This is a genomic window from Chromobacterium haemolyticum DSM 19808 (assembly GCF_000711885.1).
Lineage (GTDB): Bacteria > Pseudomonadota > Gammaproteobacteria > Burkholderiales > Chromobacteriaceae > Chromobacterium > Chromobacterium haemolyticum.
In genome coordinates, this window is record NZ_JONK01000004.1 from 1 (window position 1) to 56120 (window position 56120).

At 63.3% G+C, this 56120-nt stretch carries 56 protein-coding genes (1 of these 56 running past the window's edge); 29 read left to right on the top strand and 27 right to left on the bottom strand.

Going from position 1 to position 56120, the window contains the following annotated elements; all coding sequences use genetic code 11:
- On the bottom strand, positions 1-1955 hold a 1955-nt coding region (locus BR71_RS02045), incomplete at its 3' end, for an AMP-binding protein (RefSeq protein ID WP_043632081.1).
- 302 nt (positions 1956-2257) lie between these two features.
- On the opposite strand from BR71_RS02045, the gene BR71_RS02050 reads away from it, so the two are divergent.
- The 3 genes from BR71_RS02050 (at position 2258) to BR71_RS02060 (ending at position 7104) form a co-directional block, all read left to right on the top strand.
- Positions 2258-4012: a cholesterol oxidase substrate-binding domain-containing protein gene (locus tag BR71_RS02050; protein WP_052370271.1), complete on the top strand. Its 1755-nt coding sequence runs from the start codon at positions 2258-2260 to the stop codon at positions 4010-4012.
- Positions 4013-4287: 275 nt separating this feature from the next.
- Positions 4288-5562, top strand: a complete 1275-nt coding sequence (locus BR71_RS02055) for a Y-family DNA polymerase (protein WP_043632087.1) — start codon at positions 4288-4290, stop codon at positions 5560-5562.
- 129 nt (positions 5563-5691) lie between these two features.
- Positions 5692-7104 (top strand): 3'-5' exonuclease family protein, encoded by a 1413-nt coding sequence (locus tag BR71_RS02060; protein ID WP_231138241.1) that lies wholly within the window; start codon positions 5692-5694, stop codon positions 7102-7104.
- Between the two features lie 8 nt (positions 7105-7112).
- On the opposite strand, the gene ubiB is transcribed toward BR71_RS02060, so the two are convergent.
- From ubiB to queA, 5 genes are all read right to left on the bottom strand, one after another.
- Positions 7113-8639: a ubiquinone biosynthesis regulatory protein kinase UbiB gene (gene ubiB / locus BR71_RS02065; protein WP_043632092.1), complete on the bottom strand. Its 1527-nt coding sequence runs from the start codon at positions 8637-8639 to the stop codon at positions 7113-7115.
- A gap of 6 nt (positions 8640-8645) precedes the next feature.
- Positions 8646-9230, bottom strand: a complete 585-nt coding sequence (locus tag BR71_RS02070; protein WP_043632097.1) for a ubiquinone biosynthesis accessory factor UbiJ — start codon at positions 9228-9230, stop codon at positions 8646-8648.
- A gap of 226 nt (positions 9231-9456) precedes the next feature.
- The gene (gene ubiE, locus BR71_RS02075) at positions 9457-10191 is read right to left on the bottom strand and encodes a bifunctional demethylmenaquinone methyltransferase/2-methoxy-6-polyprenyl-1,4-benzoquinol methylase UbiE (protein WP_043592865.1); all 735 of its coding nucleotides are present in this window, start codon (positions 10189-10191) and stop codon (positions 9457-9459) included.
- Between the two features lie 2 nt (positions 10192-10193).
- Complete coding sequence (locus BR71_RS02080) at positions 10194-10565, bottom strand: gamma-butyrobetaine hydroxylase family protein (protein ID WP_043592862.1); 372 nt, start codon at positions 10563-10565, stop codon at positions 10194-10196.
- A 37-nt stretch (positions 10566-10602) separates the two neighbouring features.
- Positions 10603-11625 carry a tRNA preQ1(34) S-adenosylmethionine ribosyltransferase-isomerase QueA gene (gene queA, locus BR71_RS02085; protein ID WP_043632100.1) on the bottom strand — a complete coding sequence of 341 codons (1023 nt, stop codon included), beginning with the start codon at positions 11623-11625 and terminating at the stop codon, positions 10603-10605.
- Between the two features lie 279 nt (positions 11626-11904).
- Here queA and aroQ point away from each other — a divergent pair, with 279 nt between their 5' ends.
- From aroQ to BR71_RS02110, 5 genes are all read left to right on the top strand, one after another.
- Positions 11905-12354, top strand: a complete 450-nt coding sequence (aroQ, locus tag BR71_RS02090) for a type II 3-dehydroquinate dehydratase (protein WP_043592887.1) — start codon at positions 11905-11907, stop codon at positions 12352-12354.
- Positions 12355-12390: 36 nt separating this feature from the next.
- Positions 12391-12846: an acetyl-CoA carboxylase biotin carboxyl carrier protein gene (accB, locus tag BR71_RS02095; protein WP_043592859.1), complete on the top strand. Its 456-nt coding sequence runs from the start codon at positions 12391-12393 to the stop codon at positions 12844-12846.
- A gap of 121 nt (positions 12847-12967) precedes the next feature.
- Positions 12968-14326, top strand: coding sequence for an acetyl-CoA carboxylase biotin carboxylase subunit (gene accC, locus BR71_RS02100; RefSeq protein WP_043632103.1), 1359 nt, complete (start codon positions 12968-12970; stop codon positions 14324-14326).
- On the top strand, positions 14326-15222 hold the full coding sequence (gene prmA, locus BR71_RS02105; RefSeq protein ID WP_043592855.1) for a 50S ribosomal protein L11 methyltransferase: 897 nt from the start codon (positions 14326-14328) through the stop codon (positions 15220-15222). Before accC ends, prmA begins: the two co-directional genes overlap by 1 nt.
- Positions 15219-16328: a DUF3426 domain-containing protein gene (locus tag BR71_RS02110; protein WP_043632106.1), complete on the top strand. Its 1110-nt coding sequence runs from the start codon at positions 15219-15221 to the stop codon at positions 16326-16328. Before prmA ends, BR71_RS02110 begins: the two co-directional genes overlap by 4 nt.
- Positions 16329-16552: 224 nt before the next feature.
- Here the strand turns inward: BR71_RS02110 and queF are convergent, their stop codons facing one another.
- From queF to murJ, 3 genes are all read right to left on the bottom strand, one after another.
- Positions 16553-17392: an NADPH-dependent 7-cyano-7-deazaguanine reductase QueF gene (gene queF, locus BR71_RS02115; protein ID WP_043632109.1), complete on the bottom strand. Its 840-nt coding sequence runs from the start codon at positions 17390-17392 to the stop codon at positions 16553-16555.
- A 63-nt stretch (positions 17393-17455) separates the two neighbouring features.
- Positions 17456-18223: a CPBP family intramembrane glutamic endopeptidase gene (locus BR71_RS22665; RefSeq protein ID WP_052370272.1), complete on the bottom strand. Its 768-nt coding sequence runs from the start codon at positions 18221-18223 to the stop codon at positions 17456-17458.
- 2 nt (positions 18224-18225) lie between these two features.
- Positions 18226-19761 carry a murein biosynthesis integral membrane protein MurJ gene (gene murJ, locus BR71_RS02125; RefSeq protein WP_043632113.1) on the bottom strand — a complete coding sequence of 512 codons (1536 nt, stop codon included), beginning with the start codon at positions 19759-19761 and terminating at the stop codon, positions 18226-18228.
- 126 nt (positions 19762-19887) lie between these two features.
- Here murJ and rpsT point away from each other — a divergent pair, with 126 nt between their 5' ends.
- Both rpsT and BR71_RS02135 read left to right on the top strand, forming a co-directional pair.
- On the top strand, positions 19888-20151 hold the full coding sequence (gene rpsT, locus BR71_RS02130; RefSeq protein WP_039756090.1) for a 30S ribosomal protein S20: 264 nt from the start codon (positions 19888-19890) through the stop codon (positions 20149-20151).
- An 86-nt stretch (positions 20152-20237) separates the two neighbouring features.
- Positions 20238-21290 carry a phospholipase A gene (locus tag BR71_RS02135; protein ID WP_043632116.1) on the top strand — a complete coding sequence of 351 codons (1053 nt, stop codon included), beginning with the start codon at positions 20238-20240 and terminating at the stop codon, positions 21288-21290.
- Positions 21291-21374: 84 nt separating this feature from the next.
- Here BR71_RS02135 and BR71_RS02140 read toward each other — a convergent pair whose 3' ends face one another.
- The 3 genes from BR71_RS02140 to fabI are packed head-to-tail and all read right to left on the bottom strand — an operon-like array spanning position 21375 to position 24249.
- On the bottom strand, positions 21375-22529 hold the full coding sequence (locus BR71_RS02140) for an acetate/propionate family kinase (protein ID WP_043632121.1): 1155 nt from the start codon (positions 22527-22529) through the stop codon (positions 21375-21377).
- Complete coding sequence (locus BR71_RS02145) at positions 22526-23461, bottom strand: phosphate acetyltransferase (protein ID WP_043632128.1); 936 nt, start codon at positions 23459-23461, stop codon at positions 22526-22528. Before BR71_RS02145 ends, BR71_RS02140 begins: the two co-directional genes overlap by 4 nt.
- A gap of 11 nt (positions 23462-23472) precedes the next feature.
- Entirely contained in the window at positions 23473-24249 is a 777-nt protein-coding gene (gene fabI / locus BR71_RS02150) for an enoyl-ACP reductase FabI (RefSeq protein WP_043632752.1), read from the bottom strand.
- A gap of 265 nt (positions 24250-24514) precedes the next feature.
- Here fabI and BR71_RS02155 point away from each other — a divergent pair, with 265 nt between their 5' ends.
- From BR71_RS02155 to BR71_RS22675, 6 genes are all read left to right on the top strand, one after another.
- A complete protein-coding gene (locus BR71_RS02155) occupies positions 24515-24778 on the top strand; it encodes an FmdB family zinc ribbon protein (RefSeq protein ID WP_019103356.1) in 264 nt (87 codons plus the stop codon).
- 6 nt (positions 24779-24784) lie between these two features.
- The gene (locus BR71_RS02160) at positions 24785-25453 is read left to right on the top strand and encodes a DUF502 domain-containing protein (protein ID WP_043632133.1); all 669 of its coding nucleotides are present in this window, start codon (positions 24785-24787) and stop codon (positions 25451-25453) included.
- Between the two features lie 84 nt (positions 25454-25537).
- Positions 25538-27331: an aspartate--tRNA ligase gene (aspS, locus tag BR71_RS02165; RefSeq protein ID WP_043632136.1), complete on the top strand. Its 1794-nt coding sequence runs from the start codon at positions 25538-25540 to the stop codon at positions 27329-27331.
- A 290-nt stretch (positions 27332-27621) separates the two neighbouring features.
- Complete coding sequence (locus BR71_RS02170) at positions 27622-28236, top strand: peroxiredoxin (protein ID WP_019103359.1); 615 nt, start codon at positions 27622-27624, stop codon at positions 28234-28236.
- 139 nt (positions 28237-28375) lie between these two features.
- Positions 28376-29578: a GGDEF domain-containing protein gene (locus tag BR71_RS22670; protein ID WP_052370274.1), complete on the top strand. Its 1203-nt coding sequence runs from the start codon at positions 28376-28378 to the stop codon at positions 29576-29578.
- Positions 29575-30807, top strand: a complete 1233-nt coding sequence (locus BR71_RS22675; protein WP_141113294.1) for a GGDEF domain-containing protein — start codon at positions 29575-29577, stop codon at positions 30805-30807. Before BR71_RS22670 ends, BR71_RS22675 begins: the two co-directional genes overlap by 4 nt.
- Positions 30808-31149: 342 nt before the next feature.
- On the opposite strand, the gene BR71_RS02185 is transcribed toward BR71_RS22675, so the two are convergent.
- Positions 31150-31749 (bottom strand): arylesterase, encoded by a 600-nt coding sequence (locus BR71_RS02185; protein WP_043592837.1) that lies wholly within the window; start codon positions 31747-31749, stop codon positions 31150-31152.
- A gap of 2 nt (positions 31750-31751) precedes the next feature.
- Here BR71_RS02185 and BR71_RS02190 point away from each other — a divergent pair, with 2 nt between their 5' ends.
- Genes BR71_RS02190 through BR71_RS02200 form a run of 3 tightly spaced genes read left to right on the top strand, consistent with a single transcriptional unit; the run spans position 31752 to position 35513 of the window.
- On the top strand, positions 31752-32444 hold the full coding sequence (locus BR71_RS02190) for an ABC transporter ATP-binding protein (RefSeq protein ID WP_043632139.1): 693 nt from the start codon (positions 31752-31754) through the stop codon (positions 32442-32444).
- A complete protein-coding gene (locus BR71_RS02195; RefSeq protein ID WP_043632142.1) occupies positions 32441-34933 on the top strand; it encodes an ABC transporter permease in 2493 nt (830 codons plus the stop codon). Before BR71_RS02190 ends, BR71_RS02195 begins: the two co-directional genes overlap by 4 nt.
- A 55-nt stretch (positions 34934-34988) precedes the next feature.
- A complete protein-coding gene (locus BR71_RS02200) occupies positions 34989-35513 on the top strand; it encodes a DUF2946 family protein (RefSeq protein WP_043592832.1) in 525 nt (174 codons plus the stop codon).
- A 208-nt stretch (positions 35514-35721) separates the two neighbouring features.
- On the opposite strand, the gene BR71_RS02205 is transcribed toward BR71_RS02200, so the two are convergent.
- From BR71_RS02205 to BR71_RS02240, 8 genes are all read right to left on the bottom strand, one after another.
- Complete coding sequence (locus BR71_RS02205; protein ID WP_052370275.1) at positions 35722-36993, bottom strand: CynX/NimT family MFS transporter; 1272 nt, start codon at positions 36991-36993, stop codon at positions 35722-35724.
- Between the two features lie 71 nt (positions 36994-37064).
- A complete protein-coding gene (locus tag BR71_RS02210) occupies positions 37065-37763 on the bottom strand; it encodes a FadR/GntR family transcriptional regulator (RefSeq protein ID WP_043592880.1) in 699 nt (232 codons plus the stop codon).
- A 93-nt stretch (positions 37764-37856) separates the two neighbouring features.
- A complete protein-coding gene (fliD, locus tag BR71_RS02215; RefSeq protein ID WP_162179185.1) occupies positions 37857-39323 on the bottom strand; it encodes a flagellar filament capping protein FliD in 1467 nt (488 codons plus the stop codon).
- Positions 39324-39505: 182 nt separating this feature from the next.
- Positions 39506-39769, bottom strand: a complete 264-nt coding sequence (locus tag BR71_RS02220) for a hypothetical protein (RefSeq protein ID WP_019101887.1) — start codon at positions 39767-39769, stop codon at positions 39506-39508.
- A 169-nt stretch (positions 39770-39938) separates the two neighbouring features.
- Positions 39939-40613, bottom strand: a complete 675-nt coding sequence (gene modB / locus BR71_RS02225) for a molybdate ABC transporter permease subunit (protein ID WP_043632153.1) — start codon at positions 40611-40613, stop codon at positions 39939-39941.
- Entirely contained in the window at positions 40610-41338 is a 729-nt protein-coding gene (gene modA, locus BR71_RS02230) for a molybdate ABC transporter substrate-binding protein (RefSeq protein ID WP_043632156.1), read from the bottom strand. The genes modB and modA overlap by 4 nt, the downstream gene beginning before the upstream one ends.
- A 57-nt stretch (positions 41339-41395) precedes the next feature.
- Complete coding sequence (locus tag BR71_RS02235; RefSeq protein WP_043632158.1) at positions 41396-42076, bottom strand: DUF3313 family protein; 681 nt, start codon at positions 42074-42076, stop codon at positions 41396-41398.
- Positions 42077-42182: 106 nt separating this feature from the next.
- Positions 42183-42860, bottom strand: coding sequence for a DUF3313 family protein (locus BR71_RS02240; protein WP_043632163.1), 678 nt, complete (start codon positions 42858-42860; stop codon positions 42183-42185).
- Between the two features lie 198 nt (positions 42861-43058).
- Between BR71_RS02240 and mltG the strand changes: the two genes are divergently transcribed.
- From mltG to BR71_RS02275, 7 genes are read left to right on the top strand one after another with little or no spacing between them, the layout of a single operon-like run.
- Positions 43059-44051 carry an endolytic transglycosylase MltG gene (gene mltG, locus BR71_RS02245; RefSeq protein ID WP_039755172.1) on the top strand — a complete coding sequence of 331 codons (993 nt, stop codon included), beginning with the start codon at positions 43059-43061 and terminating at the stop codon, positions 44049-44051.
- A complete protein-coding gene (gene tmk / locus BR71_RS02250) occupies positions 44051-44686 on the top strand; it encodes a dTMP kinase (protein ID WP_043632167.1) in 636 nt (211 codons plus the stop codon). The genes mltG and tmk overlap by 1 nt, the downstream gene beginning before the upstream one ends.
- Positions 44686-45699 carry a DNA polymerase III subunit delta' gene (locus BR71_RS02255; RefSeq protein WP_043632171.1) on the top strand — a complete coding sequence of 338 codons (1014 nt, stop codon included), beginning with the start codon at positions 44686-44688 and terminating at the stop codon, positions 45697-45699. The genes tmk and BR71_RS02255 overlap by 1 nt, the downstream gene beginning before the upstream one ends.
- Positions 45700-45717: 18 nt before the next feature.
- A complete protein-coding gene (locus BR71_RS02260) occupies positions 45718-46092 on the top strand; it encodes a PilZ domain-containing protein (protein ID WP_043632172.1) in 375 nt (124 codons plus the stop codon).
- A gap of 48 nt (positions 46093-46140) precedes the next feature.
- Complete coding sequence (locus tag BR71_RS02265; protein WP_043632175.1) at positions 46141-46911, top strand: TatD family hydrolase; 771 nt, start codon at positions 46141-46143, stop codon at positions 46909-46911.
- Positions 46912-46925: 14 nt separating this feature from the next.
- Complete coding sequence (locus BR71_RS02270; RefSeq protein WP_043592816.1) at positions 46926-47318, top strand: hypothetical protein; 393 nt, start codon at positions 46926-46928, stop codon at positions 47316-47318.
- A gap of 24 nt (positions 47319-47342) precedes the next feature.
- A complete protein-coding gene (locus tag BR71_RS02275) occupies positions 47343-48119 on the top strand; it encodes an MBL fold metallo-hydrolase (protein ID WP_043632178.1) in 777 nt (258 codons plus the stop codon).
- A gap of 44 nt (positions 48120-48163) precedes the next feature.
- Here BR71_RS02275 and BR71_RS02280 read toward each other — a convergent pair whose 3' ends face one another.
- The 5 genes from BR71_RS02280 to ppsR all read right to left on the bottom strand — a co-directional run bounded on the left by BR71_RS02280 (position 48164) and on the right by ppsR (position 51976).
- Positions 48164-48628: a CreA family protein gene (locus tag BR71_RS02280; RefSeq protein ID WP_019101875.1), complete on the bottom strand. Its 465-nt coding sequence runs from the start codon at positions 48626-48628 to the stop codon at positions 48164-48166.
- Between the two features lie 92 nt (positions 48629-48720).
- Positions 48721-49026 carry a chorismate mutase gene (locus BR71_RS02285; RefSeq protein ID WP_043632184.1) on the bottom strand — a complete coding sequence of 102 codons (306 nt, stop codon included), beginning with the start codon at positions 49024-49026 and terminating at the stop codon, positions 48721-48723.
- Positions 49027-49163: 137 nt separating this feature from the next.
- On the bottom strand, positions 49164-50186 hold the full coding sequence (gene trpS, locus BR71_RS02290; RefSeq protein ID WP_043632187.1) for a tryptophan--tRNA ligase: 1023 nt from the start codon (positions 50184-50186) through the stop codon (positions 49164-49166).
- 219 nt (positions 50187-50405) lie between these two features.
- A complete protein-coding gene (locus BR71_RS02295; RefSeq protein ID WP_043632195.1) occupies positions 50406-50705 on the bottom strand; it encodes a hypothetical protein in 300 nt (99 codons plus the stop codon).
- A gap of 446 nt (positions 50706-51151) precedes the next feature.
- Positions 51152-51976, bottom strand: a complete 825-nt coding sequence (gene ppsR / locus BR71_RS02300) for a posphoenolpyruvate synthetase regulatory kinase/phosphorylase PpsR (RefSeq protein WP_043592814.1) — start codon at positions 51974-51976, stop codon at positions 51152-51154.
- 321 nt (positions 51977-52297) lie between these two features.
- Between ppsR and ppsA the strand changes: the two genes are divergently transcribed.
- The 3 genes from ppsA to BR71_RS02315 all read left to right on the top strand — a co-directional run bounded on the left by ppsA (position 52298) and on the right by BR71_RS02315 (position 55619).
- Positions 52298-54685: a phosphoenolpyruvate synthase gene (gene ppsA / locus BR71_RS02305; protein WP_043632200.1), complete on the top strand. Its 2388-nt coding sequence runs from the start codon at positions 52298-52300 to the stop codon at positions 54683-54685.
- Between the two features lie 141 nt (positions 54686-54826).
- Positions 54827-55210, top strand: coding sequence for a hypothetical protein (locus BR71_RS02310; protein ID WP_156038771.1), 384 nt, complete (start codon positions 54827-54829; stop codon positions 55208-55210).
- A 61-nt stretch (positions 55211-55271) separates the two neighbouring features.
- Positions 55272-55619 (top strand): NirD/YgiW/YdeI family stress tolerance protein, encoded by a 348-nt coding sequence (locus BR71_RS02315; protein ID WP_019100345.1) that lies wholly within the window; start codon positions 55272-55274, stop codon positions 55617-55619.
- 73 nt (positions 55620-55692) lie between these two features.
- Here the strand turns inward: BR71_RS02315 and BR71_RS02320 are convergent, their stop codons facing one another.
- Positions 55693-56120, bottom strand: the 3' portion of a protein-coding gene (locus BR71_RS02320) for a thiol peroxidase (protein ID WP_081554377.1). 163 nt of this gene lie beyond the right edge of the window; only the last 428 of its 591 coding nucleotides appear in the window; its start codon lies beyond the right edge, outside the window — the gene reads right to left on this strand; its stop codon occupies positions 55693-55695.

Below are 56120 nucleotides of genomic sequence, written 5' to 3' on the forward strand. Positions count from 1 at the left end.
CAGTAAGGCACCACCAGGCAAGTGCCGCCGAACAGCAGCGGTCCCCAGATCTCCCACACCGAGAAATCGAAGGCGTAGGAATGGAACAGCGACCAGACATCATCGGGACCGAAGGCGAAACGCTCGGCGGTGGCGGCGATCAATCGGACCACATTGTGGTGGCTGACCACGCAGCCCTTGGGGGTGCCGGTGGAGCCGGAGGTATAGATGACGTAAGCGGCCTGCTGCGGATGCAGACGACGCGGCGGCGGCGTGGCGTCGCCGGAGGAGACGGCCACATCCAGCCAGCGCAGGGCGAGGCCGGTAGGCAGGGCTTCGGCGGACTCGGCATCGCCGACGACGACATGGATGGCGCTGTCGTGGACGAGGAACTCGAGGCGCTCGGCGGGATAGCCGGGGTCCAGCGGGACATAGGCGGCGCCGGTCTTGAGGATGGCGAGCATGGCGACGAGGAGATCGGGCTGGCGTTGGCAGCAGAGTCCGACGCGCTGTTCCGGTAGCACGCCGAGCTGGAGCAATTGCCGGGCCAATTGATTGGCGCGGGCGTCGAGTTCTTGGTAGCGCAGGGCGGAGGCTTCACCCTGAACGGCGACGCGCTCGGGGAAGGCCTGGGCGGCGTGCTCGAACCAGCTGCACAGATCGGGATGGGGCGGGGCGATGGGCGCGGGCGGCTCGGCGAGGCGCGGGGCCTTGGCCAGCGTTTGCTCCGGATCGCGCAGCAGGCTGTGCAGCAAGGGCTCCACGCCGTCGATGAAGGCGGCGGCATCCAGTTCGGCGAAGCTGGCCAGGTTGTAGTCGAGGTCCACTTTCACCGGCTGGCGCGAGTCCGCCTCGCGCACGAAGACCTTCAGCGGATAGTGCTGCGACAAGGCGCGCATCGCGGTCATATTGCTGACGGTGCCGTCGAACATGGCGTCGTAATCGTGCTTCTCGTACGACAGGCTGATTTCGTAGGGCAGCCTGTCCCGGCCGAGGCCTTCGGTTTCGCCTATCGGATAGCGGTGATGGCGGAAATCGGCTCTTAGTTCGCGCTGGATCAGGCTGAGCAGTTCCGCGAAGCTCCAGTGCGGTTGGAGCTTCAAGCGCAGCGGGCACAGGCTGGCGAACAGTCCCGGGGTGTTCTTGGCCAAGGCATTGCGGCGGTTGAGGATGGGCAGGGCCAACAGCAGATCGTCGGCGCCGAACTCGCGCAGCGCATGGGTGTAGATCAGGCCGATGAAAAAGTGGAAGACGGTGGCCTGGTGCGCGGCGGCCAGTTCGCCGATGCGCCTGTAGGTTTCCGCCGACAGTTGGAAGCTGCGCTGCCCGCAGCTCAGTTGTCCGCCGGCGTCGGCGAACAGCCGGGTTTGGTAGCCGGCGAGTTTGTTTTGCCAGTATTCCCGGTCCTTCGCGTAATGGCGCGATTCGTAGTAGCCGTCTTCCTCCTCCACCAATTCGGCCGGCGTCATCATCGGCGTCGGCGCCGGCAGCAAGCCCTGGCGCAGGTGATTGTAGTAACGGCACTTCTCGCCGTAGAGCTGGGCGATGGCCCAGCCGTCGAAGGCGATGTGGTGGAAGCGGCCGTACAGGATGAAATCCTCTTCCCCGTGACGCAGCAAGGTGTAGGCGGCCAACGGGGTTTGGCCGTCGAACGCGAAGGCTTGGGCGAAGTCGCGCTCGGTCCATTCCCGGGCAGCGCGTTCCGGCTCCGGCTCGCCGCGGGTGTCGATTACCGTCAATGGGCGGGGATGACGCGAGCACAGCACCTGGCGCGGCTGGCCGTCGGCATCGTCAATGGCGATGCGTAACGCCGGCGTGTGCTCCATCAGGGCGGCGAGCGCGGCTTGCAGGGTTTCGATATCGAGTGCGCCCTGAATTTTGATGAAACCGCCGATATTGAATAGTTCGGGTGCGGAGAATAACGATTGATGAAAATAAATTTCCAGCTGCCGGCGTGTAAGCGGGAAGGTTTTCATTTGAGTTATTCCAATCTTATTTAGAAAGTATTATGCCGAAATATGCTTCTGTACGGCCTTGTGTGTGTCGCGTAAATCTACACTGGAGTGAATTAAATTAGTGAAGCAATTTAACTGGTAAATAAGTCAGGTTTTTAATGGTTGCGTTACATGATAGCGTCATTCTATTAAGATAATGGGATAGCTGAATCAGCGATCCGCATTATAAATTTTCAAATATTCCTGCTGAATACGGTTTAAATAATTCATGTTTAATCCGTATTGTTTTTATTTTTACTTTTGCATTTGCGAGGAGTTTTGGAATGAGTTCGAATGATGCGGAAAAACCTTTGGCGGCCAGCCGTCGGGACTTTTTGACCGGAGGCTTGAAACTGGCTTCCGCGGGGGCCTTGGCGGGGTGGTTGCCGGCCGAGCGGATCATGGCGGCGAGGCTGACTTGCAGCCAGCCCAATAATTTCCCTGCGGAAATTCCCTTATACAAGCAAAGCTTCAAAAACTGGGCCGGCGACATCAAGGTGGACGATGTCTGGACCTGCGCGCCGCGCTCCGCGGACGAGGTGGTGAAGGTGGCCAACTGGGCCAAGGACAACGGCTATAAGGTGCGGGCGCGCGGCATGATGCATAACTGGTCGCCGTTGACGCTGGCCGCCGGCGTGAGTTGCCCGGCGGTGGTGTTGTTGGACACCACGCGATATTTGACCGCGATGTCCATCGACGCCTCGGGGCCAGTGGCCAAGGTCACGGCCCAGGCCGGCATCACTATGGAAGCGTTGCTTACCGGCCTGGAAAAGGCCGGCCTGGGCGTGACCGCCGCGCCGGCGCCGGGGGACCTGACCCTGGGCGGCGTGCTGGCCATCAACGGCCACGGCACCGCGATTCCGGCCAAGGGCGAACGCCGTCTGGCCGGCGCCAGTTACGGCTCAATCAGCAATCTGGTGCTCAGCCTCACCGCCGTGGTGTACGACAAGGCCAGCGGGGCTTACGCGCTGCGCAAGTTTGTTCGCAATGATCCGCAAATCGCGCCTCTGCTGGCGCATGTGGGCCGCTCGCTGATTGTGGAGGCCACTTTGCAGGCGGCGCCCAACCAGCGTTTGCGTTGTCAAAGCTGGTTCAACATCCCCTATGGCGAAATGTTCGCCGCGGCGGGCAGCGGCGGACGCACCTTCGCCAGCTATCTGGACAGTGCGGGTCGGGTGGAAGCGATCTGGTTCCCGTTCACCAGCAATCCCTGGCTCAAGGTGTGGACGGTGACGCCGAACAAGCCGCTGTTCTCCCGCCAGACCGACAAGCCGTTCAACTACCCCTTCTCCGACAACCTGCCCGACGAAGTGACCGATCTGGCCAACAAGATTCTGTCGCTGGGAGATGGCAAGCTGACGCCGGCCTTCGGCAAGGCGCAGTTCGCCGCGGCCAGCGCCGGCCTGGTGGCCACGGCCAGCTGGGACTTGTGGGGCTGGTCCAAAAACCTGCTGCTCTACGTCAAGCCCACCACCTTGCGCGTCACCGCCAACGGTTACGCGGTATTGACCCGTCGCGAGAACGTGCAGCGCGTGCTCAATGAATTCGTCACCTTCTATCAGGCGCGGGTGCAGGCTTATCAGCAGCTGGGCCGCTACCCGATGAACGGGCCGGTGGAAATCCGCGTGACCGGGCTGGACGATCCGAGCGAGGCGGCGCTGAGCGGCGGCGTGGCGCCGGCGCTGTCCGCCATTCGCCCGCGCCCGGATCATCCTGAATGGAATGTCGCCGTGTGGCTGGACATTCTGACGCTGCCGGGCACGCCGTACGCCAACCAGTTCTATCGCGAGATAGAGCAGTGGATAGAGGCCAATTTCAACGGTTCTTACGCGGCGGTGCGTCCGGAGTGGTCCAAGGGCTGGGGCTATACCGATCAGGCGGCGTGGGCGGATTCCGCCATGCTGCAGACGACCATCCCCAACGCCTTCCGCGCCGGGCAGCCGGCGGCGGCCAACTGGGATGCGGCCAAGGCGGCGCTGGCCGCTTACGATCCGTACCGTCTGTTCTCCTCGCCCTTGCTGGACAGCCTGGGTCTCTGAGAACGTGTTTACGATCTCGCGAGCTAAGGCGAGACAAGGCGAATACGGCTGAGAAAGTGGAGTGTACGCGTGCTGCATGAGCGTTTCGAAGCGGTGCTCGCCGTGGGACGTATCACGACGCGCAGCAGATCGTAAACAAGTTCTGAAGCTTGAAGAGAGCGGAGACGGCGCGCCTTCCTGGCGCGTCGTTTTTTTGCGCGCTCGCTTACGCCGGGCGGCGAAGGCTACACTATAAGCGTTCCCACCGCGCCGGATTCGCGCCATTCCGCCCAGCCATGCCATCCTGTTACGCCCAAGTCGACTGCAATTCCTTTTACGCTTCCTGCGAGCGGGTGTTCAGCCCTGGTCTGGCCGGCTTGCCCATTGTCGTGTTGTCCAACAACGACGGCTGCATCGTGTCGCGCTCGGCCGAGGCCAAGGCTTTGGGCGTGCCCATGGGCGCGCCTTACTTCCTGCACAAGGCGCGGCTGGAGCAGTTGGGCGTGGCGGTGTTTTCCTCCAACTACGCCTTGTACGGCGATTTGTCCGGCCGCGCGATGCGGCTGCTGGCCGGCTTCGCGCGCGCGCAGGAGGTGTATTCGATAGATGAATGCTTTCTGGACATCGGCGGCGAGCCGGAGCCGGAACGGCTGGCGCAAGAGATGCGCTATGCCATGCTGCGTGGCCTGGGCCTGCCTGTGTGCGTCGGCATCGGCCCCAGCAAGACCTTGGCCAAGCTGGCCAACCACCTGGCCAAGCAAAACCCGGCCTGCGACGGGGTGATGAATCTGCAAGCGCTGGACGCGGCGGAGCTGCGGAGCTTGCTGGCCGCCGTGCCGGTGGAGGATATCTGGGGCGTGGGACGCAAGCTTTCGGTCAAGCTGCGGCTGGAGCGCATAAACCACGCCGCGGCGCTGGCGGCTGCGGACCGGGATTGGCTGATCCGCCGTTTCGGCGTCACTGTGGCGCGCATCGCCGACGAACTGGACGGCCTGTCCTGCCTGAGCCTGGAGGAGGCGCTGCCGCCGAGGCAGTCCTTGATGTCCACGCGCTCCTTCGGCCACAAGGTGACGCAGCTGGAGGAGGCGCGCGAGGCGGTGTCGATGCACGCGGCGCAAGTGGCGGAGCGTTTGCGGCGACAAGGCTCTCTGGCCTCCTTCCTGCAAGTGAGCCTGCAACGCGGCGTGTACCAGCAGGGCACGGTGCAGCGAGACGGCGAGGTGGTGCCCTTGCTGCCGGCCAGCGCCGACAGCCGGGTGTTGGTGGCCGCGGCCAGCCGAGCGCTTGAACGCTTGTGGCGGCCTGGAGCCAGCTACCAGAAGTGCGGGGTGATGGCCTGGCAATTGGTGGACGCGGAGCGGGCGCAGCCGGACCTGTTCGCCAGCGGGCCGGATCCTGAGAAAGGGAAACGCTTGATGGCGGCGCTGGACGCGATCAACCAGCGCATGGGCCGTGGGACGGTCAAGTTGTTGGCGGAAGGCTTGGAACAGCCTTGGAAGATGAAGCAGGACATGTTGTCGCCGGCCTATACCACGCGCTGGGAAGATATTCCGGTGGCGAAGGCGAAATAGCGGCGGCGGAAAGCGGATTGCGCCCCGGCTCTTGGAGTAAAATGCCGCTCTTGATTTGCAACTTCGCGGGGCCAGGGCGGTGGCTATAGTGCAATCAAGCCGCCGCGCGCCGCACTTGAAAGCGAGACATTGAACCCTCTGTTTGCCCAGCCTTGCGCCATTGTCGACTTGGAAACCACCGGCGGCCACATCAGCCGCGACCGCATTACCGAGGTGGGCGTCATCCTGATCGATGGAGACCGGGTGGAGCGCTTCAGCTCTCTGATCAACCCCGGCCAGCCCATCCCTCCCTTTATCGAGAACATGACCGGCATTTCCAACGCCATGGTGGCGGAGGCGCCGAAGTTCTCCGACTTGGCCGAGCGTTTGCTGTCGATGTTGTCCGGCCGTCTGTTTCTGGCGCATAACGCGCGTTTCGATTACAGCTTTTTGAAAAACGAGTTTCGCCGCGTCGGGCTGCGCTTCCAGAGCCAGTCGCTGTGCACGGTGAAGCTGTCGCGCCGCCTGTACCCGCAGTTTTTCAAGCATAGCCTGGACAGCCTGATAGAGCGCCACGACATTCGCCTGCCGGAACGCCACCGGGCGCTGGCGGACGCGGAAGCGGTGCGCCGTTTTCTGGACATCGCCCATCTTGAACTGGGCGCGGAGGCGATGGGCGCGGCGATGGCGGCGGTGCTGGCCGCGCCGCCGGAGCTGGCCGGCTTGCCGGCGGCCTTGCAGGATCAATTGGAACTGCTGCCGGACGTGCCGGGGGTGTACACGCTGTACGACGAGGACGACAAGCCTTTGTACGTGGGCCGCGGCGGCAATCTGCGCAACCGGGTGCTGGCGCATTTCGTTGCGGTCAAAGGCGGAGGCAAGAGCCGCGAGGTGCATATCGGCGAGCCGATAGGCAGGGTGGAATGGCAGGAGACCTTGGGCGATTTCGGCGGGCATTTGCTGGAGTTGCAGCGCATCCACGCTTTGGCGCCGAGGCATAACCATCGCGGCAAGCTCAGCCCTGAGCTGTGTTCCATCCAACTGGTGACGGAGGACGGCTTCATTCGTCCCAAGGTGGTGTACGCGCGCGAACTGGATTTCAGCCGCACCGCGGATTTGTACGGCTTGTTCCGCCATGCGCGCGAGGCGCGCAAGATCCTGGCGGAAATCGCGCTGGGCAATGCGCTGTGCCAGTCGGTGTTGGGAGTGGAAGCGGTGACCAGCCGCAAAGGCGCGCCGTGCGCGGCCTTGAAGCTGGGCCGTTGCCGCGGCGCCTGTGTCGGCCGCGAGCCGGCGGAGGTGCACGATATCCGGTTGCTGGGTGCCTTGGCCAAGCTGAAAGTGAAGGCCTGGCCGTTCGCCGGTGCCATCGCGGTGGTGGAAACCGACGAAGTGACCGGCGAGCGCGCCGAGCATGTGTTCGACCGCTGGTGCTATCTGGGGTCGCGTCAGGGCGAGGGCGGCCCGCTGGAGGGCGCGCCGTCTTTCGATCTGGACAGCTACAAGCTGCTGGAGGGCTGGCTGCGCAAGCCAGTGGAGGGGACGGCGCTGCGCGAGCTGTGAACAGGCTTTTAAAGCCAGTTCTTCAGCAGCAGCGCCCCCAGCAGGACGGCGATCAGCGCCAGCAGCCAGTTCTGGCGCTTTTGTTCCCGCATCAGCTGGATATAGCCGCTGATCAGCAGCTCGCTGTTGGCGGAGGACAGCGCGTCATTCAGCTTGCGCGGCAGCGTGGGCAGGGTGGTGGCCCATTGAGGCGCTTCGTGCTTCAGCGTGCGCAGCAGGCCGCGCCAGCCTATCTGCTCGTTCATCCACTTGGTCAGGAAGGGCTTGGCGGTGTCCCACAGGTCCAGATTGGGGTCCAACTGGCGGCCCAGGCCTTCGATATTGAGGAGGGTTTTTTGCAGCAGCACCAGTTGGGGCTGGATCTCCACATTGAAGCGGCGGCTGGTTTCGAACAGACGCAGCAGCACCATGCCGAAGGAGATTTCCGACAGCGGTTTTTCGAAGATGGGTTCGCACACGGTGCGCACCGCCGCTTCCAGTTCTTCGGCGCGGGTGTCTTTCGGCACCCAGCCGGATTCGATGTGAGCGGTGGCGACGCGGTGGTAGTCGCGGTTGAAGAAGGCGAGGAAGTTGACCGCCAGGTAGTGCTTGTCGGTGTCGGTCAGGGTGCCGACGATGCCGAAGTCCAGCGCGATGTAGCGGCCGTCGGCGGCGACGAAGATATTGCCCGGGTGCATGTCCGCGTGGAAAAAGCCGTGGCGGAACACCTGGGTGAAAAAGATTTCCACGCCGAAGCGGCTGAGCTTGGACAGGTCCACGCCGGCTTCGCGCAGCCGGTCCACCTGGCCCACCGGGATGCCGTGCATCCATTCCAGCGTCAGCACGTCGCGGCTGGTGTAGTCGTAGAACACCTCGGGCACGATCAGCATGTCCGAGTTCTTGAAGTTGCGGCGCAGCTGCGAGGCGTTGGCGGCCTCGTGCATCATGTCCAGTTCGTCGTGCAGGTATTTGTCGAACTCGGCCACCACTTCGCGCGGCTTCAAGCGCTTGCCGTCGGTGAACAGCTTCTCCACCCAGCCGGCCAGCGTGGCCATCAGCGCCAGGTCTTGCTCTATCACAGGCTGGATGCCGGGGCGCAGCACCTTGACCGCCACTTCGCGGCCGCGGCTGCCGTCGGGCTGGCGCAACCAGGCCTTGTGCACCTGGGCCACCGAGGCGCTGGCCACCGGGGTGTTGTCGAAGTCGACGTAGAGTTCGTCCACTTTGCGGCCCAGGCTGCGTTCTATCATCTCGCGCGCTTGCAAGCCGTCGTAAGGCGGCACCTGGTCTTGCAGCCGCGCCAGTTCGTCGGCGTAGTCCGGGGGCAGCAAATCACGGCGGGTGGACAGCACTTGGCCGAATTTGACGAAGATGGGCCCCAGGCTTTCCAGCGCCAGCCTCACCCGCTGCGGCAGCGGCGCGCTGGCGTCGCGGCGCCGCGGCAGCAGGGCGAACAGCTTGTGGATGAAGCCGAGTTTGGAATGGCCTTCCAGAAAGTCGTCCAGGCCAAAGCGATAGCAAGTGCCAACAATTTTGATGAAGCGCGAAATCCGCATGTGCCGTCAGGCCTTTGTCTGTTCTTGTTGCAGCGCGGCCTGCAGCCGCGCCAGGCGTTTTTCCAGGCGGCCGGCGTCGTCGCGCAAGGTGTCCACCGCGGCGACGAAGCCTTGCACCTGCCGGCGGCCGGCCAGGACCGGCGCTTCCTCGCGCAGATGCTCCACCCAGTTGGCGGCCAAACGCCAGGCCACCTGGCCCTTGAAGCCGAGCAGGCCGCGCGCCAGGGTTTCCGCGCGTTGCGCGGCGGCGTCGCCCACCAGCCGGGACAGGTCCTCGGCGGCGTTCCACTGCAAGCGGCCCAATAGGCGGCCAAGGGCGGCGGCCAGTTCGGCGTCGCCTTCCAGCTGGATGTCGTTCAGCGCCGGGTCCCGTCCGGCCACCGCCGCCAGCGCGACGGCGTGCTTGAGCCGCACCGTGGCTTCCGGCTCGCCCTCGCAGGCGGCCAGCCAGCCGTCGTCGGTGATCACGCCGGCCACATGAAAGGGCGGCAGCGCCACGGCGACGCGTCGGCCGGCGTGCGCGGCCAGTTCCGCTCGCACCGCCGGGTGCTGGTTCAACAAGTGGTTGAATGCCGCAATCTGGATGCCCATGCGTTGTCTCCGCCGTGATTGGAAGGTGAAGGAGTCTAGTCTGATCAAGGCCGCATTGCCGAAGCGCCGCCGATGATAAACCGGAAGATTCTGTTTACGATCTCGCGAGCTAGAGCGATACAAGGCGAAAACGGCTGAGAAAGCGGAATGTACATAAGGTACATGAGCATTTTGAAACCGTTTTCAACGCCGTATCGCCGACGCGCAGCAGACTATGAACAGCTTCTTAGAACTTGTAGCCCTTGTGCAGGGCTACCACGCCGCCGCTCATATTGTGGTAGTCCACCTTGCCGAAGCCGGCGTCCAGCATCATCTGCTTCAGCGTCTCCTGATCTGGATGCATGCGGATGGATTCCGCCAGGTACTGATAGCTGTCGGGATCGTTCGCCACCAGCTTGCCCATGACCGGCAGCGCCTTGAAGGAGTAGAAGTCGTAGAACGGCGACAGCGGTTTCCATACTTTGGAGAACTCCAGCACCATCAGTTTGCCGCCCGGCTTCAGCACCCGGCACATTTCCTTCAGCGCCGCATCCTTATGCGTCATATTGCGCAGGCCGAAAGCTACCGACACCGCGTCGAAGTAATTCTCGGGGAAGGGCAGTTTCTCCGCGTCGGCCAGCGAGACCGGCAGTATCAGACCTTCGTCCAGCAGCCGGTCGCGGCCCACGGTCAGCATGGAGCTGTTGATGTCGGTCAGCCACACTTCGCCGCTCTTGCCCACGCGCTTGGCCCAGCCTCGGGACAGGTCGCCGGTGCCGCCGGCGATGTCCAGCACCTTGTCGCCGGCCTTGACGCCGGAAGTGGTCAGGGTGAAGTGTTTCCACACCCGGTGCAGTCCGCCCGACATCAGGTCGTTCATCACATCGTATTTCTTGGCCACCGAGTGGAACACATCGGCCACCTTGGCGGCTTTTTCGCTTTCGGCTACGGTCTTGAAGCCGAAGTGGGTCGTCTTGTCCATGGTCACTCCCTGCTCGCGCCTGCGGCGGCGAGGCGATTGAGATAATCCTGCCAGTACTGGTCGCGCTTGGCGCCCAGCTCGTATAGATAGCTCCAGCTGTACAGCCCGCTGTCGTGGCCGTCGTCGAAGGTGATCTTCAGCGCGTAATGGCCCACCGGCTCCAGCGCGGTGACGGCGACATGGCGCTTGCCGGTTTGCAACACTTCCTGGCCGGCGCCGTGGCCGCGCACTTCCGCCGATGGCGAGTAGACGCGCAGGTATTCGCAAGGCAGTTCGAAGCGGGCGCCGTCGTCGAAGCTGATTTCCAGCACGCGCGATACCGCGTGCAGTTGGATGTCCTGCGGCGAGGGCGCGTCGGGGGTGAGTCCGGACATGATCTGATCCTCTAAAGGCGGCTGATCAAGCCGCGCATCAGTCTTTTCGTTCCAGCAGCATGGCGTCGCCATAGCTGAAGAAACGGTATTCCTGCTCCACCGCGTGCTGGTAGGCGGCGCGGATCTCCTCGTAGCCGGCGAAGGCCGAGACCAACATCAGCAGCGTGGACTTGGGCAGGTGGAAATTGGTCAGCAGGCGGTCCACCACCCGGAAGCGATAGCCCGGAGTGATGAAGATGTCGGTTTCGCCGCGGCCTGCGGTCAGTTCGCCGCCGCGGGCCGCGGATTCCAACGCGCGCATGCTGGTGGTGCCCACCGACAGCACTTTGCGGCCCGCGGCGTGGGCTTCCGCTATCAGCGCGCGAGTGGTTTCCGGCACTTCGTAGATCTCGCTGTGCATCTTATGTTCGGCGATATTGTCCACCCGCACCGGCTGGAAGGTGCCGGCGCCGACGTGCAGGGTGACGTAGGCCAGCCGCACGCCTTTGGCGCGCAGCTGATCCAGCATGTCTTCGGTGAAATGCAGGCCTGCGGTGGGCGCCGCCACCGCGCCGCGTTCGCGGGCGTAGACGGTTTGGTAGCGCTCGTCATCCTCGTGACCGGCGCCGCGCTCTATATAAGGGGGCAGCGGCAGCTTGCCGGAGGTTTCCAGGATGTCGAATAGATTGTCCTCGGCCAGGAAGCGCAGCTTGAACAGTTCGCCGTGGCGCTCTACCATTTCCGCCTCCCAGCGATCGGCGAAGATCAGCCTGGTGCCGGGCTTGGGCGATTTGGAGGAGCGGATGTGGGCCAGCGCGGTGTGCGCGTCCAGCACGCGTTCAATCAGCGCCTCGATCTTGCCGCCGCTGGCTTTTTCGCCGAACAGCCGCGCCTTGATCACGCGGGTGTCGTTGAAGACCATCACGTCGCCGGGGCTGACCTGATCAATGAAATCGGTGAAGCGCAGATTGGCGCGCTCATGGCCGGCCACGCGCAGCAAGCGGCTGGCGCCGCGCTCCGCCGGGGGGTGCTGGGCGATCAAGCGCTCGGGCAGGTGGTAGTCGAAGTCGGAAAGCTGCATAAGACGTAAAAGATTCAGAATCGGCAAATTATACCCGTGCCGCCGTCCTCCGGCATCAGCTTAGTGAGCGAGGTGGCGGGATTTGCGCTGAATCAACATCGATTTTCGGCAAGGCGGTAAAAACTTGCCACGTGGAAAAACGCCCGTGGATACTAGTGCTTTGACTCGAAGAATGGCCGTGCCTGGTGTCCAAACAACTGTTTTAAATGATGCAAAAGCTAGACATCTTGCAGCGAATTGCGGCAAACTCGCGCCCAAGATGATAAACAGGAGCAGGCTTTGACCGGAAAAATCCTCGTGTTGCATGGCCCCAACCTCAATCTGCTGGGACAGCGGGAGCCGCAGCACTACGGCCGGGAAACGCTTGACGATATCAACCAGCGGCTGGAACAGCAGGCTAGCGCCGCAGGGTTTGAATTGTCGGCATTGCAGAGCAATGCGGAACATGTGTTGATTGACCGCGTGCAGCAGTGCCTGCATGACGGTACTGCCTTCATTCTGGTCAATCCGGCCGCTTTCACCCATACCAGCGTCGCCTTGCGCGATGCGCTGGCGGCGGTGCGAGTGCCGTTTATCGAAGTCCACCTTTCCAACGTTCATGCGCGCGAACCGTTCCGCCAACATTCGTATTTCTCCGACCTCGCGGTCGGCGTGATCTGCGGACTCGGCGCCCACGGCTATGAACTGGCGCTTGCGCACGCCATCCGGCACCTTGCCGCGCAAGCCTGACTCACTCTACCGAATATCCCACTCGAAGGATTATCAATGGATCTCCGTAAACTCAAGAAGCTGATCGATCTCGTCGAGGAATCCGGCATCGCCGAACTCGAAGTGACCGAGGGGGAAGAAAAAGTCCGCATCACCCGCGTATCCGCCGCGCCGCAGATGGCTTACGCTCAGCCGATGACCGCACTGCAAGTGCCCAACGCGCAAAGCGCAGCCGTTGCCGCTCCGGTTGCCGAGGCCGCCGCGCCGGCCAGCAACGACAAGAACGCAATGAAATCGCCTATGGTGGGTACGTTCTATCGTTCGCCCAGTCCGGGCGCCAAGAGCTTCATCGAGGTGGGGCAGAACGTCAACGCCGGCGATACCCTGTGCATCATCGAAGCGATGAAGCTGATGAACGAGATCGAAGCCGACCGTTCCGGCGTGGTCAAGGCCATTCTGGTTGAAGACGGCCAGCCGGTGGAATTCGGCGAGCCGTTGTTCATCATCGAGTAAGCCAGACGACAGGCTGACGGCAAGGGGGCACGGCGCAGCGTCTGTGCCCTTGTCGTTTGCCACGACAGCATTGGCGGCCCCGCCGGCGACGACGCCGGCGGGGCCGCCAGCGGAGAATTCCATGTTTGAAAAAATTCTGATTGCCAACCGGGGCGAGATTGCCCTGCGTATCCAGCGCGCCTGCCGCGAAATGGGCATCAAGACCGTGGTGGTGCATTCCGAGGCCGACCGCGAAGCCAAGTACGTGAAGCTGGCCGACGAGTCGGTTTGCATCGGCCCGGCGCCTAGCGGCAAGAGTTACCTGAACGTGCCGGCCCTGATCGCCGCCGCCGAAGTGACCGACTCCCAGGCCATCCATCCGGGTTACGGTTTTCTGTCGGAAAACGCCGACTTCGCCGAGCGCGTCGAGCAGTCCGGCTTCGTGTTCATCGGCCCGCGTCCGGACACCATCCGCCAGATGGGCGACAAGGTGTCCGCCAAGAACGCGATGATAGAGGCCGGCGTGCCCTGCGTGCCGGGCTCCGACGGCGCCTTGCCGGAAGATCCGGCCGAAATCGTCAAGATCGCCAAGAAAATCGGTTTCCCGGTGATCATCAAGGCCGCCGGCGGCGGCGGCGGTCGCGGCATGCGCGTGGTGCATACCGAAGGCGCGCTGATCAATTCGGTGCAGATGACCCGCGCCGAAGCCGGCGCGGCTTTCGGCAACCCCACCGTCTACATGGAAAAATTCCTGGAAGAGCCGCGCCATATCGAAATCCAGATTCTGGCGGACGAATACGGCAACGCCATCTATCTGGGCGAGCGCGACTGCTCGATGCAGCGCCGCCACCAGAAGATCATCGAGGAAGCGCCGGCGCCGGGCATCACCGACAAGCAGCGCCAGAAGATAGGCGAAGCCTGCGCCGAAGCCTGCCGACGCATCGGCTACCGCGGCGCCGGCACGTTCGAATTCCTGTTCGAGCGAGGCGAGTTCTACTTCATCGAGATGAATACCCGCGTGCAGGTTGAGCACCCGGTGACCGAGATGATTACCGGCATCGACATCGTGCAAGAGCAGATCCGCATCGCCGCCGGCGAGAAACTGCGCTACAAACAGAAAGACGTGGTGTTGCGCGGCCATGCGATGGAGTGCCGGATCAACGCGGAGGACCCGTTCACCTTCGTGCCGTCCCCGGGCAAGATCGAAAGCTACCATCCGGCCGGCGGCCCGGGCATTCGCATCGATTCGCATATTTACCAGGGCTACACCGTGCCTTCGCATTACGATTCCATGGTGGGCAAGCTGATCGCCTTCGGCGATACCCGCGACCAGGCGATGGCGCGGATGCGGGTAGCGCTGTCGGAAATCTCCATTTCCGGCATCAAGACCAACATTCCGCTGCATCAGGAACTGTTCATGGACGCGGCCTTCCAACGCGGCGGCACGTGCATTCACTATCTGGAGCAGCGTTTGTCGCAGCAGAAAAAAGGGGGCGCGTAATGGCCTGGCTGCAAGCCACCATTGACGCCGAGTCAACCGTTGCCGAGCGTCTGGCCGACGCGTTGATGGACGCCGGCGCGCTGTCCACCGCGATCGAGGACGCTTTTGCCGGCACCGAGCGCGAAGAGCCCATTTTCGGCGAGCCCGGCGAGCCGGTGGACAAGCTGTGGAGCCGCAGCCGCATCATCACCTTGTTTGATGAAGCGGCCGACGTGGCCCTGCTGATCGCCGCCGCCGCCAACGCCTGCGGCCTGAGCCTGCCCAGCTACAACGTGGAGCGGGTGGAAGAGCAGGATTGGGTGCGTCTGACCCAGTCGCAGTTTGATCCGATCCGGATTTCGGACCGGCTGTGGATCACGCCGACCTGGCACGAACCGCCGGCGCCGAACGCCGTCAACCTGCAATTGGACCCGGGCCTGGCTTTCGGCACCGGCAGCCATCCCACCACGCGCTTGTGTCTGCAGTGGCTGGACGCGCATCTGCAAGGCGGAGAAAGCGTGCTGGACTATGGTTGCGGCTCGGGCATCCTCGCCATCGCCGCGCTGAAGTTGGGCGCGGTCTCGGCCTTGGGCGTGGATATCGACCCGCAGGCGGTGCGGGCCAGCCAGGACAACGCCGAGCAGAACCAGGTCAAGGCGGATTTCCGCCTGCCGGACCAGAACCCGGAAGCGGTCTACGACGTGGTACTGGCCAATATTCTGGCCAATCCGCTGCGCATGTTGGGCCAGTTGCTGGCGAGCCACGTCAAAACCGGTGGTAGAATCGTGCTTTCAGGCATTCTCGCCGAACAAGCCGAAGAATTGTCGGCCATCTACGAACAATGGTTCCAGATGGACGCTCCGGTGTTCGACGAAGGATGGACCAGACTGACAGGAACCCGACGTCCCACGGTATGACATATACGACACAGTGCCCCAATTGCCAGACACGCTTCAAGGTCAATGATGCCCAATTAGCGGCCGCCAATGGCTTGGTGCGCTGCGGGCGCTGTTCGCATGTGTTCAACGCCACCGAGCACTTCGTCGCGGCGGAAGCGCCGCCGGCGGAGCCTCCGCGCGCCGTGGCGCCACAGCCGGCCGTTCCGCAGCCGGCTGCCCAGCCTCGCGAGGCGCTGGACGATTTCGAGCTGGAAGTGCCGGATTTCGATCCGGGCGCCAGCACTGCTGAAGCCCCGCCGGACGAATTGCTGATGCCCCCGCCGATGGCGGAGGAGACCCCGGCCGCCCGCGCCGACGTCGAGGAGTTCCAGCGCGCTTTGGCGGAGGCGATGCAGAATCGCCATGTCAGCGCGCCGCTGGGCAACCCGTTTGACGCCGAGCCGCCTGCCGCCGCGGAGCCCGCGCCGGAAGTGTTCGGCAACCGTCGTCGCCCCGCGCCGGAACCGGAAGCGGAAGCCGCGCCGGCAGCGATTGCTGAGCCCAAGTTTGAAGAGCCCCCCGCCAGACCGATGCAGGAAGCGCGCGTCGAGCCGCTGTCTAGCCACCGTGAAGACGAGCCGGACGAGTCGCCGCGTCGACGCCATCCGGCGCTAACCTTCCTGGCCGTCCTCGCCTCGGTGATAGGCGTGCTGGTGTTGGCCGGCCAATTGGTGTATTTCAACCGCACCCGGATCGCGGCGGAAGTGCCGGAGCTGCGTCCGACGCTGGAAAGCCTGTGCGGCGCCGTAGGCTGCGCGGTGCCTTGGCCCACCGACATCGCCCGCGTGCGCACCGAGTGGTCGGAATTGGCCTTCGTCCCGGATTTCCCCAATCTGATCCAGTTATCCGCCACGCTGAAGAACCACGCCACTTACTCCCAGGCCTATCCGATGCTGGAAGTGACCTTGAAGGATTCGGACGACCAAGTGCTGATCCGCAAAGTGTTCGCGCCCAAGGAGTATTTGAAGCCCGACGATTTCAAGCTGGGGCATTTCAACGCCAACAGCGAGGTCAAGGTGACCATGCGCTTGGATGCGGGCAAGGTGCATGCGATGGGGTATAGCTTGTATTGGTTCTACCCTTGAACCATTGATCATCGTTTCCAATACGACAAACAGGCCGGCATTTGCCGGCCTGTTTGCTTTTCCCCGCTCAGAGCCTGTTCAAAGTCTCGCGAGCAAGGGTGAGACAAGGCGAAAACGAGCGAAAAAGCCGAATGTACACGTGGTACATGAGCATTTTGAGCTTGTATTCACCGTGCAACGCTCCACGAAGCGCAGCAGACTTTGAACTGGTTCTTAGAACAACCTTATTGCCTCGCGGTGCGGGTATTCCCCACCGGCATCTCGCCGCAATTGCTCCGGAAGGGGTTGATGTCCAGTCCGCCGCGGCGGGTGTAGCGTGCGTAGACGGTGAGCCGGCTGGGCGCGCAGGCGCGCAGCAGATCGGTGAAGATGCGTTCCACGCATTGCTCGTGGAATTCATTGTGCTGGCGGAAGCCTATCAGGTAGCGCAGCAGCGCCTCGCGGTCCAGCCGTGGGCCGGTGTAGCGGATCTGCACGCTGCCCCAGTCCGGTTGGCCGGTGACCAGGCAGTTGGATTTCAGCAGATGGCTGCACAGGGTTTCGCTGACGACATCGTCGGCGTCGGCGCGCAGGATCTGCGGGCAGGGCGCGTAGTTATCCACCTCGATGTCCAGATCGTCGATGCAGTCGCCGGCCAGTTCGGCGATGGTTTCGCCGCCAAACTCTTGCGGCAGCATGATGTCGACGCCTATCGCCTTGCCGGCGGCGGCGGATAGGTCGTCGGCCAGCTGGCGGCGCAGCGCGTCCAGGCCGGCCATCCGGGTCTGGTTGTAGCTGTTCAGATAAAGCTTGAACGATTTGGATTCTATCAGGTTGGGGCTGTCGGCGGGGATGCGGAAGGTGGCGATGCCCACCTGCGGCTTGCCGCGCGCATTGAGCCAGGACAGCTCGAAACCGGTCCAGATGTCCACGCCGGCAAATGGCAGCGCGGCGGCGTCCACGCCGATTTCGTCGCGCTTGACTTGGCGGGGGATCGGAAACAGCAGGCCGGGGGCGTAATGGTCCTGGTAGCTGACGGTTTTGCCCAGAGGCGATTGCTCCGGGGACATGGCTTGAGTGTTCATGGCTTGAATTATATCGGTTTTCAAAGCGGCATCGCCGCGGCGTCGCTGAGCGTGAGCCGCTTTTTAAAGCAGGCCCTTGCGCCACAGCGCCATCACATCCATGGTCAGCGCCACGCTGCAATGCAAGGCGATGCCCAGCCAGATGGAGCGATAGCGATAGCTGAGCGCGCCCAGCGCGACGCCGGCGACAATGGCGGCCAGGCTTTCCAGCAGCGGTTTTTCAAAATGGATCATGCAGTAGGGCAGCACCATCACGAAGACGGCGCTGACGCCCAGCCTGGGCTTGAGCCCATGCACCATATAGCCGCGAAAGAAGAATTCCAGCGCGGCGAACTGGGCGAAGTACAACAGCTCCCACAGCAGCCAGTGCGGCCACAGGCTTTCGCCTGCGCTAAGCCGGAAAAAAGGGTAGATCTTCAAAAAGCCCGGCTGTCCCGATGCCCACCACACCAGGGGCAGCATCACCGCGTAGAACAGCGGAAACAGCTTCAGGTCGGTTTTCAAGGCGGCGCGGTCCGGCCAGGCCAGGCCGAAGTCGGCCAGCGGGCGGCGGTCCAGCAGGCGGATGGCCAGCAGCGGCAGCAGGCAGTAGCTGGCGATGCTGGCCAGCGCCCAATAGGCGGCGCGGTAGAGATCGGTGTCCGGGTTGTGCACCACCTGCTGGCGGAAGGACAGGCCCAGCGCCGGCCACGATTGCTGCAGCCAGTTCAGCATCCAGTAGCGGTTGGCGGGGTAGTAGAGCAGGGTCAGGCACAGGCAACTGACCAGCAGCACGCCCGCGGCCTGGCGGTCGGCCGGCGTCAGGGAGGGCGTGCGCGGCAGGCTGCTCATGTTTAGCGTTCGCGGCGCATGAAGTCGCGCGGGCGGAAGCCGAGCGCGAACAGCGCGGCGAAATAGACGACCGCGCCGGCCGTCACCAGCAGGCTGAGCCAGGCCACGCGCTGCCAGGCTGGGCCGTGCCAGTGGACGGGCAGCAGCCATTGCAGCGCCAGCAAGGCGGCGGCCATGGCGGCGATGGCCACGGCCATTTTGCCGAGGAAGCCGCCCCAGCCGGCGGAGGGCTGGTAGATGCCGCGTTTGAGCAGCGCGCGCAGCAGCAGGCCGGCGTTGAGGCAGGAGGCGAGACCGATGGACAGCGCCAGGCCGGCGTGCTTGAGCGGGAACACGAAGGCCAGGTTCATCACTTGGGTCAGGCACAGGGTGATCAGGGCGATGCGCACCGGGGTTTTGATGTCCTGGCGCGCGTAGAAGCCAGGCGCCAGCACTTTGACCAGAATCAGGCCGAGCAGGCCGAAGGAGTAGGCGATCACCGCCTGCTGCGACATGAGCGCGTCGTGGGCGGTGAATTTGCCGTAGGTGAACAGCGTGGCCAGCAGCGGGCCGGACAACAGGCCCAGGCCCACAGTGGCCGGCACCGCCAGCAGCAACGACAGGCGGATGCCCCAGTCCAAGAGCACGCTGAACTCGCCGTCGGAGCGGGTGGCCGCGTGTTTGGATAGAGAGGGCAGCAGGATGGTGCCCAGCGCCACGCCCAGCACGCCGGAGGGGAACTCCATCAGCCGGTCCGCGTAATACATCCAGGACACGCTGCCGGTGGGCAGAAAGGAGGCGAAGGTGGAGTTGATCAGCAGCGAGATCTGCGCGACCGACACGCCGAAAATGGCCGGCCCCATCTGTTTGATCACGCGCCAGACCGCCGGGTCGCGGAAGGCGAACACCGGGCGCGCCAGCATGCCTATCTGTTTTAGGAAGGGCAGCTGCCACACCAGTTGCACCAGGCCGCCGACAAACACCGCCCAGGCCAGCGCCATGATGGGCGGATCAAAGTGGCTGCTGAAGAACAGCGCGAACACGATGAAGCTGAGGTTGAGAAAGGTGGGCGTGAAGGCCGGAATCGAGAACTTGCCCCAGCTGTTGAGCACGCTGCCGGTCATGGACGACAGCGAAATGAAGAAAATATAAGGGAAGGACACGCGCAGGATGTCGGCGAACAGAGCCGCTTTGGCCGGCTCGCGGTAAAAGCCGGGCGCGGATATCCACATGATCAGAGGCGCGGCCAGCATGCCGACGGCGGTGACCAGCAGCAGCACCGAACCCAGCACGCCGGTGATTTTGGCGACGAATTCGCGGGTTTCCTCTTCGCTGCGCTGGTTCTTGTATTCGCCCAGAATGGGCACGAAAGCTTGCGAAAACGCGCCTTCGGCGAACAGGCGGCGCAGCATGTTGGGAATCTTGAAGGCGGCGTTGAAGGCGTCGGCGGCCATGCCGGCCCCGAAAACGCGAGCGATGATGGTGTCGCGGACCAGGCCCAGGATGCGGGACACCATGGTCATGCTGCTGACAGCAGCCAGAGCCTTGAGCAGATTCATGTTGCGGGTGGTTTATCTAGCGTTGAGCAGGCCCGCTAGTGTACGCCGCCAGGTTTATTGTTGCAAAACCTGAGTTTAGGGCTTAGAATCGCGGGTTTCAGATTCCGCTCATCAGGAGAAAGATTCATGGCTAACAGCGCACAAGCTCGCAAGCGTGCACGCACAGCCCTTAAGCAGCGCGCGCACAACGCCAGCCTGCGTACTGCATTCCGTACTGCAGTTAAGAAAGTGCTCAAGGCAGTTGAAGCCGGCGATAAAGCCGCTGCCAAGGTAGTGTTCCACACTTCCGAAAAAGTGATTGACCGCATTGCTGACAAGGGCGTGTTCCACAAGAACAAGGCCGCTCGTCACAAGAGCCGTCTGTCGGCTCAGATCAAGGCCATGGCCTGATCACAGCCCAGAGCTGAAGAATACGCAAAGGCTCCGCATCGCGGAGCCTTTTGTGTGTCTGGCGCATTGATTTCCCTGGGGGAGGCATGGCTATGTCTGGATGGACGGCATGTGCGCTGGCTTTGTGCGCGGCGCAGACCTTGGCGGCGGAGCTGCCGCAGCAACTGGCCGAGTGCGGCCGCCTGGCGGACGCCAAGCTGCGTTTGGCCTGCTATGACGGACTAGCTGCCGGCCAGCCCGCGGCGGCGGCCTTGCCTTCCCCCGCCGTTCCGTCTCAGGAGCGGCAGGTTTCGGCCGGCGGCGTTCCGCCGGATGCGGCGCCGGCGCCCAGCCGGTTGGCCGAGGCATGGGATCTGGACGGCCGCTCCCGTGGAGACACATTCGGTTTCCGCTTGTACCGCCCCAATTACTATCTGCCGGTCTGGCAGATGGCCAGGCCCAACAACGAGCCGCAATCGCCAACCCGTTCGCCCAGTCAGACGCCGGGCGGGCATCTGGACAAGACCGAGGCCAAGTTCCAGCTGTCGTTCAAGACCAAGGTGTGGGAAGACATGTTCGATACCCCACTGAACCTGTGGTTCGCCTACACCCAGCAATCGCATTGGCAAATCTACAACCAGGCGCATTCCGCGCCGTTCCGCGGCACCGACTACGAACCGGAGTTGATCCTGACCTTCCCGTTGCCGTCCGCCTGGGCCTGGGGCGACACCCGGCTGCGCATGGGCGGCCTGGGTTTGTTGCATCAATCCAACGGCCGAGCCAATCCCTTGTCGCGCAGCTGGAACCGGGTGTACGCGATGGCGGCGCTGGACAACGGTCCGTTTACCTTGCAAGGACGCTGGTGGGCGCGGCTGCCGGAATCCGGCGACAAGGACGACAACCCGGATATCGTGAAATACATGGGGCACGGCGATCTGCAGGCGATCTACCAATATCGCGGCCAGACTTTCAGCGCCTTGTGGCGGCCTAATTTCGACAGCGGCAAGCACGGCCTGCAATTGGACTGGAGTTTCCCGGTGAAGGGCAAGTTGAGGGGGTATGTGCAGGCTTTCGACGGTTACGGCGAAAGCCTGATCGACTACAACGTGCGCACTCGCGCGCTGGGCATTGGCCTGACGATGAGCGATTGGTTGGAGTGAGCCTCGCGAGCTGTCCGGGGCTGGAGTCCGCTGCGCGGCTGCTGGAAAGAATGTGAGCGGCCCGCCCATGGGCGGGCCCTGCGCTTATTGCAGCAGCGCGGCCGCTTGGCGCGCCATCTCGCCCTCCTCGTCGGTGGGCAGCACATAGGCGGCGCGCGCGCTGGCGGCGGTGGTCAGCCGCCTGGCCTGGGCCAGGTTGGCCGCCTGGTCGGCTTCAAAGCCCAGCCAGGCCAGCTGTTGCAGCACTCGGCCGCGCACCTCCGGCGAGTGCTCGCCCACGCCGGCGGTGAATATCAGCGCATCCAGGCCCTTCATCGCCGCGGCCAGGCTGGCCACCTCGCGCGCCACCCGATAGCAGAACAGCTCTATGGCTTCGCGCGCCGCCGGCAAATCGCTGGCCAGCAGTTCGCGCATATCGGACGAGAGACCGGAGACCCCTAGCAGGCCGGAGTTCTTATACAGCTCGCGCCGCACATCGGCCACGCTCATGCCGGCCTGTTCCTGCCAGTAGAGAATGACTTCAGGGTCGATGTAGCCGGGACGGCTGCCCATCATCAGTCCGTCCACCGCGGAGAAGCCCATGCTGGAGGCCATGCTGCGGCCGGCGTCCAGCGCGCAGGCGCTGGCGCCGCTGCCCAGGTGGCAGACCACCACCTTGGCGCGGTCCAGGCCCAGTTCCGGCAGCCGCCGCGCGATGGCGGCGTAGGACAGGCCGTGGAAGCCGTAGCGGCGAACGCCGTCGTCGTGCCAGTGGCGGGCGATGCCGAAGCGGGTGGCCACTTCCGGCTGCTGAGCGTGGAAGGCGGTGTCGAAGCAGGCGAACTGCGGCAAACGGGCGTCGTACTCCTCGAAGGCGGCGATCACGGACAGACTGACCGGCTGATGCAGCGGCGCCAGCGCCACATAGTCCTCCAGCTGAGCGCGAATGTCGGCGTCCAGCCGCAGCGCGGCGGTGAAGCGGCCGCCGCCGTGCACCACCCTGTGCACCACGGCCAGCGGCTCCAGCTGCTGATCGGCCAGGCTGTTGATCACCGCGGCGATGGCGCTGCCGCGGCTGCCGTCGTCCAGCGCGTGGCGGCTCAGCGTCTGGCCCTTGCCGTCCAGCAATTGCAGTTCCGGCTTGGTCTGGCCAAAGCGGTCCACCATGCCGCGCGCCAGCAACTGGCGTCCATCCGAGGTGAAGGCGCGGAATTTAAGCGTGGAGGAACCGGCGTTAACGGCGAGCAGTACCCGGCTCATGAGCGGGGCCCGCTTTGCCGGCGTTTGTGCGCCAGCAGGTTGGCCACCGCGGCGGAGGCGAGGCGGCCGGTGGCGTCGTCGGCGCGGCTGGTCAGCACGATGGGCGCGCGCGCGCCCATCACGATGCCGGCGGAAGCCGCGGCGGCGAGATAGGTCAGCTGCTTGCCCAGCATATTGCCGGCTTCCAGGTCCGGCACCAGCAGGATGTCCGGGTCGCCGGCCACCGGTGAGACGATGCCTTTGCTGTCGGCGGCTTCGCGCGAGATGGCGTTGTCGAAGGCCAGCGGGCCATCGAGGATGGCGCCGGTGATCTGGCCGCGATCCGCCATCTTGCACAGCGCGGCGGCGTCCAGTGTGGAGCGCATCGCCGGATTGATGGTTTCCACCGCCGCCAGGATGGCCACCTTGGGCTGGGAAATGCCCAGCGCCTGGGTCAGGTCGATGGCGTTCTGACAGATGTCGCGCTTGGTCAGCAGGTCGGGCTCGATATTGATCGCGGCGTCGGTGATGAACAGATAACGCGGATAGGTTTCCACCTTCATGATCCAAACGTGGCTGATGCGGCGGTCGGTACGGATGCCGGTGCCGCGCGCCAGCGCTTCGCCCATGAATTCGTCGGTGTGCAGGCTGCCCTTCATCAGAATGTCGGCGTAGCCTTCGCGCACCAGGGTCACCGCCTGTTCGGCGGCGGCATGGCTGTGCGGCACGTCGACCAGCTCAAAGCGCTTCAGGTCCACTTCCAGTTCGTCGGCCAACTTGGCCAGCCTGGCGGCGGGGGCGACCAGAATGGGAGTGGCGATGCCGTGGTCGGCTGCCTCCACCGCGCCCAGCAGCGCTTCGCGGCTGCAGGGGTGGGCCACGGCCATCGGCAGCGGGCCCAGGCCAACGGCCTGTTGGAGGATGTCGGAAAAAGCATGTTCGTCGCGAGTCATGGCGTGCTCCCTCAGGCCTTGATGTGATGGCCGCCATCGACATAGATGGTTTGACCGGTCAGGCCGCGGGCGGCTTCGGAGATGAGGAAGGCGCAGGTGGTGCCCACGTCTTCGATTTCCACCAGGCGGTTCTGCGGCGCTCGCGCGATGGCGTCCTCGATCAATTGATCGAAATGGGCGATGCCGGAGGCGGCGCGAGTGCGCAGCGGGCCGGGAGACACCGCGTGCACGCGGATGTTCTTGGCGCCCAGTTCGCTGGCCAGGTAGCGCGATACACTTTCCAGCGCCGCCTTGACCGGGCCCATGATGTTGTAGTTCTCCACCACCTTGTCCGCGCCGTAATAGCTCATGGTGATCAGGCTGCCGCCCTGAATCATCAAAGGCTCTGCCAAGCGGGCCATTTCGATGAAGGAATAGCAGGACACGCGCATCGCCTGCTGGAAACCGGCGAGCGAGCAGTCGGTGACGCGGCCGTGCAGGTCGTCCATGGGGCAGAAGGCGATGGAGTGAATGACAAAATCCAGTTTGCCCCATTGCTGGCGGATCGCCTCGAACACCGCTTCCATCTGCCCGGGCTGCTCCACGTCCAGCGGCAGCACCAGCGGCGAGCCCAGTTGGTCGGCCAGCGGACGCACGTATTTTTCCGCTTTCTGGTTCAGGTAGGTAACGGCGAACTCCGCGCCAAGGTCGCGTAATACGCTGGCGCAGCCGTAGGCGATGCTGTTCTCATTGGCGATGCCGACGATCAGGCCTTTCTTGCCGGCAAGAATGTTGCGAATGCTTTCCATCTGACCCTCTTGGTAAACCATGTGACCTCCGGGATTTGTAGGGTTGCAGGGCAGTATTGCGGGCTAATGAAGCAAAGGGATTTTTGTATTGACGATTCAGTCGGATATAATCGACGATTTGGCGGGAACGAAGGCTTGATCTCGAGGCACTTCGTCCGCATCTGTCCGACTAGGCATGCCGAGCGGAAGTTCTCGCTCGGATAGTGCAGTGCAGCATGAGTTCGGTTTATTATGCCATCATGATTACTGGTGGGGAAGCAAAGCTATGCCAATCTACGAATACCGTTGCGGCGCCTGCGGCGTCGCCAAAGAGCACCTGCAAAAACTCAGCGACGAGCCGATCGCTCAATGCCCTGCCTGCGGCAGCGCCGAGTATCGCAAGCAGCTGTCCGCGGCCGGCTTCCAGTTGAAAGGTTCCGGCTGGTACGCCACGGACTTCAAGGGCGGCTCATCCTCCGCATCCTCCGACAGCGCGTCTTCGGACAGCGGCGGCGGGCATAGTTGCGGCACTGGCTGTGGGTGCGCGTAAACCCCAATGACGCCGCAAATCAAAATGACGCTAAAGGGCTATCTGGTCACCGGCTTGCTGGTGTGGTTGCCCCTGGCCGTGACGCTGTGGGTGTTGAACCTGATCGTCACTTCGCTGGACCAGACGCTGAACCTGCTGCCGCAGGAATGGCAGCCGGAGGCCTTGCTCGGCTTCCATCTGCCGGGCCTGGGCGTGGTGCTGTCGGTGATGATTCTGTTGGGCACCGGCATGTTGGCCGCCAATGTGCTGGGCCAGCGCGTGCTGGATATGTGGGACGCGCTGCTGTCCCGCATTCCGGTGGTGAAGAGCATTTACAACAGCGTCAAGCAAGTCAGCGACACCTTGCTGTCCGATTCCGGCCAGGCCTTCAAAAAGGCGCTGCTGGTCCAGTTTCCTCATTCCGGCATGTGGACGGTGGCGTTTCAAACCGGCCCGCTGCCTGATGTCGTGTCCGAATCCTTGTCCGACGACGAGTTCATCGGGGTCTATGTGCCCACCATCCCCAACCCGACCTCGGGTTATTTCGTGATGGTGGCCAAGAAGGACACCCGCAACTTGAACATGAGCGTGGACGAAGCGTTGAAATACGCGATCTCCATGGGCATGGTGGCGCCGAATCCGCCGCCGGCCGCCCAGCGTCCGCGCCTGAACGACGAACATAATCGGCAGGGCTAGACCGACACCCTGTCTAGCCCTTAACGCCTTTCTTTCCCCCGGGCGGGGAAGCCTCAACGAATTTGAATAAAAGGGTTTACCCAAATGCGTACCGACTATTGCGGACTTATTGACAAGAAATACCTCGGCCAGACCGTCACCGTGAAGGGCTGGGCTCACCGCCGCCGCGACCATGGCGGCGTGATCTTCATCGACCTGCGCGACCGCGAAGGCCTGGTGCAGGTGGTGATTGATCCGGACACCCCGGAAGCGTTCCAGCTGGCCGACAGCAGCCGCGGCGAATACGTGCTGTCCATCACCGGCATCGTGCGCGAGCGTCCGGCCGGCACCGCCAACAGCAAGATGATTTCCGGCGAGATCGAAATCCTGGCCAAGGAAATCGAAATCCTCAACGCCGCCGCCACGCCTCCGTTCCAGATCGACGACGAAAACCTGTCCGAGAACGTGCGCCTGACCAACCGCGTGATTGATCTGCGCCGCCCGGCGATGCAGAAAAACCTGCGCTTGCGCTACAAGGTGGCGATGGGCGTGCGCAACCATCTGGACAAGCAGGGCTTCATCGATATCGAAACCCCGATGCTGACCCGCTCCACGCCGGAAGGCGCGCGCGATTACCTGGTGCCGTCCCGCGTGCATCCGGGCGAATTCTTCGCGTTGCCGCAATCGCCGCAGCTGTTCAAGCAATTGCTGATGGTGGCCGGCTTTGACCGCTACTACCAGATCACCAAGTGCTTCCGAGACGAAGACCTGCGCGCCGACCGTCAGCCGGAGTTCACCCAGATCGATATCGAGACCTCGTTCCTGAACGAGGATGAGATCATGGACATCACCGAGGGCATGACCAAGGAGATCTTCCGCGACGTGCTGGGCGTGGAGCTGCCGCAGTTCCCGCGCATGACTTACGCCGACGCGATGTTCTACTACGGCTCCGACAAGCCGGACATGCGCGTGGATCTGAAATTCACCGAACTGACCGATGTGATGAAGTCGGAAGAGTTCAAGGTGTTCCGCGGCGCGGCCGACATGGCGGGCGGTCGCGTGGTGGCCCTGCGCGTGCCGGGCGGTTCCGGCCTCAGCCGCAAGGAAATCGACGACTACACCCAGTTCGTCGGAATCTACGGCGCCAAGGGTCTGGCCTACATCAAGGTCAACGACGCCAGCAAGCCGACGGAAGAAGGCCTGCAGTCGCCCATCGTCAAGTTTCTGTCCGAGGGCGGCCTGAAAGCCATCATCGAGCGCACCGGCGCGCAAAACGGCGACATCATCTTCTTCGGCGCGGACAAGGCCAAGGTGGTGAACGAGGCCATCGGCGCGCTGCGCATCAAGATCGGCCACGAACACGGCCTGGCCAACGGCTACTTCGTCAAGGAATGGCGTCCGCTGTGGGTGGTGGACTTCCCGATGTTCGAGCACGACGAGGACGACGATCGCTGGACCGCTTGCCACCATCCGTTCACCAGCCCGAAGCCGGGCCACGAGGATCTGATGGCCACCGATCCGGGCGCCTGCCTGGCGCGCGCCTACGACATGGTGCTGAACGGCTGGGAAATCGGCGGCGGCTCCATCCGTATCCATCGCGCCGACATCCAGGAAAAAGTGTTCGGCGCGCTGAAAATCAGCCCGGAAGAGCAGCAGAACAAGTTCGGCTTCCTGTTGGACAACCTGAAGTTCGGCGCGCCGCCGCATGGCGGCCTGGCTTTCGGTCTGGACCGCCTGGTGACGCTGATGTGCGGCGCGGAGTCCATCCGCGACGTGATCGCCTTCCCGAAAACCCAGCGCGCTCAGTGCCTGCTGACCAACGCGCCCAACGCGGTGGACGACAAGCAACTGCGCGAACTGAACCTGCGTCTGCGCCAGAAGGCCGAGCCGTCCGCTTGATGCTGGTTTGATCCGACGATAACGGCCGTTGCGCAAGCAGCGGCCGTTTTTCATTCTGAGGCTCTTGACGGCCTTGGCTTGAACCTTGCGCTTTTGGCCCAATCTAACAGCAGCCTCATACTTGACGCGAGCGCCTGCCGGGCCGGCATTGCAAAACTTTATCGCAACGATATGGATTTACAATTTGCCGATGTTGGCGGGCCTGATTTATAAAGCCTCGCATTCCGCCGCGTTTCCCGACGCCCGATCAGGGAAGCGCAGTCATACCAAGACCTTTAAGGAGATCCGCAATGGCCGTACTCGTTGGCAAACAAGCCCCCTTCTTCGATGGCGCGAAAACCTTCTCCGCCGTGCTGGGCGATGGTCAGATCGTTGACAACTACTCCTTCAAGCAAGCTACCGCCGGCAAATACGCGGTAGTATTCTTCTACCCGCTGGACTTCACCTTCGTGTGCCCGTCCGAACTGATCGCTTTCGACCACCGTCTGGCCGACTTCAAAGCCAAGAACGTGGAAGTGATCGGCGTGTCCATCGACAGCCAGTTCACTCACGCCGCATGGCGCAATACCCCGGTGGAAAAAGGCGGCATCGGCCAGGTTGGCTACACCCTGGTGGCCGATATCCAGCACGAACTGTGCAAGGCCTTCGACGTTGAAGCCGATGGCGGCGTCGCTTTCCGCGGCTCTTTCCTGATCGACCGCTCCGGCGTGGTGCAGCACCAAGTGGTGAACAACCTGCCGCTGGGCCGCAACGTCGACGAAATGCTGCGCATGGTTGACGCGCTGCAGTTCACCGAAGAGCACGGCGAAGTATGCCCGGCGGGTTGGAACAAGGGTAAGAAAGGCATGAAGCCGAGCGCTGAAGGCGTGGCTTCCTACCTGGCTGAAAACGCCAAGGACCTGTAATCCGTCGTAAACGGATTGCGTCCAACCCTGCCCCGCGCGCCTTGGCCCGCGGGGCTTTTTATTGCGCGGCCTTGGCCGACTTGGCGCATTGCTCGCTATAACTAACAATAAGCTACCAAGATAATGACAGGCCCGAGCCATGTCTCTGCCGATCAGCCAGCTGGACAGCTACACCATGCTGCATGTGATGCGCTCCACCCACCTGTCCGTGCCGCACGCCTTGTTGGGCGCTGCCTTGCTGACCGGCCTGGAATGGGGGAGGGCGCCGCTTGCGGCCGCCTTGCTGTGGCTGCTGCTTTTTAGCCTGCTGCTGCTGAGCTTGTGGGGCACCACTTGGCGCGCCAGCCGCTGCCCCGAACACGACGATTGGCAGATCGCCGCCTTGTATCGGCGCTTCTCAGCGCAGATCGTCGCCGCGGGCTCGGGCTGGGGCGCCGCGGCCTGGATTCTGATGCCTGGAGACGATCTGACATATAGTCTGATCGTGGTGCTGTGGGGCATTGCGGTCAGCGCGGTGCAAGGCGCGATGCTGTCGGCGCGCCGTGAGCTGTTTTATGGTTTCGTCGGTCCGCTCTGGGGCTTGCTGCTGCTGCGTCTGTTCCTCTCTCCGGAGCCGGTGCTGCGCTGGGTGGGCGCTTCCGGCCTCGTCTATTGCCTGTCGCTGACGTTGTTCACCTCTTTGTTGCATCGCTTTGCGCTGGAGTCCATGGGACAGCGCGCAGAAAACGCCAGCCTGATGCGAGAGTTGACGTTGGAGCAGGCGCAGTTGGATAGTTACAACGCGATGCTGGAGCAGAAAAACATAGAACTGGACGGGGCGGTGGAGCGCATCAGCGAGCTGGCCTCGCGCGATCCCTTGACCGGCGTGTTGAACATGCGCTCCTTGATGCGGGAAATGGAGCGCTTGCTGGAACATTCGGAAACCCAGGGCGCGCCTTTCGCCATCGCCATCATCGATCTGGACCATTTCAAGCGCATCAACGACAGTTGCGGCCATGCGCGCGGCGACGAGGTGTTGCAACAGCTGTGCGCGCTGGCGCAGCAGGCGCTGGTGGATGGCGAGCTGTTCGGCCGTTACGGCGGGGAGGAGTTCCTGCTGCTGGCGCCTGCCTGCAGCGGCTCTGAGTTGAACCGGCGCATGGAGGCGCTGCGCGGCAAGGTGGGTGGCTGGGACTGGCGGCGTCTGACCGGCGACTTGCCCGTGACCTTGTCCTGCGGCGTGGCCGCCTGGCGGCGGGGCGTGGACCCGCTGAGTCTGCTGCAACAGGCGGACAAGGCGCTGTATCAAGCCAAGGCGCAGGGGCGCGACCGCGTCTGCCTGGCGAGAGAGGGCGAGGCGTGAGGCGGAGACTGGGCATTCTGATGCCGTTTCCCTGGCAAGCGCCTCATCCGCAGTTGGAGGCGGAATTGGTGCGTCAGTTCGTTTCCATGCTCCAGCTTTCGATTCTGCAGTCTTTCATCGCCATCCCGCTATTTGGTCTGCTGATGTTCGGGCATGCGCCCGGCTGGCGCATCTTGAGCTGGGTGGGGATGTTCCTGCTGATGCAGTTGCTGTTCGCGCGCCTGGTTTATCGTTTTCGCCGTGACGCGCATAGCCAGGATCAAGTGTTCCGGCATTATCAGGCGCTGCGGCAGTTGATGCTGTTCAGCGCGCTGGTGTGGAGCATGATGATGTGGTTCATGTTTCCCCAGACGGAGGGGCCTTACCGCATCGTGGTGGTGCTGTGGCTAGCCGGCGGCTTCGCCGCGGTCTGCCTGCTGCTGGCCCCGTGCCGCGATCTGCACCTGACGTTTTTCGTCGGTTACTGGATATACCCGCTGTATCGTTTCCACTGCGAGGGCACTTTGCTGTACAGCGCTTTGCTGGTGGGCGCGGTGATCTTCATCCTGGTGCAGTGGGAATTCCTGTCCAGCTTCAATCCCCTGCTGCGCGACACCGTGAGACTGCGCGAGCGCAATGCGGTGGTGCTGCGCTGCCTGCAAGCGCTGTACGCGGAAAGCGCGGCCAAGCGGGAACTGCTGGAGCAGCGCAGGCAGATGTTGCAGCAGGCGGCTGAGCAGATGAATCTGCTGGCGGACTCCGACGTGTTGACCGGCTGCTTGAATCAGCGGGCCTTGCGTTGCCGGATGGCGGAACTGGATCAGTCCAACGAGGCGGTCTGGAGCCTGGCGATGTTGGATCTGGACGAGTTCAAGCAAGTGAACGACCGCTTTGGCCATTTGGTGGGCGACCAGGTGTTGCAGCAGGCGGCGCAGCTCATTGCCTCCTGTCTGGAGGGCTGGATGACGCTGGCGCGCTATGGCGGAGAGGAGTTTGTGGTGCTGGCCCCTGGCTTGGCGCCTGAGAGGCTGGCGGAGAAGATGGAGGCGGTCAGGCTGCGCCTGGCCCAAGCTCAACTGGACGGATTACCCGACGGCTACGCGCAGACGGTGTCCATCGGCGTGGCGGGCCAGCCGCCACTGAACGGCAGCCAGCAGGCTTTGCTGCAGGCGGACGCCGCCTTGTACCGGGCCAAAGCATCCGGTCGCAACCGGGTGTGCGTGTGGGACGCTGAGCCGGAGCGGGGTTAGAACCTGTTCACGATCTGCTGCGCTGCGGCGATACGGCGTTAAAAACAAGCTCAAAATGCTCATGTACCACGTGTACATTCCGCTTTTTCGCTCGTTTTCGCCTTGTCTCGCTCTTGCTCGCGAGATCGTGAACAGGCTCTTAGAGCTTGTTCAAAGTCTGCTGCGCCGCGGCGATACGGCGTTGAAAACCGCTTCAAAATGCTCATGCACCGTGTGTACACTCCGCTTCTTCATCCGTTTTCGTCCTGTCTCGCTCTTGCTCGCGAGATTTTGAACAGGCTCTAATACAGTCGCCGCCGCAAATGTCCCGACGCAACGGAAAACCGCCGCGCGGGAGGTGTTTCAGCTCAGCGGCAGCTTGGCCTTGACCGTGCGCATCATCGCGGGCTGGGCGGCGGCGACAGGGTGCAGCCCGTCCGGTTGGAACTGGGACAAATCGGCCTCGAAGCCGGCCACCAGCAAGGGCACGAAGGAGAGGCGCTCGCGTTTGGCCAAGTCGGCGTAGGCTTTGCGGAACTCGGCGCCGTATTGCGGGCCATAGTTCGGGGGCAGGGCCATGCCCACCAGCACTACCTTGGCCTTGCTTTGTTTGGCCAAGGCGATCATCTTGGACAGGTTGCCGCGCATCTGCTCCAGCGGCAGGCCGCGCAGCCCGTCGTTGGCGCCCAGCTCCAGCACCACGATGTCCGGACGATGGCGCGCCAGTGCGTCTGGCAACCTGGCCAGGCCGCCGGCGGTGGTTTCGCCTGAGATGCTGGCATTGACGATGCGGTGCTTCGCCCCCATCTCCTTGGCGAGCAGGCTGACCCAGCCCTGGCCGGGAGACAGGCCGTAACCGGCGGACAGGCTGTCTCCGAATACCAATATCGTGGCGGCGGACGCCGGCAACATCAGCAGGCACAGGCCGGCGGAAAGTAGAACTTTGCTTAGTATCGAGCGCATAAATGAATCCAATTGAAACTCAGGCGGTGTTGTCGGCCAGCGAGCTGGCCAAGCAGGTGCATTTCCACGGCGAGCCGCTGAACATCCTGCGCAGCGCCACGCTAACCCTGTATCCGGGCGAGAGCGTGGCCATCGTCGGCGCTTCCGGTTCCGGCAAGTCTACCCTGTTGTCCCTGTTGGCGGGTCTGGATCATCCGTCCGGCGGCGAGGTGTCCTTGTTTGGCCAAGCCTTGTCCGGCTTGAGCGAAGACGCGCGCGCGCTGCTGCGCAGAGACAAGGTGGGGTTCGTGTTCCAGAATTTCCAGCTGATGCCGCAACTGACCGCGCAGGAAAACGTGATGCTGCCGCTGGAGCTGGCCGGCCGCGCCGACGCGCGCGAAGCGGCGCGCCAGATGCTGGACCGCGTCGGCCTCAGCCATAGGCTGGGCCATTATCCGCGCCACTTGTCCGGCGGCGAGCAGCAACGAGTCGCCTTGGCGCGCGCCTTCGTCATTCACCCCGGGCTATTGTTCGCCGACGAGCCCACCGGCAATCTGGACCCGCACAGCGGCCGCCAGATCATCGATCTGCTGTTCCAGCTCAACGCCGAGCAGGGCACCGCTCTGGTGCTGGTCACCCACGACACCGAGCTGGCCAGCCGCTGCGACGCCATCTACCGGCTGGTGGAAGGCAAGCTCAACGGGGCGCGCTCATGACTCTCGCCGGCCGCTTAACCTTGGTGTTGCGCTTCATCCGCCGCGAACTGGTGTCCGGCGAGCTCACCATCCTGGCCCTGGCTCTGGTGGTGGCGGTGATGGCGATGAGCAGCGTGGCCTTTTTCTCCGACCGCGTAGAGCGCGCGCTGACCACCCAGGCCACGCAGCTGCTGGCCGCGGACTTGGTGCTCAACGGCAATCAGCCGGCGTCGGAGCCTATCCGCCGCGAGGCGGAGAAGCGGGGCCTGCGGCTGGCCGACAACATCAGCTTTCCTTCCATGGTGTTTTCCGGCGGCCAGGCGGCTTTGGCCACGTATAAATCGGTCAGCGACAACTATCCCCTGCGCGGCGAAGTCAGCGTGAGGCTGGCCGACGGCCGCATCGCCAGCGGCAGCTTGCGACCGGCCGCGGGCACTGCCTGGGCCGACGCCAGGCTGATGCGGCGCTTGAAGCTGAAGCTGGGCGACACCCTGGGCGTGGGAGGCGCGCAACTGCGGCTGGCCGGCGAAATCATCCGCGAGCCGGACGGCGCGATGGATTTGTACAACTTCGTGCCGCGGCTGATGTTCAACCGCGCCGACCTGGCCGCCACCGGCCTGATCCAGGAAGGCAGCCGCGCGCGGTGGCGCTTGATGTTCGCCGGCGACGATCGCGGCATCGCCGATTTCCGCCAGTGGCTGGACAAGGCCAAGCCCAAAGACGCGCGGCTGGAAAACGTCGAGGAGGCGAGGCCGGAGGTGCGCACAGCGCTGGAGCGCGCGCGGCGCTTTCTCGGCCTGACCGCGATGCTGACCGTGGCGCTGGCCGCGTCAGCGGTGGCGCTGGTGGTTCGCCGTTACCTGGCGCGCCATTGGCAGCAGGTGGCGGTGCTGCGCTGCCTGGGTCTGACGGCGGGCGAGGTGTGGGGCTTGTTCGTCAGCCTGTTTCTATTGTTGGGGCTGCTGGCCGGCGCTTTGGGCACCGCCGGCGGCTTCGGTGTGCAACTGGCGCTGATGCGGCTCGCCAGCGGTTATGTCGGCGAGATTCTGCCGGATCCGGGCTGGCTGACCTGGCTGGTGGGGCCGTTGGCCTCGCTGGTGTTGCTGGCCGGCCTGGCTCTGCCGCCCTTGATGGGCATACGCGACGTGCCGCCGGCGGCGGTGCTGCGCGATGAATTGACGCCGACGCGTCAGGGCCTGCTGGCGCCCTTGCTGGCCCTGGTGGCGCTGCTGGGCCTGGCCGCCTGGCAAGTTGGCGACCTGGCTGTGGCCGGCTGGCTGCTGGCCGGCATGCTGGGTTTCTTCGCCGCGGTGGGCGCGCTGGCGCTGGGCGTGGTCTATCTGATGCGGCGGCTGCCGCGCGGACGCCGCGTGGGCTGGCGCTTCGGCATCGCCAATATCGCCCGCCGCCACTGGCTGGCGGTGATCCAGATCGTGTCCTTGTCGGTGGGCCTGATGGCCTTGCTGACGCTGACCATTGTGCGCGACGACCTGATCGGCGCCTGGCAACGCAGCGTGCCGGCGGACGCGCCGAATAAATTCGTCATCAATATTCAGCGCCACCAGCTCGACGGCGTGCGCAACGCCTTCGCCGCGGAGGGACGCGCGGCGCCTGAATTGGCGCCCATGGTGCGGGCGCGGCTGATCGCGATCAACGAGCGCCCGGTACGGCCATCCGCGTATGAGGACGAACGCGCGCGGCGCTTGGCCGAGCGGGAGTTCAACCTCTCTTGGCGCGATGAGTTGCCGCCGGGCAACAAGCTGACGGCGGGCCAGTGGTGGCCAGTTCAGAAACGGATTCCGCCGCAGTTCTCGGTGGAACGGGAACTGGCCGGCACTTTGGGCATCAAGCTGGGCGATACGCTGGTTTTCGATCTGGCCGGCACCGCTTACCGCGCCAAGGTCACCAGTTTGCGCGAAGTGCCGTGGGACAGCTTCCGCGTCAATTTCTTCGTGATCGGCACGCCCGGTCAGTTCAGTCAGCAGCCGGCCAGTTGGATCACCAGCTTCCGGCTGGAGGCGGCGGACGAGGATTTCGTCAATCGCCTGGTGGGCGAGTTTCCCAATCTGACCGTGATCGACGTCGGGGCGATCCTGACCGAGGTGAGGGCGATGATGGACAAGCTGTCGCGCGGCATCGAGGCCATGTTCGGCCTGGCCTTGGCCGCCGGCGTGCTGGTGTTGTGGGCGTCGCTGGCGGCCACTCGCGACGAGAGGCTGTTCGATGTCGGTCTGATGCGGGCGCTGGGGGCGTCGCGGCGGCAGGTGCGCAGCGTGGTGCTGGCGGAACTGGCCTGGCTGGGCGCGTTTTCCGGTTTATTGGCGGCATTGGGCGCGATGGGCATCGGCGCTTTGGCTTCGGTCAAATTGTTCAACCTGCCCTTGGTGTTCAATCCGTGGCTGTTGCCCGCCGGCATCGCCTGTGGCGCGCTAGTGGTGGTGGTGGCCGGTTGGCCGCTCGTCGGGAGAGTGACCCGGACTTCGCCGATGGCGGTGTTGAGAGCGATTTGAGTTTGATGGTCAAAGCTGAGAGTCAAGCGGGGCGAAACCCGCAAGGAGACGCATGATGGATGCGATAGTACAGGCGGCAATGGCCAAGTGGCCGAACGTGCCCGCCGTGTTTGGCTGGTTGCGGCTGGACGCGCGCGGCCAGTGGTGGATCAAGGACGAGCGCTTGCAGCATGAGGCGATGACCGAGTTTTTTGGCCGCAACTACAGCCGCGACGGTCTGGGGCGCTGTTATGTGCAGAACGGGCCGCAAAAAGTCTATGTGACGCTGGACGCCGCGCCGCTGGTGGCGCGGCGCACTCCGTCGGGTTGGAGCACGCTGCCGTACGACGACGACGTGCCGGCGCGCTCCGCCTGGCTGACGCCGGAAGGCATGTTGTTGATCGAGATCGGCGGCGAGCTGGCGGCGGTGGATGACCGCGACCTGGCCGCGGTGCTGGAAGAAGGGGCGCCGGGCTGGGACGGCGACATGGCCTCGTTGCCGGACAGGCTGGCGTTGGGCAAGGCGGCGATTCCGCTGGGGAAGGAGAGCCTGCCGGATTTGTGGCTGCGTTACGGCATTGTCGGACGGCCCAAAGGCTGAGCCGTTTCACCGTCAAACAAAACCCCGGGCTTGCCCGGGGTTTTGTTTGGTCCGCGGATGGCTTAGAACCTGTTTACGATCTCGCGAACAAGGGCGAAACAAGGCGAAAACGGCTGAGAACGCCGAATGTACATGGCGTACATGAGCATTTTGAGCTTGTACTCACCGTGCAACGCTCCACGAAGCGCAGCAGACTTTGAACAAGCTCTTAGAGCGGACGCGACTCCACCTGCACCAGACGCTTGCGCCCAGCCAACATGCCCATGGCGAAGGTGGCGGCGGAGATGAGCGTGAACAACAGACCCAGCGGCCACAAGCTGTGGGTCTGGTCGCGGATCAGGCCTACGCTGAGCGGACCGAGAGAAGCCAGCGCATAGCCGACGCCCTGGGCCATGCCGGACAGATGAGCGGCCACATGGGGATCCGGCGAGCGCAACGCCAGCAGGCTCAACGCCATGCTGAACAGGCCGCCTTGGCCCAGACCCAGCAGCACCGCCCAGAACAGCAGGCTGTCTGTCGGCGCGAACAGCATGCCGAGCAGGCCGCTGATCACCAGCGCCACGGTGACGGCGATCGGCGGGCGCTGGTCGCGACAGCGCTGTCCCAGCGCCGGCACCAGCAGCGAGGACACCACCTGCACCATGATGGAAATGGACAGCAGCAGGCCGGCGTGCAGCGCGGTCTCGCCGCGGTCTATCAGGATGGACGGCAGCCAGCCGAACACGATGTAGGCCATCGACGACTGCAAACCCATGAACAAGGTGACTTGCCAGGCCAAGGGATCGCGCAGCAAGCCGCGCACCAGCCATTGACCGTGATGGGACGCCTGCCGGATCCGCGTTTGCGGCCACCACACCAGCAAGGCCAGCAGCGCCGGGCTTGCCCAGATCGCCAACGCGCCTTGCCAGCTGTCGCCCATCCAGCGCATGGCCGGCACGGTGAGACCGGCGGCCAGCGCCGCGCCCAGGCACAGCGCCATGGTGTAGACCCCGGTCATCAGGCTGACCTGAGCGGGGAAGTCGCGTTTGACAATGCCGGGCAGCAATACGCCTATGACGCCGATGCTGGCGCCGGCCAAGGCTGAACCGGCGAACAGGCCGAATTGACCGAACTGAGTGCGCAGCAAAATGCCCAGCGCCAGCGTCACCAGGATGAGCGCGATGGTTTTTTCGCTGCCCCAGAGGCGGGCCAACCGCGGCGCCAAGGGGCCGAAAAGACCGAGACAGGCCACGGGCAGCGTGGTGAGTAGGCCGGCCATCAGGCCGCTGAGCCCGCGGCTGGCGGCGACATCGCGCAGCACTGGGGACAGGCTGGACAGCGCCGGCCGCAGATTGACGCCGACCAGGATCAGGCCCAGCAGCAACAGCCAGGGACGGTGCAGCGCGGGACGTTGGCTTTGCACGCCGGCGTCGTCTATCTCGGCGTCGATCAGCGTGTCTTCGACCGGCAAATGATCCGGCACGGATTTGGAGGTGGACATGGGTCTTCCTTCTGCGCTTTTGTTGTTGTCGGAGCGGGCTCCCCGCGCCAGGGGGCCGACTCGAATCTGGCTCAAGCCGCGGCGGAGCGATTGAGCAAGCGGTCCAGCGCCTCCAGCAGGGGGCGGGTGATGGCGGCGGCGGCGCGCGCGGCCTCGTCCGGCCGGCGCAGCCGGATGGCTTCGTAAATGGCGTGGTGGGCGGCGAGGTCAGGGTCCGGCAGGGCCTCATCGAGGATGGATTGCTGCACGTGTTGGCGCACCGCGCGCGAAAAATAAGCGTAGAGTTCCGCCAGTGCCTGGTTGCCGCTGGCGTTGGCGACGGCGAGATGAAATTCCAGATCTCGTTCGATGAAGTTTTCCAGAGGCTCCTGCGGCAGCCGCTCTCCACGCCGCGCGAGCGCGTCCGCTATCGCGCTGAGATCCGCTTCCGGGCAGCGGCTGGCGGCCAGCCGCGCGGCGTTTTCCTCCAGCATGCAGCGCACTTCCAGATGTTCGCGCAGGCTGGCGCGGCTGATGGCGCGCATGGCGTCGCCGGGGTTGACCGTGGCGCGCACATAACTGCCGTCGCCCTGGCGCACTTCCAGCAGGCCGGCGTAAAGCAGCACCCGCACGGCTTCGCGCACCGTGTTCCGGCTGACGCCCAACTGTTCCGCCAGTTCCGGCTCGGTGGGAATGCGCGCGCCTAACGGCCAATCGCCGTCCGCCAGCCGCTTGGCGATGTTCTCCACCGCAATGTCGACTAGCGAGCGTTTATAGGGAAGCGCCGACATGACTTGCTCCTGATTCATCCAATCATCCGATGAATTTTAACGGGACAATACGGCACCGACAATGCTAAGTGGAAAACAAATAGCAAATATTACTTAAGCATAAGTGGAGATGCCGTTGCCGCTATTGTTGTTGGACAGGCCCAGGCCGTTGTTCAGAATCTGGGCACTGACCGCATAGGGCGCGCCCAGGGAGTAGACCATCGCGTACAGCGACAGCGCGCTGATCTGTTGCGCGCTCAGTTGGATGGAGCCGGACTGATTGACCGTCAAGGAGGAGAGATTGGCGGGAATGGTGTTGGAAGCCGGAGTGGCGGATTGTCGTATTTGTTGACTGAATTGCATTTTCTGCAAGGCGGTCAGGGTTTGCGGGATGGTGCCGTTGCCGTAGGAAGCGTAGCTATTGGCCAGCCAGTTCAATGCCCTGGCGGCGGTGTAGAGCAGGTTGGCCACGCCTTGGGAGTCGCTGCTGTAAGCGCTTTGCAGGCTGTTGTTGCTCAGGCTGAGGCTGCCCATCTGGCCGAACTGTTGCGGATACTGGAAGTTGAGGCCGATCTGGTTCAGCTTGACCAGCAGCGAGCTGCCGTTGCTGTAACTGGCGCTGGCCTGCTGGTTCATGCTGCTGGCCAATTGTTTGGCGATAGGGTCGCGACTGAGCAGGCCGCCGCTGACCAGCAGCGCGTTCAGGCTGCCTTGCAGAGTGTTGAAAGCGTCGGCCAGGGATTGCGCCTGTCCGTTGAGGCCGTTCAGGTCCAGCTTGACTGAAATATTGGTGCTGCCGGTGGACAGCAAGTCCATCGACACCGAGGAGCCCAAGGAGATGCCGCTGTTGCCGGCGTTGGAGCCGGAGGCGCCGTTGATCAGGTAGTTGGCGTTTTGCGCGGCCTGGGTCTGGGTCAGGTTCTGGCCGCTGCCCACCGCCTGGGTTTGGTCGAAAGCGAGACGGGACAGGCCGTTTTGGTCTGTATTGTTGCCGTCGTTATCGCTGACCAGGATCTGAAAGTTGTTGCTGGTGCCGGTCTGGGCAGCGCTGATCTGCAACTGATAATTGCCGGAGGCGTTCTGCACGATATTGGCCACCATGCCGACGCCGGAGCCGTTGATGGCGGTGGCGATGCTGGACAGCGTGCCGTTGTTGATGGACAGCGTGGCCGAACTGCCGCTGGGAGTGAAGCTGGTGGCCGAGGTGGGCGAGGTGTAGGCGTAGCTGCCGGTCTTGATGGTCAGGGTGCCGCTGCCCACCGCGGTGCTGCTGGTGTCCGGCAAGGTAAAGGCGGTGACTGCGCTGTGCGCCTGCGCCAGCTGCGAGATCGATACGCTGTAATTGCCGTTTTGCGCGCCGGCGGCGGTGGAAACGCGGGCCACCGACGGGTTGCTGCTGCTGCCGCTGATGGAATTGTTGACCGCGTATGGGGAATAAATCTGCTGCAGGCTGTCCTGGAAGATATTCAGGCTGGACAGCAATTGGCCCAGCCCGGAAATCAGCACCACATTGGGATCGGTGCCGGCGCTTTGCGAGCTGTTGCCGCTGCGGATGAGCGGGACAATGGGAGATGAGCCCAATAAACCGCTCAAGAGTTGATTGTTATTGCCGAAAAGCGATAACAGCGGATTGTAATTTCCGAGGATATTGTTTGCCATGGCTCACCCGCAGAATCCCTGTTGCCACCTCTCAGTGTAGGTGAAGAATCAGGGATTTGCCGGTGAGCGGGCTGTCCCGGCGGACAGGCCGCCGGGAAGGAGACTTACTTGGCCGGGGCCGCGTCCTTCACGCATTTCTTCACGAAGCTGGCCTTGGCCGCGCCGGCCAGTTTCTTCTCGGCGGCTTTGGCGTCACAGCTTTTTTGGGCGTTGGCGGCGGCGCCGTCTTTCTCGCATTTCTTCAGGAAGCTGCTCTTGGCGGCGCCGGCCAGTTTTTTCTCGGCGGCTTTGGCGTCGCAGGCGGCGTCAGCCAGCGCCAGGTTGGCGGAAGTCAGGGCCAGAACAGCGATCATCAGGTATTTGCGCATGATTCATCCTTAGTAGGGCGGGTTGTCGGTCCCATGACGGGCGAGAAAAACGATACTCCAAGTTATAGCGCATGAACACTGCATTTTGTTGACGTCATGTAACGGCTTGCATCAATAGATATCAGTATCGTTAGCAAAATCGACAAGGGGTCAAAGCGCGAACAGGTTCTCAGTCGTAGCGGCGCTGACGCGCGTTGAGACGATAAACCAGGGCCAGGGTGGAGAAGGCGAACAAGACCAGCAATAGCCCCAGACGGTGCGCGCTGGCGTAGTCCGCCTGCTCAACATGGTTGTACAGCGCGATGGAAATGACCCGGGTTTCCCCTTCGATATTGCCGCCTATCATCAGCACCACCCCGAACTCGCCCACGGTGTGGGCGAAGCCCATGCTGGCGGCGGCGAGCACGCCGGAACGACAGCTGGGCAGAATGACGCGGGTCAGCCGCTGCCAGCGGTTGGCGCCCAGCATCATCGCGGTTTCGATTTCCTCGCGCCGCACCGCGTTGAAGCTGACGATGAGCGGCTGCAGCACGAAGGGCAGGGAATACAGCACCGAGGCGATGATCAGCCCCTGAAAGGTGAAGGCGAGGCCGGGCCAGCCCAGCCAGGCGGTCAGCTGGCCGATGGGACCATGCGGGCCGAAGGCCACCAGTAGATAGAAGCCCAGCACCGTGGGCGGCAGCACCAGCGGCAAGGTTGCGCCGGCCTCTATCACCGGTTTGAGGCGGGAGCGCGTGCGCGACAGCCACCAGCCCAGCGGCACGCACAGCACGAGCAGGATCAGGGTGCTGATGGCGGCCAGCCGCAGCGTGAGGGCGATGGCCGCCCATTCGGAAGCCGTCATTGCGCGAAGTCGTAGCCCGCTTTCTTGATCAGCGCGCGCGCCTTGTCGCCCTTGAGGAAGGCGAGAAAGGCCCTGGCCGCCGGGGTGTCGCGCACGAGCAGCGCGTCCTGGCGGATGGGCTGATGCAGCTTGGCGGGCACCAGCCAGTAGTGCTTGGAGATGCCTTGCTCCAACAATTGCGCGTAAGCGACGAAGGCGAAGTCGGCTCCGCCGACTTGGGCGAACTGCATGGTCTGGCTGATATTGTCGCCGGTGACGAACTTGGGCTTGAGCGCGTCGGCGAGCTTCAGCGCGGTCAGGGTTTCCATCGCGGCGCGGCCGTAGGGCGCGGCCGCCGGGTTGGCGATGGCCAGTTTGTTGAAGTTGCCGCCGCGCAGCGCGGCTTCGCCCGCGTCGTCGCGCTGCTTGCTCCATAACGCGAGTTTGCCGATGGCGTAGGTGAAGCGGCTGTCGGGTTTGCCTATCTTGTCGCGCAGCAATTCGGCAGGGCGTTCGTCGTCCGCGGACAGGAACACGTCAAACGGCGCGCCCTGGCGGATCTGCGCGGCCAGCTTGCCGGAAGCGCCGCCGCTAGCCTTGATGTCGTGGCCGCTGGCTGCCTTGAACTCCACCGCGACCTTGTCCAGCGTCTGCTGGAAATTGCTGGCGACCGCCACGGTGACGGTGTCGGCGGCGGCGAACAGCGGGGACAGCAACAGCAACAAGCTCAAGACTTTGCGCGGCATGGTCTGCTTCCTGACAGGGTATGAGGCGACCATTATGCCGCCAGCCCGGGCGCTAGCCTACTCCCCAAACGGTGTAGCCGCCGCCAAGTGTTGGGCCATCTGCCGCGCGTGATGGCGGCTCCAAAGGTCGACGCGCTGTTGCAGCCACTCCGCGTTGGATGGTTGCGCGTCGTCCGGATTGAATTCTTTTCCCAGCAGGTTGACGCCGCCGGCCAGCAGCAATCCGGACTCCGAGTCCTCCAGCTGGCCTATGGTGGAGACTTGGGCGAGGTAGGGGTCGATGTCGTCGGCGAAGCGGGCCAGATTGAGTGAGGCCTGCAATGGCCGCCGCGCATCCGGTCCGGCCAGTTCCTTCAGCATGTCGCCCACCGCCACGCGCAGTCGGGCGATGCCCGGTCCGGCCGCGTCGGCCACCGGCAGCCCCTCGAGGCATAGCGCCCGGGCCAGGCTGTTGCGGTAGCAGGCGTCGAGCCGGTTATGCTCATCCGCCGCCGTGGCCTGCCATTGGCCGTCCGCTTGGCGGCCCAGAAAGATCAGCGGTTCGATCAGGATGCCGTGATAGCGTTTCAGATCAACGCCGGGCTGCAGGTAGAGCACCTGGCCGGCATGATCCGGGCTGGGGTGGAAGGCTTCGCTGGGCAGCAGGACCAGATTCTCCGGCTTGTCCCCGGCGTGACCGATATTGGCCAGCAAGGCGGAAGCCATCAGCGCGCAGGCGAGTTTAAAGAAGGGTTTCATCGTGCGGGCTCAATGGGGATTGCGTGGGAGATGGACTGCGGCCGCCCAGCGGCGTTCCATCGATATTGTTGCGACTTTGTGACGAGGCGGACTATCTTCATGCGGTTTATTGCGCAGGCGAGGCCGCGCCGTGCCGCGCTGTCGGCGTCAATTGCTGGCGCAGCAACGGGGACCAATCCTGGATCAGCAATTGCCGCCAGCCGTCGTCCTCGTCGCTGGCTTCGGCTTCGGCCTGTGACTGCATGGTGACGCCGCCGGCGACCACGCCTCGTCCCATCGCGTCTTCCAATTGAGACACCGAGGACACCAGTTGCAGATACGGTTCTATATTGGAAGCCATGCAAGGCAGCTGCAGGGCCACGTGACTGCTGCTCAACGGTTGGCTGTCTTGGGCGATCCGAGACTGGCGCGCCGCCACCGCGATGCGCAAGCGCAGCACGCCTGGGGTGGCGATGTCGGTCAGCGCGATCGGCCAAGCTTGCAACAGCGCGGCCACTTGGCGGCGCAGGATCTGGTTGACGATTTCTTGTTCCGCGGCTTGCAGTAACTGCCAGCCGCCGTCCTGTTGCCGGTTCAGCAGCAACAGCGGTTCCACGATCAGCGCGTGGTAGTCGTTCAGCGCCGTGGGCGATTGCAGGTAAGTCAATTGCTGCGCATGCCGGCCTTGCCGGAAGGCTGCCATCGGCAGGCGCCATAAATCCCTGTCGGTCTGCCGGACTGCCGCCAATCTGGCCAGCGCCGTCCAGGCCACCAATGCGCATCCCAGATTGAAGAATGGCTTCATGAAAAGACTCGCATCATTTAAGCAGTCCATTTAATCAGGTATAGAACGCGAGCAAAACTATGCAAAATGGAAAGGTGGACAGTTGATTTGGCGCAAACTTTGCTTGATTGCGGGAGGAAGGCCTGACATGTCGGTCAGGCCGGCTTGTCTGGTATCATGCGCGATCGTTCCGCTGCGCTGCCTGATTCTTTCCGTCAAATGATGAAAACACTGTTTCGCCTGATGTTGCTGTGCCTCGCGCTGGGCTGTGCCTGGCTGGCCTGGGTGGTTCTGATTCCGGTTGGTTTGCCGGAAGCCGGTTACAAGCTGACCGTGGGGCCCAACCGCACCCTGAGCCAAGTGGCGCGCGGGCTGGAACAGGAGGGAGTGGTTCGCAGCCGCCAGGTGATGGTGGCCCTGGCCCGCCTGCAAGGCGTGGACCGCAAGATCAAGGCGGGTCTGTATCGTTTCGACGGCCAGGCATCGATGCTGGACATCTTGAACCGCTTGGCCGATGGCCACCCTGACGAGGCCAGCCTGACGGTGATCGAGGGCTGGACCTTCCGTCAGTTCCGTCAGGCGATAGACCGCAACCCGGATATCCAGCACACCGCCAAGGACTGGAGCGACGAGGAGATCATGCGGCGGCTCGGCTTTGGCGACGCCAAGCCGGAAGGCCTGTTCTTTCCCAGCACCTATTTGTTCAGCCCGGGCATAGAAGACGCAGAACTGTACCGGCAGGCTTTCAGCGCCATGCAGCAACGGTTGGAGGCGGCCTGGGCGGCGCGCAAGCCGGAGCTGCCTTACCGCACGCCTTACGAACTGCTGATCATGGCCAGCCTGATCGAAAAGGAAACCGGCGAAGACGCCGACCGTCCAATGGTGGCCGGGGTGTTCGTCAACCGTTTGAAGCAGGGCATGCGGCTGCAGACCGACCCATCGGTGATCTACGGCATGGGCAGCCTGTATCAGGGCAAGATAGGCAAGGCTGATCTGCGCCGCGACACGCCTTACAATACGTATACCCGCGCCGGGCTGACGCCGACGCCCATCGCCTTGCCGGGCAAGGCGGCGCTGGACGCGGCGGCTAATCCGGCCGCAACCAACGCCCTGTATTTCGTCGCCCGAGGCGACGGCACCTCGCACTTTTCCGCGACGCTGGACGAACACAACCAGGCGGTGCGCAAATACATCTTGAAGAAAGGACAGTAATGGCGCTAGAGCAGCAACGCGGCCGCTTCATCAGCCTGGAGGGCATAGACGGCGCCGGGAAGAGCACCCATCTGACCTTTATCCGCGATTGGCTGACGCAACACGGCGTCGACGCCGTATTCACCCGCGAGCCGGGCGGCACTCCGCTGGGAGAAAAAATCCGCGAACTGCTGTTGGCGGTGGACACCGAGGCCTCGCTGGACGCGGAAACCCTGCTGGTGTTCGCCTCGCGCCAGCAATTGCTGCACAGCGTGATCGAGCCCGCGCTCGCCGCCGGCCAGTGGCTGGTGTCCGACCGCTTCACCGATTCCACCTTCGCCTTCCAGGGCGGCGGCCGGGGCGTGCCCTTCGAGCGCATCGCCGAACTGGAGCAATGGGTGCAGCACGGTTTGCAGCCGGATCTGACCTTGCTGTTCGACTTGCCGCTGGAGGTGGCGGCCGAGCGCATGTCCAAGACCCGCCAGCTGGATCGCTTTGAGCAGGAAAAAGCCGATTTCCACGTGCGCGTGCGGGAAGCTTATCTGCGGCGCGCCGCCGGCCAGCCGCGTTTCGCGGTGCTGGACGCCAGCCGTTCCATCGCAGAGATCCAGGTGGATATCGCGGCCTGCTTGCAAAAACTGCTGGAGGCCGCGTGATGCTGCTGCCCTGGCAACAAGGCGACTGGGCGCGGCTGAACGCCGAGCGCGACCGCCTGCCCAACGCCTGGTTGTTCACCGGCGCGGCGGGCATCGGCAAACTGGAGTTCGCTGAATATCTGGCCCAGTCCTTGCTATGCGAACGCCCCCAAGCCGGTCACCGTCCTTGCGGCGAATGCGAAGCCTGTCGTTGGTATCTGCACGGCACTCATCCGGACTTCCGCCGCTTGTCGCCGCTGGGCGATGAGGACGAAGAAGGCAAGGAGGGCGCGGAGGGCAAGAAGGTCAGCCGCAAGCTGCCGGTGATCAAAATCGAGGCGGTGCGCGAGGTGATCGACTTCGCTCATCTGAGCGCGCATCGCGCCGGCCGGCGCATCGTGCTGGTGGAACCGGCGGAAAGCCTGAATCCGGCCGCCGCCAACGCCTTGCTCAAAATCCTGGAAGAACCGCCGGCGGAGGTCTTGTTTCTGCTGGTGGCGCATGCGCCCCAGCGCCTGCTGCCCACCATACGCAGCCGCTGCCGCCAATTTCCGCTGACGCGGCCGGACCAGGCGCAAGCGCTGGCCTGGCTGCGCGAGCAAGGCGTGGCCGACGCCGAACTGGAGCTGGCCCACAATGGTGGCGCGCCGCTGTTCGACCACGATCCGGCGCTGGCCAAGCTGCGTGGCCAGTTTGTTCAAGGACTGGCCCAACCCAGCTTCGCCAATGTGCTGCAGCTGGCGGAGGCGGTGGATAAACAGAAACTGCCGCTGTTGCTGCCCATCGGCTGGCTGATGAAATGGCTGCATGATCTAGCGAGTTTGAGACTGGCCGGTTTGCTCCGCTATTATCCAGATCAGGAGCGCGCCTTGCAGCAGCTGTCGGCGCGCGCCGACATCGCGCAATTGATGGCGTGTCAGCAAACGCTCAACCAACTGGCGCCGTTTGGCCAGCATACGCTGAACACGCGCTTGCAATTGGAGGCGGTGCTGATGGACTATCTCAAGATATTCGCCAGCGGCAAGGCCGCCTGACACTGAGGGTTAGCAAGTATGGACACTTCCGCCACTCGCCCGGACCTCAACCCCAACCGTCCCGGGGTGCTGTCCCTGCACATCAAGGAGCGCAGCGCGCTGTTCGCCGCCTACATGCCCTTTGTGCGCCACGGCGGCATTTTCATTCCCACCAACAAGGAAATGAAGCTGGGCGAGGAAGTCTTCTTGCTGCTGACCTTGATGGACGACCCGCAGCGCATCGCGGTGCAGGCCAAGGTGGTATGGCTGACGCCGGCCGGCGCCAACAACAGCCGGGTGCAGGGCGTCGGCGTCGAATTCGTCGCTGGAGATACCGGCAAGCAGGCCAAGGACAAGATCGAGGCCCTGCTCAGCGGTGTGCTCAACTCCAGCCGGCCCACCCATACCATGTGATTGTTTTCGCGACGCGCATCCGCGCGCCGCAGTCTGATTGACGCAACTATGTTTATCGATTCCCACTGCCACATCAATTTTCCCGACCTCGCCGCGCGCATGCCGGAAGTGCTGGCCAATATGCAGGCCAACCAGGTGAGCCATGCGCTGGTGATCGGCGTCAGCCGTCCCAAATATCCGCAAGTGCTGGCGCTGGCGGAAAGCCACGGCAATTTGTACGCCACCGTGGGCGTGCATCCGGATGATCCGGAGGCGGAAGAATACAGCGAGGACGAGCTGGTGGCGCTGGCCGCGCATCCGCGAGTGGTGGGCATAGGCGAAACCGGCCTTGACTACCACTGGTGCAAGGGCGATCTGGACTGGCAGCATCAACGCTTCCGCACTCATATCCGAGCCGCCAAGCGCGTGGGCCTGCCGCTGGTGATTCATACCCGCGAATCCGCCGAGGACACCATCCGCCTGATGCGTGAAGAGAACGCTGAAGTGTGCGGCGGCGTGATGCATTGCTTCACCGAAACCTGGGAAGTGGCGCAGGCGGCGCTGGAGCTGGGCTTCTACATTTCCTTCTCTGGCGTGGTGACTTTCAAGAATGCGGCGCAGGTCAAGGAGGTGGCTCAGAAAGTGCCGCTGGAACGGATGTTGATCGAAACCGACTCGCCCTATCTGGCGCCGGTGCCGTATCGCGGCAAGGTCAATGAACCGGCCTACGTCCGCCATGTGGCCGCGCATATCGCGGAACTGCGCGGCATCGATCTGGAAGAGGTGGCGCGCGTCACCAGCGATAATTTTTTCCGGCTCTTCTCCAAGGCCGGTCGTTGAAGCGGAGAAAGCGCATGAAGCGAATCTTGCTGTCCGGGCTGGCCTTGCTGGCCGTCCTGTTGTCGGCCCAGGCTTGGGCCAATTGCGTCAATCTGAACGGCCGCAGCTATTGTTCCGAAGACGGCGGCATTGCTCTGGTGCAGCGCGGACAGGCGATGTGCGGCAAGGGCGAATGCGCGATTGATGAATTCGGCAACGTATTGTGCTCGCCGTATCCGGGCGGCGGGGTGGTGCGCGCCAATGGCGTCACCTACGCCGGCCCCGGCGCCTGCCTGTTGTCGCGGGACGGCAATCCGTATTGCGCCAAGCAGCCGCGCGGCAGCTGCCAGCAAGACGCGGACGGGAATGTCCGTTGCGACGGCGGCTGGGTGCGCGAGAAGGCGGAACGCCCGGAGCGCTGCCGCTGATGTCTTGTTACTTGGAAAACGTCATTGGGCTCGCTTGAAGTCACCATCCTGGGCTGCGGCTCCAGCTCCGGCACGCCGGCCATAGGCTGCGATTGCGCTACCTGCCGCTCGCCGGATCCCCGCAATCGCCGTACCCGCGCCAGCGCCTACATTAAGGTGGCCGGCCAGGGGCTGTTGATCGACACCGGGCCGGACCTGCGGCAGCAGGCGCTGCGCGAGGGGCTGAGCCGGGTGGACGCGGTGTTGTATACCCATCCGCATGCAGACCACCTGAACGGCATCGACGATCTGCGCGCTTTTTGTTATGTGAAAAAGGGGCCGATCACGCTCTACGGCAACGCCTTCACCCTGGACAACATCAAGCGTCGTTTCGACTACGCCTTGCTGCCGCCGTCCAAGATGTGGGACAAGCCGGTGCTGTTGCCACAGCAAGTGGACGGGCCGGTGGACTGTGGCGGCGTCACGCTGACGCCGGTGCCGCTGGAACACGGCTCCTGGCCTTGCCTCGGCTGGCGCGTCGGCGACATGGCCTGGTTGACCGACGTGTCGGACATCCCGGACAGCAGCCTGCCCCTGCTGCAAGGACTGAAAGTCTTGTTCCTGGATTGCCTGAACCACGACCCCTATCCATCCCACCTGGACGTGAGCCAATCCTTCGCCTGGGCCAAGCGCATCGGCGCTGCGCGCACGGTGCTGATCCACATGACCCATCGGCTGGAGTTCGCCGCGCTCAGCGCCGAATGTCCGCCCGGCGTGGAGGTGGGCTATGACGGCCTGCGCGTCGAGCTGCCGTTTAGCTGATGCCCGTCATGTCAAGAAATCGTTAATAATCAATCGCTTTTATTTCAGGGCTGTAGCGGGATTTTCTGATCCAGCACCGCCACCGCGGTCAGCGCGTTGTCCGGACTGCCGTCTATCAGCTTGTCGGAGTAACTGAGGTAGGTCAGCGTATTGCGCTTGGCGTCGACGATGCGCACCACGCGCACATGCTTGAAGATGAAGGACGCGCCTTCCTTGAACACCTGTTCCTGCTTGGGCAGCGGCCGCGAAAACTTGATCGCGCCCACTTGGCGGCAGGCCACGGAGAAGCGCGACGGGTCCTTGGCCAGCCCTAGCGCGCCCTTGTAGCCGCCGGTCTTGGCGCGGGAGATATAGCAGGCCACGCCTTGCACCGCCGGGTCGTCAAAAGCTTCCACCACTACCTTGTCGTTGGGGCTGAGCAGTTTGAAGGTGGTGGACACCTCGCCCACCTCTTCGGCCATCACGGGCGCGGCCAGACAGGCGAGCAGCAACAGGGCTATCTTGTTCATTCGTGTTCTCCAGCCGCGGGAAAGACGCCGGCCGGGAAGGGCGGCCGACGGTCAGCGGATGGAAGCGATTGTAGGGAAAGCCGGCCTTCGCCTCAATCGCCAGCCGCTTTGGCGCGGAAAGCCGCCATTTCATCGGCGACGAAGTACTCTATCATCGTGCGGTAGACCGCCGCGGTCAGCGCCGCGTCGGCCCCCAGTTCGCCGGCCAGACGCTCGACGCGACGCATCACCTGATCGACGCGTTTGCCGCCTTCCACTTCGTCCCGGCTGTGCTTGAACGCCGGCGCCTGACGCACATAAAGGCCGCGCTCGGCGATTAGCGACACCAGAGCGCGGTCGATGCGGTCGATCTGGCCCCGCACCTCATCCAGGTTTTGGCATTGGTAGATCTGTTCCATTAAAAGCCTTTCGGAATCGGTTTCATAGCCTAACAAGCTAGGGCGAGACAAGGCGGAGGCTGCTGTGTGGCGCATGGGCATGCCGGAGTCGTTCCCAACGCCGTATCGCTGAAGCGCGGCAGACGATGAACAGGTTCTCAGTAGTAGTTCAAGCCCATCGCCGCTTTAACCTCGGCCAGCGTGGCGGCCGCCACCGCGCGTGCGCGCTGGGTGCCGGTCTTCAGCATCTCCATCACCGCGGCCGGATCACGCGCGTACTGCTCGCGGCGGGTGCGGGTTGGTTCCAGCAAGGCCTGCAGGCATTCCTCCAGCTGTTTCTTGATCACGGTGTCGCCCAGGCCGCCGCGGCGGTAATGATCCTTCCATTCCGCCACTTGCGCCGGGTCGGAATGGAATACGTCCAGATAGGTGAACACCACATTGCCTTCCACCTGGCCCGGGTCGGCGACGCGCAGGTGATTGGGGTCGGTGTACATCATCTTCACCGCCTGGCGGATCTCGTCAGGCGTGGCCGACAAAGTAATGGTGTTGCCCAGGGATTTGGACATCTTGGCCTTGCCGTCGATGCCGGGCAGGCGGGAGCCGTGTTCCGGCACCACCGCGCGCGCTTCCACCAACACCGTTTGATCTACGCTGGCGTTGAAGCGGCGCACGATCTCATTGGTCTGCTCGATCATGGGAATCTGGTCTTCGCCCACCGGCACGATGCTGGCCTTGAAGGCGGTGATGTCCGCGGCCTGGGCGGCGGGGTAGGTGAGGAAGCCGGCGGGGATGTCGCGCTCGTAGCCGCGCTGCTTGATCTCGTCCTTGATGGTGGGGTTGCGCTCCAGCCGCGCCACGGTGACCAGGTTGAGATAGTAGGAAGACAGCTCGGTCAGCTCCGGCACCAGGCTCTGGATGAAGATGGTGCTTTTTCCCGGGTCTATGCCCACCGCCAGGTAATCCAGCGCCACCTGCAGCACATTGTCGCGTACCTTCAGATAGTTGCCCATATTGTCGGTCAGCGCCTGGGCGTCGGCGAGCAGCAGGAACTGACGGCAACGGTCTTGCAAAATCACGCGGTTGCGCAGCGAGCCGACGTAGTGGCCCAGATGCAGTTGTCCGGTGGTGCGGTCGCCGGTGAGGATGATGTCTTTGGCTGTGATGTTGTCCAGATTCATATTGGTCTCCAGTGAGCTTGCTGGAAACTGCCGATCCGGGGGAGGAGAGGTACTGCTGGAAACCCTATGCCGCCGTATCGGCAGCTTCCGGGTTTTGGGTGTGCAAACGCCGGTGCCGCCTTAGTTCAGGCGCCACCACCAAAAAAAGGATGCGAATGCGGTTGCGTAGTTCATGGGCTTTATCAGAGCACGGCGAGCAAAGCAGCGTCAAGCGTCTTTTCAGGCCAGGACATGCAGCAGGCTGCCGGCCGGCGGCATGAGGTCTTCGGAATAGGGCGAATCATTCTTGTTTCGGGCCGCGCTCTGAGCTTGGCGCAACAGCCGTTCGAAAGACTCACCGTGGGAAGCGGCATCCCTGTTGGTCGTGGAGGATTGCGGGTGTGGAGCGACGAACTCCGCCATTTCCTTGCGCGGGTCGCTGGCGGCGGCGCGGCTGTCAGTCTTGGCGGCGACCGCGCTCACTTGTCTCAACGGCGAGGCGGCGGCCTTGAGTTGCGCGGTGATGGAGAGGATATGCATCGGGGGGCCCGGTTCAAGGGATCAAGATGCTTGTTTGAGAGCGCCTGCTTGCTATATGTTCCGGTCGAAATTGTAAAAAAGTGATAATAAACAAAGTGCTATATGGATATTGTTGCTGAGCTTCTTAGGCGGTGGGCATGAAAACGGCCGGGCGACGCCGGCCGGTTCCAATGGGATACGGGCAAGGCTTAGAGCCGCTAACAAAACCTCGCAGAGAACCTGAGCCAAGGCGCGCCGACGCAGGCAGTACAAGTCGTACGACAAGGAGGCGCAACGCAGGATCAGGAGTTTTGTTAGCGGGTCTTAGAGCCTGTTCAAAGTCTCGCGAGCTAGGGCGAGACAAGGCGAAAACGAGCCAACAAGCGGAATGGTCAAGTGGTGCATGAGCATTTCTAGGATGTTTTCAACGCCGTATCGCCGAAGCGCAGCAGATTTTGAACAGGTTCTTAGAAACGCCGGCCCAGCGCCGCCTTGTGCATGATGGTGGAGGCGATTTCCTCAATGGACTTGTGAGTGGTGCTGATGAAGGGGACGCCGTGATGGCGGAACATGGACTCGGCCTCGTTCACCTCGCGTCGGCAGTTGTCCATGCTGGCGTATTTGGAGTCCGGCCGGCGCTCGGAGCGGATATGATGCAGCCGCGCCGGGTCGATGGTCAGGCCGAAGATCTTGTCCTTGAACGGCAGCAGCAACTTGGGCAGCGTAGGGCTGCCCAGGTCTTCCGGCGTCAGCGGGTAGTTGGCGGCGCGGATGCCATATTGCAGCGCCAGATACAGGCAGGTCGGGGTCTTGCCGGAGCGGGATACGCCCACCAGGATCACGTCCGCTTCATGCAAGTCCTTCAGTTTGACGCCGTCGTCGTGGTTCAGCGAAAAGTTGACCGCTTCGATGCGGTGATCGTACTTCTCCTCGTTGACCATGCCGTGGGCCTTGCCCACGCTCAGCGAGGCGCGCTGGCCGATTTCCTGTTCCAGCTGGCCAATGAAGGTGTCGAAGAAATCTATCATCACCGCGTTCTCAACCTGCAGCGCGCTGCGCACGTCCGGGTTGATGATGCTGGTGAATACCAGCGGCTTCAGGTGATCCGTTTCCGACACTTGGCGGATAACCTCCGCCAGCGCTTCGGCCTTTTCCACGGTATCGACAAAGGGAATGGTCTCGCGCTTGAATTCCACTGTGTCGAACTGGGTCAGCAGCGTGTGGCCCAGCGATTCGGCGGTGATGCCGGTGCGATCGGAAACGAAGAAGGCGGAGCGGAGATGGTGGGGCATGCAAACACCTGTATTGCGAGTGAACAAGGCCGGAACCGCGCCTGCCGCGCTTTGCGGCGCGCCCGGGGTTCAAAGGATTCTATACTCTGAAAGGCCGCGACGAAACCCGCTAGGAGGGCCGCTTAGCCGTGTAGTGCGTAAATTACACGGTTTTGACAATCATTTTCATCAGGAATGTCTGTCAACTTATTGATTCTGTTGCAATGCTTGTCCTCGTTCAGCCGAAAACCCGTGTTGCGCTGCAAAAGACGCTACGCATCTGGCACGTAATTCGGCTAGAATGCGGCCCTATCGTCCCAATCCAACACAGGAAGTGAAGTGATGGCTGAGAACTACGTCATCTGGTTCGAGAAACTGCGCATGACCGATGTGGAGCAGGTAGGCGGCAAGAACGCCTCCCTTGGTGAAATGATCAGCCAATTGGCCGGCTCCGGGGTTCGCGTCCCAGGCGGCTTTGCCACCACGGCGCAGGCTTACCGGGATTTTTTGCAGCACAACGGTCTGGCCGACAAGATCAGCGCCGCACTGGCCAATCTGGACATCGACGATGTCAGCGAACTGGCCCGAATCGGCAAGGAAATCCGGCAATGGATCATCGATACCCCGTTCCCCGCCAAGCTTGACGCCGATATCAAAGAGGCCTGGGATAAGATGGTGGCCGATGCCGGCGGTGCCGATATTTCCGTTGCCGTCCGCTCCTCCGCCACCGCCGAAGACCTCCCCGACGCCTCGTTCGCAGGCCAGCAAGAAACCTTCCTGAATATCCGCGGCCTTGACAATGTCAAGGATGCGATGAAACACGTTTTCGCCTCCCTCTACAACGACCGCGCCATTTCCTACCGCGTGCACAAAGGCTTTGAGCACGACGTAGTGGCTCTGTCCGCCGGCGTGCAGCGCATGGTGCGTTCTGACTGTGGCGCGGCCGGCGTGATGTTCACCATCGACACCGAATCCGGTTTTGAAGACGTCGTGTTCATCACCGCGTCTTACGGCCTGGGCGAAACCGTGGTGCAAGGCGCGGTGAACCCTGACGAGTTCTACGTGCACAAGCCGACGCTGAAAGCCGGCCGTCCGGCGGTGTTGCGCAAAACCATGGGCTCCAAGCTGATCAAGATGGAGTTCACCGACGCCTCGCAAGCCGGCCGCTCGGTGAAGACCGTGGACGTGTCCCCGGCGGAGCGTCAGCAATTCTCCATCAGCGACGCCGAAGTGGCCGAATTGGCCGAATACGCGTTGATCATCGAGAAGCACTACGGTCGTCCGATGGACATCGAGTGGGGCCGCGACGGCCACGACGGCAAGCTCTACATCCTGCAGGCCCGCCCGGAAACGGTGAAGTCGCAGGAAGACCGCAAGGACACGCTGCGCCGCTATCGCCTGAACAGCAAATCGCAAGTGCTGTGCGAAGGCCGCGCCATCGGCCAGAAGATCGGCCAGGGCGTGGTGCGCACCATCAAGGACGCGTCCGAGATGGACCGCGTCAAGCCGGGCGACGTGCTGGTCACCGACATGACCGACCCGGATTGGGAGCCGGTAATGAAACGCGCCGCCGCCATCGTCACCAACCGCGGCGGCCGTACCTGCCACGCGGCCATCATCGCGCGCGAGCTGGGCATCCCGGCCGTGGTGGGTTGCGGCGACGCCACCCAGGTGTTGTCCGAAGGCATGCAGGTCACTGTTTCCTGCGCCGAAGGCGACACCGGCAACATCTATGACGGCCTGCTGGACGTGGAAGTGATCGACCTGGAACTGGACAAGATGCCCAAGGCCCCGGTCAAGATCATGATGAACGTCGGCAACCCGGAACTGGCTTTCGACTTCGCGCAGCTGCCGAACGAAGGCGTGGGCCTGGCGCGCATGGAGTTCGTGATCAACCGTCAGATCGGCATCCACCCGAAAGCGCTGTTGGAGTTCGATAAGCTGCCGGCGGATCTGAAAGCCACCATCAGCGACCGCATCGCCGGCTACGCCAGCCCGGTGGACTTCTACGTCGACAAGATCGCCGAAGGCGTGTCCACTCTGGCCGCCGCCTTCTATCCGAAAAAGGTCATCGTGCGCATGTCCGACTTCAAGTCGAACGAGTACGCCAACCTGATCGGCGGTCAGCTGTACGAGCCGCACGAAGAAAACCCGATGATCGGTTTCCGCGGCGCCGCGCGCTACGTGGCCGAATCCTTCCGCGATTGCTTTGAACTGGAATGCCGCGCCATCAAGAAAGTGCGCGACGTGATGGGTCTGACCAATGTGGAAGTGATGATTCCCTTTGTGCGCACCTTGTTCGAAGCCGAGCAAGTGGTGGAGATCCTGGCGGCCAACGGTCTCAAGCGCGGCGAAAACGGCCTGCGTCTGATCATGATGTGTGAGCTGCCGACCAACGCCGTGCTGGCGGACAAGTTCCTGCAGCACTTCGACGGTTTCTCCATCGGCTCCAACGACATGACCCAGCTGACGCTGGGCGTGGACCGCGACTCCGGCGGCCCGATCGCTTCCACCTTCGACGAGCGCAACGAAGCGGTCAAAGCCATGTTGCACATGGCGATCCAGGCTTGCCGCAAGCAAGGCAAGTACATCGGCATTTGCGGTCAAGGCCCGTCCGACCATCCGGACTTCGCCAAGTGGCTGGTGGAAGAGGGCATCGAAACCGTGTCCCTGAACCCGGACACCGTGGTGGAGACCTGGCTGTACTTGGCGCGTGAACTGAACAGCTAATCCCTGCTTCACCGCTTTCAAACCGCCCGCTTGCCGGGCGGTTTTGTTTTGTCCGGCGTTTCTTGCAAGCTGGCGCGGGAACGGATGCATATGCTGGGCGGCATCAACGATTCGACTCATCACCTTTATCAGGATGCACCCATGCGACTCCCATTTCTCCCGGTTTCCCATCAGACACTGGATGTCTTGATCCCGCGCTATCTGAACGCGCCCCAGGCGAAGGAGGCCAGCGCGCTGGCCAAAGTATTAAAGGCTTGCTCCAACCAGGCCGTGGAGCGCGGCAGCTACGCGGACTTGGGCGCTTTGCGCGATGCCATCGCCGCAGAGATCAAACCGCTGCCGGCCAGCTTCGGGCATAAAGACTTAAGATTGAACGCGGAGTTGCAGCTTGCGCTCAAGGGCGTGGACAAGCGAATCGCCAGCGAACAAGCGCATTACCGTCAGCAGGCGAGCTATGCGCTGCAAGGCTATGCGGCCGATCCGGACTCTTCTCGCCGCTTGTTGGGGGCCCGGGCAAGCGCTTAAGTTTGCGTTAAGCCGGCGCTGTTTTAATGGCACCGTCAACCAACACTTAAGGAGCCACAACATGAAAACCATCACCGTTCTGCTCACTGCCGCCGCCTTGTCCCTGCCGTTCGCCGCTCAGGCGGAATTCGCCGGCCCCGGCGTGCCGGCCGCGGTCACTACCGTAGCCGCCGCGCAGAAAGCCGCCGACGACACTCCGGTTACCCTGGAAGGCAAGATCGTGCGCCAGATCGACCACAAGCGTTATGAATTTCGCGACGCCACCGGTTCGATGACGGTGAAGATCAGCCAGAAACGCCTGCCGGCGAAAAAGTTCGACCAGAACAGCAAGCTGCGCATCGTCGGCGAAGTGGACAAGGAACTGACTTCGACCAAGGTGGACGCCAAGCTGGTGGAAGTTTTGCCGTAAGCCGCTTTCCCCTGGCCAATGCGACGGGCCCGGCGCTGCATGAGCAGGCCGGGCCCGTGTTGTTATTGGGGGCTTACTGTGACGGGCCTTCGTCCTTCAACTGCTCCTCGTGCTCCAATTCTTGTTGCGCCTCCAGCGCCTGTTCCTCGGCTTCGCGCAGCAAGTGGTTGATCCTTTCGAAGTCGAACAGATCCTGGGTGTTGCGCAGCCGCTCGGCGTAATGAATGATGTTGCTGCCGTCGGCCAGCAGCAGAGCGGGCGCGGTGTAGCCGCTAAGCGGATATTCGCGGATCAACACCCCGTAATGTTTGTGGAAATCGCGGCCGCGTAGCGTGGACAGCAGGGTAACGTGGGGCAAGCCGTGCTCGCGCCGGGCGCGGGCCAGAGAGGACGGCGAATCCACCGTGATCACCACCAGGCTGATTTGCGGCCAGCGCTCCAGAAAGCGCCGCGTCTCCTGTAGCAGATATTGGCCGCCATGCTCGTATTCATCCAGCGAGA

Coding starts and splice junctions, on each gene's coding strand:
- BR71_RS02135 (WP_043632116.1), top strand. CDS start 20,238: ATGGCTATGTCTGGATGGACGGCATGTGCGCTGGCTTTGTGCGCGGCG.
- ubiE (WP_043592865.1), bottom strand. CDS start 10,191: ATGGACAAGACGACCCACTTCGGCTTCAAGACCGTAGCCGAAAGCGAA.
- BR71_RS02110 (WP_043632106.1), top strand. CDS start 15,219: ATGACATATACGACACAGTGCCCCAATTGCCAGACACGCTTCAAGGTC.
- ppsA (WP_043632200.1), top strand. CDS start 52,298: ATGGCTGAGAACTACGTCATCTGGTTCGAGAAACTGCGCATGACCGAT.
- trpS (WP_043632187.1), bottom strand. CDS start 50,186: ATGAATCTGGACAACATCACAGCCAAAGACATCATCCTCACCGGCGAC.
- BR71_RS02190 (WP_043632139.1), top strand. CDS start 31,752: ATGAATCCAATTGAAACTCAGGCGGTGTTGTCGGCCAGCGAGCTGGCC.
- BR71_RS02220 (WP_019101887.1), bottom strand. CDS start 39,769: ATGCGCAAATACCTGATGATCGCTGTTCTGGCCCTGACTTCCGCCAAC.
- BR71_RS02185 (WP_043592837.1), bottom strand. CDS start 31,749: ATGCGCTCGATACTAAGCAAAGTTCTACTTTCCGCCGGCCTGTGCCTG.
- BR71_RS02170 (WP_019103359.1), top strand. CDS start 27,622: ATGGCCGTACTCGTTGGCAAACAAGCCCCCTTCTTCGATGGCGCGAAA.
- BR71_RS02055 (WP_043632087.1), top strand. CDS start 4,288: ATGCCATCCTGTTACGCCCAAGTCGACTGCAATTCCTTTTACGCTTCC.
- rpsT (WP_039756090.1), top strand. CDS start 19,888: ATGGCTAACAGCGCACAAGCTCGCAAGCGTGCACGCACAGCCCTTAAG.
- BR71_RS02265 (WP_043632175.1), top strand. CDS start 46,141: ATGTTTATCGATTCCCACTGCCACATCAATTTTCCCGACCTCGCCGCG.
- BR71_RS02315 (WP_019100345.1), top strand. CDS start 55,272: ATGAAAACCATCACCGTTCTGCTCACTGCCGCCGCCTTGTCCCTGCCG.
- tmk (WP_043632167.1), top strand. CDS start 44,051: ATGGCGCTAGAGCAGCAACGCGGCCGCTTCATCAGCCTGGAGGGCATA.
- mltG (WP_039755172.1), top strand. CDS start 43,059: ATGATGAAAACACTGTTTCGCCTGATGTTGCTGTGCCTCGCGCTGGGC.
- BR71_RS02310 (WP_156038771.1), top strand. CDS start 54,827: ATGCGACTCCCATTTCTCCCGGTTTCCCATCAGACACTGGATGTCTTG.
- BR71_RS02050 (WP_052370271.1), top strand. CDS start 2,258: ATGAGTTCGAATGATGCGGAAAAACCTTTGGCGGCCAGCCGTCGGGAC.
- BR71_RS02210 (WP_043592880.1), bottom strand. CDS start 37,763: ATGTCGGCGCTTCCCTATAAACGCTCGCTAGTCGACATTGCGGTGGAG.
- murJ (WP_043632113.1), bottom strand. CDS start 19,761: ATGAATCTGCTCAAGGCTCTGGCTGCTGTCAGCAGCATGACCATGGTG.
- queA (WP_043632100.1), bottom strand. CDS start 11,625: ATGCAGCTTTCCGACTTCGACTACCACCTGCCCGAGCGCTTGATCGCC.
- BR71_RS02285 (WP_043632184.1), bottom strand. CDS start 49,026: ATGGAACAGATCTACCAATGCCAAAACCTGGATGAGGTGCGGGGCCAG.
- BR71_RS02280 (WP_019101875.1), bottom strand. CDS start 48,628: ATGAACAAGATAGCCCTGTTGCTGCTCGCCTGTCTGGCCGCGCCCGTG.
- modA (WP_043632156.1), bottom strand. CDS start 41,338: ATGCCGCGCAAAGTCTTGAGCTTGTTGCTGTTGCTGTCCCCGCTGTTC.
- ppsR (WP_043592814.1), bottom strand. CDS start 51,976: ATGCCCCACCATCTCCGCTCCGCCTTCTTCGTTTCCGATCGCACCGGC.
- BR71_RS02240 (WP_043632163.1), bottom strand. CDS start 42,860: ATGAAGCCATTCTTCAATCTGGGATGCGCATTGGTGGCCTGGACGGCG.
- BR71_RS02200 (WP_043592832.1), top strand. CDS start 34,989: ATGGATGCGATAGTACAGGCGGCAATGGCCAAGTGGCCGAACGTGCCC.
- queF (WP_043632109.1), bottom strand. CDS start 17,392: ATGAACACTCAAGCCATGTCCCCGGAGCAATCGCCTCTGGGCAAAACC.
- BR71_RS02270 (WP_043592816.1), top strand. CDS start 46,926: ATGAAGCGAATCTTGCTGTCCGGGCTGGCCTTGCTGGCCGTCCTGTTG.
- BR71_RS02260 (WP_043632172.1), top strand. CDS start 45,718: ATGGACACTTCCGCCACTCGCCCGGACCTCAACCCCAACCGTCCCGGG.
- BR71_RS02140 (WP_043632121.1), bottom strand. CDS start 22,529: ATGAGCCGGGTACTGCTCGCCGTTAACGCCGGTTCCTCCACGCTTAAA.
- BR71_RS22665 (WP_052370272.1), bottom strand. CDS start 18,223: ATGAGCAGCCTGCCGCGCACGCCCTCCCTGACGCCGGCCGACCGCCAG.
- accC (WP_043632103.1), top strand. CDS start 12,968: ATGTTTGAAAAAATTCTGATTGCCAACCGGGGCGAGATTGCCCTGCGT.
- BR71_RS02295 (WP_043632195.1), bottom strand. CDS start 50,705: ATGCATATCCTCTCCATCACCGCGCAACTCAAGGCCGCCGCCTCGCCG.
- BR71_RS02195 (WP_043632142.1), top strand. CDS start 32,441: ATGACTCTCGCCGGCCGCTTAACCTTGGTGTTGCGCTTCATCCGCCGC.
- modB (WP_043632153.1), bottom strand. CDS start 40,613: ATGACGGCTTCCGAATGGGCGGCCATCGCCCTCACGCTGCGGCTGGCC.
- BR71_RS02205 (WP_052370275.1), bottom strand. CDS start 36,993: ATGTCCACCTCCAAATCCGTGCCGGATCATTTGCCGGTCGAAGACACG.
- BR71_RS22670 (WP_052370274.1), top strand. CDS start 28,376: ATGTCTCTGCCGATCAGCCAGCTGGACAGCTACACCATGCTGCATGTG.
- BR71_RS02145 (WP_043632128.1), bottom strand. CDS start 23,461: ATGACTCGCGACGAACATGCTTTTTCCGACATCCTCCAACAGGCCGTT.
- accB (WP_043592859.1), top strand. CDS start 12,391: ATGGATCTCCGTAAACTCAAGAAGCTGATCGATCTCGTCGAGGAATCC.
- BR71_RS02155 (WP_019103356.1), top strand. CDS start 24,515: ATGCCAATCTACGAATACCGTTGCGGCGCCTGCGGCGTCGCCAAAGAG.
- aspS (WP_043632136.1), top strand. CDS start 25,538: ATGCGTACCGACTATTGCGGACTTATTGACAAGAAATACCTCGGCCAG.
- BR71_RS02235 (WP_043632158.1), bottom strand. CDS start 42,076: ATGAAACCCTTCTTTAAACTCGCCTGCGCGCTGATGGCTTCCGCCTTG.
- fabI (WP_043632752.1), bottom strand. CDS start 24,249: ATGGAAAGCATTCGCAACATTCTTGCCGGCAAGAAAGGCCTGATCGTC.
- BR71_RS02070 (WP_043632097.1), bottom strand. CDS start 9,230: ATGGGCATCCAGATTGCGGCATTCAACCACTTGTTGAACCAGCACCCG.
- prmA (WP_043592855.1), top strand. CDS start 14,326: ATGGCCTGGCTGCAAGCCACCATTGACGCCGAGTCAACCGTTGCCGAG.
- BR71_RS02255 (WP_043632171.1), top strand. CDS start 44,686: ATGCTGCTGCCCTGGCAACAAGGCGACTGGGCGCGGCTGAACGCCGAG.
- BR71_RS02080 (WP_043592862.1), bottom strand. CDS start 10,565: ATGTCCGGACTCACCCCCGACGCGCCCTCGCCGCAGGACATCCAACTG.
- ubiB (WP_043632092.1), bottom strand. CDS start 8,639: ATGCGGATTTCGCGCTTCATCAAAATTGTTGGCACTTGCTATCGCTTT.
- BR71_RS02160 (WP_043632133.1), top strand. CDS start 24,785: ATGACGCCGCAAATCAAAATGACGCTAAAGGGCTATCTGGTCACCGGC.